The 57,671-nt window shown below is 37.9% G+C and carries 50 protein-coding genes (2 of these 50 cut by a window edge); 16 read left to right on the top strand and 34 right to left on the bottom strand.

What is annotated here, in order from left to right:
• Nucleotides 1-2,744, bottom strand: partial view of a UvrD-helicase domain-containing protein gene (locus RMO03_RS11285; protein WP_309642207.1) — the 5' portion only. 418 nt of this gene lie to the left of the window's left edge; 2,744 of the gene's 3,162 nt are visible here — the first part of the coding sequence; its start codon is at nucleotides 2,742-2,744; its stop codon lies beyond the left edge, outside the window.
• A 272-nt stretch (nucleotides 2,745-3,016) separates the two neighbouring features.
• Between RMO03_RS11285 and RMO03_RS11290 the strand changes: the two genes are divergently transcribed.
• On the top strand, nucleotides 3,017-3,625 hold the full coding sequence (locus tag RMO03_RS11290) for a superoxide dismutase (RefSeq protein ID WP_309642208.1): 609 nt from the start codon (nucleotides 3,017-3,019) through the stop codon (nucleotides 3,623-3,625).
• 429 nt (nucleotides 3,626-4,054) lie between these two features.
• Here RMO03_RS11290 and RMO03_RS11295 read toward each other — a convergent pair whose 3' ends face one another.
• The 4 genes from RMO03_RS11295 to RMO03_RS11310 all read right to left on the bottom strand — a co-directional run bounded on the left by RMO03_RS11295 (nucleotide 4,055) and on the right by RMO03_RS11310 (nucleotide 8,099).
• Nucleotides 4,055-5,953 (bottom strand): amidophosphoribosyltransferase, encoded by a 1,899-nt coding sequence (locus RMO03_RS11295; RefSeq protein WP_309642209.1) that lies wholly within the window; start codon nucleotides 5,951-5,953, stop codon nucleotides 4,055-4,057.
• 66 nt (nucleotides 5,954-6,019) lie between these two features.
• A complete protein-coding gene (locus tag RMO03_RS11300) occupies nucleotides 6,020-6,943 on the bottom strand; it encodes a PfkB family carbohydrate kinase (RefSeq protein ID WP_309642210.1) in 924 nt (307 codons plus the stop codon).
• Nucleotides 6,944-7,015: 72 nt separating this feature from the next.
• Nucleotides 7,016-7,495 (bottom strand): ribonuclease HI, encoded by a 480-nt coding sequence (rnhA, locus tag RMO03_RS11305; protein WP_309642211.1) that lies wholly within the window; start codon nucleotides 7,493-7,495, stop codon nucleotides 7,016-7,018.
• 40 nt (nucleotides 7,496-7,535) lie between these two features.
• A complete protein-coding gene (locus RMO03_RS11310; protein ID WP_309642212.1) occupies nucleotides 7,536-8,099 on the bottom strand; it encodes a phosphoribosylglycinamide formyltransferase in 564 nt (187 codons plus the stop codon).
• Nucleotides 8,100-8,272: 173 nt separating this feature from the next.
• Between RMO03_RS11310 and RMO03_RS11315 the strand changes: the two genes are divergently transcribed.
• The 5 genes from RMO03_RS11315 to pyk all read left to right on the top strand — a co-directional run bounded on the left by RMO03_RS11315 (nucleotide 8,273) and on the right by pyk (nucleotide 12,726).
• A complete protein-coding gene (locus RMO03_RS11315; protein WP_007137004.1) occupies nucleotides 8,273-8,509 on the top strand; it encodes an acyl carrier protein in 237 nt (78 codons plus the stop codon).
• A gap of 174 nt (nucleotides 8,510-8,683) precedes the next feature.
• Nucleotides 8,684-9,937 carry a beta-ketoacyl-ACP synthase II gene (fabF, locus tag RMO03_RS11320; RefSeq protein ID WP_309642213.1) on the top strand — a complete coding sequence of 418 codons (1,254 nt, stop codon included), beginning with the start codon at nucleotides 8,684-8,686 and terminating at the stop codon, nucleotides 9,935-9,937.
• Between the two features lie 2 nt (nucleotides 9,938-9,939).
• Nucleotides 9,940-10,683, top strand: coding sequence for a ribonuclease III (gene rnc / locus RMO03_RS11325; RefSeq protein WP_309642214.1), 744 nt, complete (start codon nucleotides 9,940-9,942; stop codon nucleotides 10,681-10,683).
• A 115-nt stretch (nucleotides 10,684-10,798) separates the two neighbouring features.
• Entirely contained in the window at nucleotides 10,799-11,287 is a 489-nt protein-coding gene (locus tag RMO03_RS11330) for an IPExxxVDY family protein (RefSeq protein WP_309642215.1), read from the top strand.
• A gap of 5 nt (nucleotides 11,288-11,292) precedes the next feature.
• Nucleotides 11,293-12,726 carry a pyruvate kinase gene (pyk, locus tag RMO03_RS11335; protein ID WP_309642216.1) on the top strand — a complete coding sequence of 478 codons (1,434 nt, stop codon included), beginning with the start codon at nucleotides 11,293-11,295 and terminating at the stop codon, nucleotides 12,724-12,726.
• 54 nt (nucleotides 12,727-12,780) lie between these two features.
• On the opposite strand, the gene dinB is transcribed toward pyk, so the two are convergent.
• Entirely contained in the window at nucleotides 12,781-13,863 is a 1,083-nt protein-coding gene (gene dinB, locus RMO03_RS11340; protein WP_309642217.1) for a DNA polymerase IV, read from the bottom strand.
• Nucleotides 13,864-13,957: 94 nt separating this feature from the next.
• Here dinB and RMO03_RS11345 point away from each other — a divergent pair, with 94 nt between their 5' ends.
• Nucleotides 13,958-14,428 (top strand): CYTH domain-containing protein, encoded by a 471-nt coding sequence (locus tag RMO03_RS11345; RefSeq protein ID WP_309642218.1) that lies wholly within the window; start codon nucleotides 13,958-13,960, stop codon nucleotides 14,426-14,428.
• Nucleotide 14,429: 1 nt separating this feature from the next.
• On the opposite strand, the gene RMO03_RS11350 is transcribed toward RMO03_RS11345, so the two are convergent.
• From RMO03_RS11350 to uvrC, 11 genes are all read right to left on the bottom strand, one after another.
• Entirely contained in the window at nucleotides 14,430-14,942 is a 513-nt protein-coding gene (locus RMO03_RS11350; RefSeq protein WP_309642219.1) for a septal ring lytic transglycosylase RlpA family protein, read from the bottom strand.
• Nucleotides 14,943-15,017: 75 nt separating this feature from the next.
• Entirely contained in the window at nucleotides 15,018-15,440 is a 423-nt protein-coding gene (locus RMO03_RS11355) for a hypothetical protein (protein WP_309642220.1), read from the bottom strand.
• Between the two features lie 80 nt (nucleotides 15,441-15,520).
• A complete protein-coding gene (gene pgi / locus RMO03_RS11360) occupies nucleotides 15,521-17,164 on the bottom strand; it encodes a glucose-6-phosphate isomerase (protein WP_309642221.1) in 1,644 nt (547 codons plus the stop codon).
• A 270-nt stretch (nucleotides 17,165-17,434) separates the two neighbouring features.
• Complete coding sequence (locus tag RMO03_RS11365) at nucleotides 17,435-18,664, bottom strand: peptidoglycan DD-metalloendopeptidase family protein (protein ID WP_309642222.1); 1,230 nt, start codon at nucleotides 18,662-18,664, stop codon at nucleotides 17,435-17,437.
• 23 nt (nucleotides 18,665-18,687) lie between these two features.
• A complete protein-coding gene (locus tag RMO03_RS11370) occupies nucleotides 18,688-19,617 on the bottom strand; it encodes a tryptophan 2,3-dioxygenase family protein (RefSeq protein ID WP_309642223.1) in 930 nt (309 codons plus the stop codon).
• Entirely contained in the window at nucleotides 19,617-20,393 is a 777-nt protein-coding gene (locus RMO03_RS11375; RefSeq protein WP_309642224.1) for a DUF3108 domain-containing protein, read from the bottom strand. Before RMO03_RS11375 ends, RMO03_RS11370 begins: the two co-directional genes overlap by 1 nt.
• Nucleotides 20,394-20,688: 295 nt before the next feature.
• Nucleotides 20,689-21,849 (bottom strand): 4-hydroxyphenylpyruvate dioxygenase, encoded by a 1,161-nt coding sequence (gene hppD, locus RMO03_RS11380; RefSeq protein ID WP_309642225.1) that lies wholly within the window; start codon nucleotides 21,847-21,849, stop codon nucleotides 20,689-20,691.
• Nucleotides 21,850-22,066: 217 nt separating this feature from the next.
• Complete coding sequence (locus RMO03_RS11385; RefSeq protein WP_309642226.1) at nucleotides 22,067-23,224, bottom strand: homogentisate 1,2-dioxygenase; 1,158 nt, start codon at nucleotides 23,222-23,224, stop codon at nucleotides 22,067-22,069.
• 258 nt (nucleotides 23,225-23,482) lie between these two features.
• The gene (locus RMO03_RS11390) at nucleotides 23,483-24,961 is read right to left on the bottom strand and encodes an amino acid permease (protein ID WP_309642227.1); all 1,479 of its coding nucleotides are present in this window, start codon (nucleotides 24,959-24,961) and stop codon (nucleotides 23,483-23,485) included.
• An 83-nt stretch (nucleotides 24,962-25,044) separates the two neighbouring features.
• Nucleotides 25,045-27,249, bottom strand: coding sequence for a patatin-like phospholipase family protein (locus RMO03_RS11395; protein WP_309642228.1), 2,205 nt, complete (start codon nucleotides 27,247-27,249; stop codon nucleotides 25,045-25,047).
• 7 nt (nucleotides 27,250-27,256) lie between these two features.
• Nucleotides 27,257-29,056 carry an excinuclease ABC subunit UvrC gene (gene uvrC, locus RMO03_RS11400; RefSeq protein WP_309642274.1) on the bottom strand — a complete coding sequence of 600 codons (1,800 nt, stop codon included), beginning with the start codon at nucleotides 29,054-29,056 and terminating at the stop codon, nucleotides 27,257-27,259.
• Between the two features lie 146 nt (nucleotides 29,057-29,202).
• On the opposite strand from uvrC, the gene RMO03_RS11405 reads away from it, so the two are divergent.
• The gene (locus RMO03_RS11405) at nucleotides 29,203-29,766 is read left to right on the top strand and encodes a 5-formyltetrahydrofolate cyclo-ligase (RefSeq protein WP_309642229.1); all 564 of its coding nucleotides are present in this window, start codon (nucleotides 29,203-29,205) and stop codon (nucleotides 29,764-29,766) included.
• A gap of 190 nt (nucleotides 29,767-29,956) precedes the next feature.
• On the opposite strand, the gene RMO03_RS11410 is transcribed toward RMO03_RS11405, so the two are convergent.
• From RMO03_RS11410 to gdhA, 7 genes are all read right to left on the bottom strand, one after another.
• Nucleotides 29,957-30,553 (bottom strand): lipoprotein signal peptidase, encoded by a 597-nt coding sequence (locus tag RMO03_RS11410; protein ID WP_309642230.1) that lies wholly within the window; start codon nucleotides 30,551-30,553, stop codon nucleotides 29,957-29,959.
• An 86-nt stretch (nucleotides 30,554-30,639) separates the two neighbouring features.
• A complete protein-coding gene (locus tag RMO03_RS11415; RefSeq protein WP_309642231.1) occupies nucleotides 30,640-31,020 on the bottom strand; it encodes a TraR/DksA C4-type zinc finger protein in 381 nt (126 codons plus the stop codon).
• Nucleotides 31,021-31,027: 7 nt separating this feature from the next.
• The gene (gene ileS / locus RMO03_RS11420) at nucleotides 31,028-34,429 is read right to left on the bottom strand and encodes an isoleucine--tRNA ligase (protein WP_309642232.1); all 3,402 of its coding nucleotides are present in this window, start codon (nucleotides 34,427-34,429) and stop codon (nucleotides 31,028-31,030) included.
• A 464-nt stretch (nucleotides 34,430-34,893) separates the two neighbouring features.
• On the bottom strand, nucleotides 34,894-37,563 hold the full coding sequence (locus tag RMO03_RS11425; protein WP_309642233.1) for a T9SS type A sorting domain-containing protein: 2,670 nt from the start codon (nucleotides 37,561-37,563) through the stop codon (nucleotides 34,894-34,896).
• 99 nt (nucleotides 37,564-37,662) lie between these two features.
• Nucleotides 37,663-38,376 (bottom strand): DNA repair protein RecO, encoded by a 714-nt coding sequence (gene recO, locus RMO03_RS11430; protein ID WP_309642234.1) that lies wholly within the window; start codon nucleotides 38,374-38,376, stop codon nucleotides 37,663-37,665.
• Nucleotides 38,377-38,436: 60 nt separating this feature from the next.
• On the bottom strand, nucleotides 38,437-40,740 hold the full coding sequence (locus RMO03_RS11435) for a T9SS type A sorting domain-containing protein (RefSeq protein ID WP_309642235.1): 2,304 nt from the start codon (nucleotides 40,738-40,740) through the stop codon (nucleotides 38,437-38,439).
• A gap of 128 nt (nucleotides 40,741-40,868) precedes the next feature.
• Complete coding sequence (gene gdhA / locus RMO03_RS11440; RefSeq protein WP_309642236.1) at nucleotides 40,869-42,212, bottom strand: NADP-specific glutamate dehydrogenase; 1,344 nt, start codon at nucleotides 42,210-42,212, stop codon at nucleotides 40,869-40,871.
• Nucleotides 42,213-42,478: 266 nt separating this feature from the next.
• Here gdhA and RMO03_RS11445 point away from each other — a divergent pair, with 266 nt between their 5' ends.
• Nucleotides 42,479-43,261, top strand: a complete 783-nt coding sequence (locus RMO03_RS11445; protein WP_309642237.1) for a THC0290_0291 family protein — start codon at nucleotides 42,479-42,481, stop codon at nucleotides 43,259-43,261.
• Nucleotides 43,262-43,323: 62 nt separating this feature from the next.
• Here the strand turns inward: RMO03_RS11445 and RMO03_RS11450 are convergent, their stop codons facing one another.
• A complete protein-coding gene (locus RMO03_RS11450; protein ID WP_309642238.1) occupies nucleotides 43,324-44,469 on the bottom strand; it encodes a cystathionine gamma-synthase in 1,146 nt (381 codons plus the stop codon).
• Nucleotides 44,470-44,656: 187 nt separating this feature from the next.
• Nucleotides 44,657-45,112 carry a DinB family protein gene (locus tag RMO03_RS11455; protein ID WP_309642239.1) on the bottom strand — a complete coding sequence of 152 codons (456 nt, stop codon included), beginning with the start codon at nucleotides 45,110-45,112 and terminating at the stop codon, nucleotides 44,657-44,659.
• A 67-nt stretch (nucleotides 45,113-45,179) separates the two neighbouring features.
• Here RMO03_RS11455 and RMO03_RS11460 point away from each other — a divergent pair, with 67 nt between their 5' ends.
• The 6 genes from RMO03_RS11460 (at nucleotide 45,180) to RMO03_RS11485 (ending at nucleotide 49,967) form a co-directional block, all read left to right on the top strand.
• Nucleotides 45,180-45,530: an ArsC/Spx/MgsR family protein gene (locus tag RMO03_RS11460; RefSeq protein ID WP_309642240.1), complete on the top strand. Its 351-nt coding sequence runs from the start codon at nucleotides 45,180-45,182 to the stop codon at nucleotides 45,528-45,530.
• Complete coding sequence (locus tag RMO03_RS11465) at nucleotides 45,530-46,417, top strand: DMT family transporter (RefSeq protein WP_309642241.1); 888 nt, start codon at nucleotides 45,530-45,532, stop codon at nucleotides 46,415-46,417. Before RMO03_RS11460 ends, RMO03_RS11465 begins: the two co-directional genes overlap by 1 nt.
• A 130-nt stretch (nucleotides 46,418-46,547) precedes the next feature.
• The gene (locus RMO03_RS11470) at nucleotides 46,548-47,408 is read left to right on the top strand and encodes a YicC/YloC family endoribonuclease (RefSeq protein ID WP_309642242.1); all 861 of its coding nucleotides are present in this window, start codon (nucleotides 46,548-46,550) and stop codon (nucleotides 47,406-47,408) included.
• Nucleotides 47,409-47,425: 17 nt separating this feature from the next.
• Entirely contained in the window at nucleotides 47,426-47,998 is a 573-nt protein-coding gene (gene gmk, locus RMO03_RS11475) for a guanylate kinase (protein ID WP_309642243.1), read from the top strand.
• A gap of 3 nt (nucleotides 47,999-48,001) precedes the next feature.
• Nucleotides 48,002-48,583, top strand: coding sequence for a nicotinate (nicotinamide) nucleotide adenylyltransferase (gene nadD, locus RMO03_RS11480; protein WP_309642244.1), 582 nt, complete (start codon nucleotides 48,002-48,004; stop codon nucleotides 48,581-48,583).
• 388 nt (nucleotides 48,584-48,971) lie between these two features.
• The gene (locus tag RMO03_RS11485; RefSeq protein ID WP_309642245.1) at nucleotides 48,972-49,967 is read left to right on the top strand and encodes an NAD(P)H-dependent glycerol-3-phosphate dehydrogenase; all 996 of its coding nucleotides are present in this window, start codon (nucleotides 48,972-48,974) and stop codon (nucleotides 49,965-49,967) included.
• 23 nt (nucleotides 49,968-49,990) lie between these two features.
• Here the strand turns inward: RMO03_RS11485 and RMO03_RS11490 are convergent, their stop codons facing one another.
• The 3 genes from RMO03_RS11490 to RMO03_RS11500 form a co-directional block, all read right to left on the bottom strand.
• Nucleotides 49,991-50,398, bottom strand: a complete 408-nt coding sequence (locus RMO03_RS11490) for a hypothetical protein (protein ID WP_309642246.1) — start codon at nucleotides 50,396-50,398, stop codon at nucleotides 49,991-49,993.
• Between the two features lie 165 nt (nucleotides 50,399-50,563).
• Nucleotides 50,564-51,583, bottom strand: coding sequence for a phenylalanine--tRNA ligase subunit alpha (pheS, locus tag RMO03_RS11495; protein ID WP_309642247.1), 1,020 nt, complete (start codon nucleotides 51,581-51,583; stop codon nucleotides 50,564-50,566).
• A gap of 149 nt (nucleotides 51,584-51,732) precedes the next feature.
• Nucleotides 51,733-52,089 (bottom strand): hypothetical protein, encoded by a 357-nt coding sequence (locus RMO03_RS11500; protein ID WP_309642248.1) that lies wholly within the window; start codon nucleotides 52,087-52,089, stop codon nucleotides 51,733-51,735.
• 132 nt (nucleotides 52,090-52,221) lie between these two features.
• Here RMO03_RS11500 and RMO03_RS11505 point away from each other — a divergent pair, with 132 nt between their 5' ends.
• On the top strand, nucleotides 52,222-52,758 hold the full coding sequence (locus RMO03_RS11505) for a CvpA family protein (RefSeq protein ID WP_309642249.1): 537 nt from the start codon (nucleotides 52,222-52,224) through the stop codon (nucleotides 52,756-52,758).
• Here the strand turns inward: RMO03_RS11505 and RMO03_RS11510 are convergent, their stop codons facing one another.
• The 5 genes in view from RMO03_RS11510 to RMO03_RS11530 are tightly spaced (at most 53 nt apart) and all read right to left on the bottom strand, a layout consistent with a single transcriptional unit that may run on beyond the window.
• A complete protein-coding gene (locus RMO03_RS11510) occupies nucleotides 52,759-53,505 on the bottom strand; it encodes a tetratricopeptide repeat protein (protein WP_309642250.1) in 747 nt (248 codons plus the stop codon).
• A gap of 53 nt (nucleotides 53,506-53,558) precedes the next feature.
• Nucleotides 53,559-55,319 (bottom strand): BatD family protein, encoded by a 1,761-nt coding sequence (locus RMO03_RS11515; RefSeq protein ID WP_309642251.1) that lies wholly within the window; start codon nucleotides 55,317-55,319, stop codon nucleotides 53,559-53,561.
• Nucleotides 55,320-55,352: 33 nt separating this feature from the next.
• Complete coding sequence (locus RMO03_RS11520) at nucleotides 55,353-56,105, bottom strand: tetratricopeptide repeat protein (protein ID WP_309642252.1); 753 nt, start codon at nucleotides 56,103-56,105, stop codon at nucleotides 55,353-55,355.
• A complete protein-coding gene (locus RMO03_RS11525) occupies nucleotides 56,105-57,142 on the bottom strand; it encodes a VWA domain-containing protein (protein WP_309642253.1) in 1,038 nt (345 codons plus the stop codon). Before RMO03_RS11525 ends, RMO03_RS11520 begins: the two co-directional genes overlap by 1 nt.
• Nucleotides 57,142-57,671, bottom strand: the 3' portion of a protein-coding gene (locus RMO03_RS11530) for a VWA domain-containing protein (RefSeq protein WP_309642254.1). Its footprint extends 472 nt past the window's final position; only the last 530 of its 1,002 coding nucleotides appear in the window; the start codon falls outside the window, past its right edge; its stop codon occupies nucleotides 57,142-57,144. Before RMO03_RS11530 ends, RMO03_RS11525 begins: the two co-directional genes overlap by 1 nt.

A 57,671-nucleotide genomic window follows, 5' to 3' on the forward strand; every position in this document is an offset into this window, starting at 1 on the left:
TCAATGGCTTCCTGTTGGTGCGTTCCCCATAACAAAGCTTCTTTTTGAGCTATTTTAATATGAATTGGGTTAAATCTTTCAGAAACATACGCAATCGATTTTGTTTGTTCCCTAGGAATTGATTCCTTAGATAATTTTTGTGAATTGCCAAATTCATAAGTTAGTTTATTTTCTTCAAAAACATTTTTTGCTATCAAATATTTAGTAAAAAAAGCCGCCATGTTATTTGGATAATCTCCCTCTTTTTTAGCTTTTACACTTTGAGAAATAAGATACAATTGCTCTTCTGCTCTTGTCAAAGCAACGTAAAGTATATTGATATTATCCAACAATTCTTCTTGCTTTTGTTGGTTGTATTTAATCGATGCTTTTTCTCCAAAACCGGTTACGGCTTTCGTATTATCGATTAAAACTTTAGGCAAACCAAAATCAGCTTCGTCGGCTTCGAGCCAAAGTTTGTCTTTGGGTTTTTTATCATAATCTTCATCAGCAAATGGAATAATAACAACCGGAAATTCTAATCCTTTCGATTTGTGAATCGTCATGATTTTGACTGCATTATTTCCTTCCGGTGATGGAATACTATGTTTGCTTGAATTCTTGTCCCAATAATTTAAAAAATCTGAAATCCCAGCTTGTTTATGGTAATCTCTTTCTAAAATAATGTCTAAAAAATATTGTAAATACGCATGGTTTTGTTTCGAGAAAATAAAAGCATTAATAATCACCTCAACGCTTTCGTATAAAGACTTCTTTCTAATGTTTTTAAATTTAATTGATATGTCAATTTTTTCAAGAAATGCTTCAAATTCAGGCTCGGTTTTGATTTCAATTCCTTGTGCGATAAAATCATGAATTGGCAATTCATTTTGACAGTTTTTAGCAATATAAAATAAGAAGCTTGCTTTGGATTCTATGTCAGCATCGTTTTTCAAATACCGTAAAACATGAATGATAAATTGTACTTCTGTAGCATTTTCAATCAACAATGTTTCAGAAGAAACTAATGGAATATTTTGCTCCGTGAGATAATTCGCAATCGCTATTCCTTGATCTCTTTTGCGGGTTAAAACAACGATGTCGCTATACACAAAACCTTCCGCTATCACTTTTTGAATCGTTTGAAAAGTAGCTCTACAATAGTATTCGTTTTTGTCTAATTCTTCATCAGATTCAAAATCGGTTTCGGAATTTTCGGTTAGTCGTAAAAAAGTAAGATTCACATAACCACCAATATTTTGGTTGGTTTTCTGATGGCTGTGATTTTCGTATAAATCTTTGTAATCTTCATTAATAAATTCCTGAGACAAAAACTTAAAAAAAGAATTGTTGAAAGAAATGATTTCAGAATAGCTTCTATAATTGGTGTCTAAATGGGTGATTTTTTTATCCGGATTGTTGAAGGGATTTTCATTTTTACTCAATGCGATAAATTGTTCTGCTTTTCCTCCGCGCCAACGATAAATAGATTGCTTTGGATCGCCGACAATCATCAAAGTCCCTTTTTCTCCGGCTTCATTCTGGCTCGACAAAGCATTTTCTATAAGCGGAATCAAGTTTTGCCATTGCAATTCAGAAGTATCTTGAAATTCATCAATAAAAAAATGGCGGTAGCGTTCGCCCAATCGCTCGTATATAAATGGCGCAGGTTGGTTTTGAATTTCGCGTTGAATCAAGGCGTTGAACTCTGCAATGGAAAGTACATTTTGTTCCTTCTGAATAGCTGTCAGTTTACTATTAATCGTTTGAAGCAATGACAGTGGCGTAATGTTTTTTAGAAATGCTTTATAGAAATCGCGTTGTTCAAAGTTTTTATAAATATCTTTTAGAATCAACAGCAATTCAGGTATAATGGCTTCAATAATTGCCCGATCATTAGCTGTTTTATTGATTTTGATATCGTCAAATTCAAAATATCTTTTGTTTTGTGGATTGTATTTTCCATCGAAGATGCTTTGCAAATGCTTTGGGAAATAGCCGCCCGAAAAGGATTTTAAATCGATGTTGTGCTTTTCAATTAAAGTAATAGCGTTTAAGGCAAGCTTCCCATTTTCCTTCTCAATATCTTGAATTGTGGCTTTAAGTTTTTCCTTTATTTCGATGAATGACGCAATATCTTTTTCGCTAAGATGTGTAATTTCTTCTCGGTTGTTTTCATTGAAAATGAGTTTTCCGGTTTCCAGAATTTCACGAGAAATATCCCAAGACTTGTCGTCATCGGTTTTCTCCATCGTGAAATCGATGAGTAATTTGGTGAGGATTTCATTTTCTCCGGCTTCGGCAATAATGGCATCGACAGCTTCCGTTAATAAGGCATCGGTGTCGAGTGTGACTTCGAAAGTTATTGGCAAGTCTAAATCGTGGGCAAATGCTCGGATGACTTTATGCGTGAATTTATCGATAGTCAGAATATCAAACGCGGCATAATTGTGAATGATATGTTTGATGATTTCCTGTGCTTTGATTTTAATTTGAGGTAATGAAAGCTTGGTTTCTGACGACAAAACCTGCATGAGTTGCTGCGCTTTTTCGTCGGGTTCTACTTTTGTAAATTCTGATAGATTGTGAACAATGCGGCTTTTCATTTCATGCACCGCTTTATTCGTAAAAGTGATGGCGAGAATATTTCGATAGGCATCATTTTTTTTAGCCGTCAGAATAATTTTGAGGTATTCTTTTACAAGCGTAAAAGTTTTTCCTGAACCGGCTGATGCATCGTAAAGCGAAAATGATGGTCTTTGCATTTTTGTAATAATCTCGATTGTTGTTTTTTAACCTAGAACCCTAGCCCCGATTACCTCACCAAGCATATATTTTTCATATGTGTTCGGTGAATGCTACACATTTGAAGGGAAAATCCTTTTGTGCCGTTGTTCGGCACAAAAGATTGGAATGATAGCGGGATGAAGCTCCTGAAAATAAAAATTAAGGAAATTATAACCTCTCGCTGTTTCTTTTCCAAAGTTAAATCTTTAAATTTGAATAAAATATTTATAAATCATTAAACACTCATATTATGGCTTTTGAATTACCGAAATTACCTTATGCCTATGACGCCTTAGAACCTCATATTGATGCCAGAACGATGGAAATTCATCATTCGAAACACCACAATGCTTATACGACCAACTTGAATGCTGCAGTTGCCGGAACCGATTTAGAAGGCAAAACCATTGAAAATATTTTGATTAATTTGGATATGAAAAACGCAGCTGTTCGCAATAATGGTGGTGGGTTTTACAATCACAATTTGTTTTGGACTGTGATGGCTCCGAATGCCGGCGGATTGCCAACAGGTGATTTGCTAGATGCTATTGAAAATGATTTTGGAACTTTTGAGGAATTTAAAGCGCGTTTTTCAAAAGCAGGCGCTACACAATTTGGTTCAGGTTGGGCATGGCTGTGTGTGCATAAAGGTGGGAAACTAGAGGTTTGTGGCACGCCTAATCAAGACAATCCTTTGATGCCAAATGTGGGTTGCGGTGGTACTCCGGTTTTAGGAATGGATGTTTGGGAACATGCCTATTATTTGCATTATCAGAATCGCCGACCGGATTATATTGAAGCGTTCTTTAGTGTGATTAATTGGACAGAAGTTTCTAGAAGATATGCTTTAGAGAAATAGATTTTAATGTTTCTCAAACGAAAGCCTGATTTCATTGATTTGAAATCGGGCTTTCGTTTTTCATGAATTCTATAAAATAAAAAAGGTGAAGAAGATCTTCACCCTTTTTGCCCCAAATCTACCATAAGCTTAAACCTACTAAATTATGGTAGAGTAAAATTAACCCTAAATGTTAAAAAACAATTTTCGAAATGTTGAATTAATTGGGATGGTGGGCAAATAAGAGTCGATGTACCTTTTATGTGGGTTATTTCGGAAGTTTTATAAAATAAAAAAGGTGAAATTTCTTTCACCCTTTTTGCCCCAAATCTACCATAAACTTAACCTACTAATGCTATGGTTCTCCAAAAGTATAGTGGTAACACGTTATTAACAAATAAATTAGACGAAATACACCAAAACTCGATGAAGTGTTAAAATTAGCCGATTTTAGTAGGCTCTGGCGTCTTTTCCTTCGTAAAAATTCATAAACGCCTTGTTAACAACTCTATTCCCACCAGGTGTCGGATAATCTCCTGTAAAGTACCAATCTCCTAAATTCTTTGGGCATGCCATATGCAAATCTTCAATAGATTGAAATATGATTTTTACTTCAGCTTTGATTTCTGGAGAACTCAACATCGTTGCAATCTTATCTGAAATTTCTTGTGGTCGAAATGGCTTGTATATTTCCGTTACGGAATTCGTCACTTCATTATCTTTTAAATGCTCTTGTGCTTTGCATTTTTTATAGACTTCTTCTACGATGTGGTATAAGTTTCTTTCTTTTAATAATTCTAATGTTGCTTTAAAAGCAATCAACCCTTCGAGTTTCGCCATATCGATTCCGTAACAATCCGGATAACGAATTTGTGGTGCTGAAGAAACAATGACGATTCTTTTAGGTTTCAATCGATCCATCATTTTGAGGATACTCATTTTGAGTGTTGTTCCGCGCACAATACTGTCGTCAATGATGACCAAGTTGTCGGTTGGTTTTATAACGCCGTAAGTCACATCGTAAACGTGTGCTACCAAATCATCTCGACTGCTATCTTCTGTGATGAATGTTCTGAGTTTGGCGTCCTTAATCGCGATTTTTTCAGTTCTTATTTTAACCGAAAGAATTTCTTCGAGTTTTTCTTTGGTTAAGGTCTTTCTATTATCGAGGATGTATTTATTTTTTCTTTGGTTTAAGAAATCCTGAGCAGCTTCAATCATGCCGTAGAAAGATGTTTCTGCGGTGTTGGGTATGTATGAAAAAACGGTATTGTCTGTATCATTATCGATGGCGTTTAAAACTGAAGGAAGAATTAATTTTCCAAGTTCTTTGCGTTCTTGATAGATTTCCGCATCACTTCCTCGAGAAAAATAAATTCTTTCAAAAGAACATGCTTTTTTAATTAATGGCGGAATAATTTCTGTTTCCGTTACAACCCCGTTTTTTTTAATGATTAAAGCATTGCCTGGTTGAAGTTCTTGTACTTTATCAAAATCGACATTGAAAACGGTTTGAATTACCGGTCTTTCAGAAGCTACAACAACAATTTCGTCATCTTCATAAAAATAAGCCGGACGAATACCTGCGGGATCACGAAAAACAAAAGCATCACCATGCCCGAAAAGACCAGCCATCGCATAGCCACCATCCCAACCACGAGAAGCGCGTTTTAAAATCTTGGCAATATCCAATCTGGAAGCAATTATTGGGGAAGCCTCTCTTTTCGAAAGTCCATTGTTTTTACATTCCTGATACAATTCGGTGACTTCATCATCTAAAAAATGGCCTATTTTTTCCATTACAGTAACGGTGTCGGTCATTTCTTTTGGATGCTGCCCTAACTCGACCAAACTATTAAAAAGTTCCGTAACATTGGTCATATTAAAATTCCCTGCAACAATCAAATTACGATGCATCCAGTTGTTTTGACGCAAAAACGGATGCACGCTTTCAATGCTGTTTTTACCAAATGTGCCATAACGGACGTGCCCTAAAAACAATTCACCTATATAAGGAATATTGGCTTTTTGAGCTGCAACATCATCGGTATATTCCGGATGTGATGTCATTTCCTCATTAATCCTTTCATTGATTTGCCTAAACACATCCTGAATTGGCTGCGCATCATTCGACCGTACACGGCTGATATATCTTTGCCCAGGTTCAACATCGAGTTTTATCGACGCAAAACCAGCACCGTCTTGTCCGCGGTTGTGCTGCTTTTCCATGAGCAAATACATTTTTTGTATGCCGTAGAAAGCTGAGCCGTATTTTTCTTTGTAAAATTCGAGTGGTTTTTTTAATCGTAAAAAGGCAATCCCGCATTCGTGTGTTAATTTATCACTCATTGTAGTTGTGTTGTTGTAATCGTTATTCTAAAAAAAAATGCCCCGACAATTCGAGGCATAAATTTATTACAATTCTATATCAAAATGTGTTAAGGATTTGAATTGTTTCAAACGCTCTTGCACTTCTTCTTTTTTGAGTTGCTGCATTCTTTCGGTTCCGAATTTCTCAACACAGAAAGAAGCCAGATTTGAACCTTGAATAATCGCTTGTTTCATATTATTGAACGAAATGTTTTCGCTTTGTGTAATAAATCCCGCGAATCCGCCAGCGAAAGTATCGCCTGCTCCGGTCGGATCAAAAACTTCTTCCAATGGCAATGCCGGCGCGAAGAAAATTTCTTTATTGTGGAATAACAATGCACCGTGTTCTCCTTTTTTGATGACCACATATTTCGGTCCCATAGTATGGATTTTAGCCGCCGCTTTTACTAATGAATACTCTCCTGACAACTGACGGGCTTCTTCATCATTGATGGTAATCACATCAACACGTTTGATAACGTTTAATAATTCCGGCAACGCACAATCCATCCAAAAATTCATAGTATCTAAAACTATTAATTTGGGTTGTTTTGTCATTTGATCTAAAACGCTGCTTTGCACTAATGGATGCAAGTTTCCTAACATCACCACATCAGCATCTTGAAAGTTTTGAGGCACTTTAGGCTGGAAGTCTGCTAGTGTATTGAGCTCTGTTACAAGTGTATCACGTGAGTTCAAGTCATTATGGTATTTTCCACTCCAGAAAAAGGTCTTGCCGCCTTTCACGATTTCAAGTCCTGAAATATCGATGTTTCTAGCGGTTAATAAATCTAAATATTCCTGTGGAAAATCGTCTCCTACTACAGAAACAATCGCAGATTGCAAGTTGAAATGAGAAGCTGACAATCCGATGAATGTACCGGCGCCACCTAAAATTTTATCTGTTTTTCCAAATGGAGTTTCAATAGCGTCGAAAGCAACGGTTCCAACAATCAATAATTTATTCATCTGATGCGTTTGAAATTAAGGCGCAAAGGTAGTTGATAAGTTGAAAGTTACAAAATGAATAAGTGTCAATTTTTATAAAAGTTTGGCTTCTTCTCTTTCGTAAAATTCGTCAATTGAAAGCTGGCTTTGTAGCGATGCCATCACGGCCAATTCGTCACATCGTTCGTTTTGACGATGGTTATTGTGGCCTTTAATCCATTTGAAATCAACTTGATGTTTACGATAAATTAACAAGAACCGTTTCCATAAATCCGGATTCTTCTTTCCCGCATATCCTTTTTTCTCCCAACCGAATACCCATTTTTTCTCGACTGAATCCACCACATATTTAGAATCAGAAACAATCAAGACTTTGGTGTTTGGATTTTTCAATTTTTCCAATCCAACAATAACTGCCAATAGTTCCATACGATTATTGGTAGTCAACCGAAATCCTTCAAAGAACTCCTTTTGATAAGGCTTACCCACCCATTCCATCACTACGCCATAACCGCCGTTTCCAGGATTTCCTTTGGCAGCACCATCAGTGTAAATATGTACTTCGTGAGACATTGGGATTGTTGGGTTTTTAGATTATTTGGATTATAAGACTTTAGGATTTTAGGATGCTTTCGATAATGATTGGAAAATGCTGGTGTTCGAGTTTGTGGATTCTTTCAGCGATTTCTTCGGGCGTCGTGCAATCATCAATCCTAATAGGCTGTTGAAAAATAATATTCCCTTCATCGTAATGTTCATTGACATGATGAATAGTAATGCCGGTTTCAAGTTCTTTATTGTCCAAAACAGCAGTATGAACTTTCATACCATACATTCCTTTTCCGCCATATTTTGGCAACAATGCTGGATGAATGTTGATGATTTGACTAGGATACTTTTCAATAATCGAAATTGGAAATTGCCATAAGAATCCGGCTAATACAATCATATCCGGTTGTAATTCATTCAACTGATTCAATACAAAACCATTGTTCAATTCCTCCTTTGAAAAAATAAGAGTCGGCACATTAAGCTTTTTTGCACGAACTAATACTTTCGCATTCGGATTGTTCGAAAAAACTGCGACCACTTTTGCCAACTCTTTCTGATTGAAATACAAAATGATATTTTCAGCATTTGTTCCCGAACCCGAGGCGAACAGTACAATCTTTTTCATGGATGTTGTTTTATACACCACAAAAAAAAGCATAATAAATGATAATTAGCCGATTTAGAATGCCTTTGTGAAATTATTTTTTTAAATTCGTAAGCACATTTATTAACTAAATCGTGGATTTAAAATAAAGTTTTTTATTTTTGCCAACAAATTAAATTCTAAAATTAAAGATTATGTCAGACATTGCATCAAGAGTAAAAGCGATTATCGTAGACAAATTAGGTGTTGACGAAAACGAAGTTGTAACAGAAGCTAGCTTCACAAATGATTTAGGAGCAGATTCATTAGACACTGTTGAGCTTATCATGGAGTTCGAAAAAGAATTTGATATCCAAATTCCAGACGACCAAGCAGAAAACATCGCTACTGTTGGTCAAGCTATTTCTTACATCGAAGAAGCTAAAAAATAATAATATTGCACCCGTAAATTTGTTTTTACGGGTGTTATTGTTTTTTAAAAGTAATTACCGGATTGAATTTCAATCGAAAAAATATTCTTAATACCCGTGTCTCTTTTATGAATCATACATGAAGAAATATATGGGTATTATTTGTTTAAAATCAAATCATCAAAAACTATATTTATGGTGTTAAAACGAGTTGTAGTAACAGGTTTAGGCGCACTTACTCCTATTGGAAACAATATCCAGGAATACTGGAATGCTCTAATTAATGGTAAAAGTGGTGCTGCTCCAATTACCTATTATGATACCGAAAAACATAAAACTAAGTTTGCTTGTGAAGTCAAAAACTTCAATATTGAAGATTTTATGGATCGCAAAGAAGCCCGCAGAATGGACAAGTTTGCCCAATATGCTGTGGCTGCAAGCGAAGAAGCTATCAAAGATGCAGGAATTACCAACGACAATGTCAATAAACAAAGAGTTGGTGTGATTTGGGGTGCCGGAATTGGAGGGTTGGAAACTTTCCAAGAAGAAGTCATCAGTTATGCTAATGGCGATGGAACTCCACGTTTCAATCCTTTCTTTATCCCAAAAATGATTGCCGATATTGCCCCAGCTCACATTTCTATGAGAAATGGTTTTATGGGCCCAAATTACACTACAGTTTCTGCTTGTGCTTCATCTGCAAATGCTTTGATTGATGCATTTAATTATATCCGTTTGGGTATGTGCGATGTTATCATTTCTGGTGGTTCGGAAGCTGCTGTAACCATTGCAGGAATGGGCGGTTTCAATTCGATGCAAGCATTATCTACAAGAAATGAAAGTCCAGAAACAGCTTCAAGACCATTCGATGCCACACGTGACGGATTTGTTCTTGGTGAAGGTGCAGGCGCATTAGTTCTTGAAGAATACGAACACGCAAAAGCCCGTGGTGCTAAAATATATTGTGAAGTTGGTGGTGGTGGAATGTCGTCAGACGCCTATCACTTGACCGCTCCTCATCCAGAAGGAATTGGTGTTATTGCAGTAATGGAAAACACTTTACGCGATGCTGGAATGAAACCCGAACAAGTGGATCACATCAACACTCACGGAACTTCAACACCGCTTGGAGACGTTGCGGAATTGAAAGCCATCAGTGCCGTTTTTGGTGATCATGCAAAAAACATCAACATCAATTCAACCAAATCAATGACTGGTCATTTATTGGGGGCTGCTGGCGCTATTGAGGCGATTGCTTCAATTTTAGCGATGAAGCACGGTATCGTTCCGCCAACAATCAATCATGAAGTGGTAGACGGAAATATCGATCCAAGCTTAAATTTGACTTTGAACGTAGCCCAAAAAAGAGATGTCAAAGTTGCGATGAGTAATACATTTGGATTTGGCGGACACAATGCTTGCGTGTTGTTTAAAAAATTAGAAGATTAATTTTGAGAAAGCTGATTCATAAAATATTTAAAAATTCCCGTTCTAATGAAGACGGGATTTTTTTTACTGCGCTTGAAAAAATACTGGGTTTCAAGCCAATAAATATCGCTTTTTACAAAAAAGCATTTACACATCGTTCATCTAATAAACTAGACGAAAAAGGAAATGCTGTCAATTACGAACGCTTAGAATTCTTAGGCGATGCGATGTTAAGCTCTGTCATTGCAGCACATTTGTTCAATGAAGTGCCTACCGGTGATGAAGGTTATCTAACCAAAATGCGTTCTAAAATAGTAAGTCGTGAGCATTTGAATGAATTGGGGCGCGATTTAAATTTAATTGAATTTATCGAAAGTAAAGTGCCCGCTTCTCATTTTGGAGAGAATATTCACGGTAATGTTTTCGAAGCTTTAGTAGGAGCAATTTATCTGGATCAAGGTTACGAATATTGCGGAAAATTCATTCAAAAAAGAGTTGTTATTCCTTATGTTGATATTGCCAAACTTGAAGGCAAAGTCATCAGCTATAAAAGTTTGTTGATTGAATGGTGTCAAAAAGAAAAAAAATCATTTTTCTACGATGTGTTTGAAGACAACGGCATTACTGGCGAGCGCCTTTTCGGTGTAAAATTAAGTATAGATCAAAAAGTAATTGCCAAAGCCAGAGCTTCATCTAAAAAGAAAGCCGAAGAAAAAGCATCACAGCGTGCGTATTTTGCACTTCAAAATAAAATAGATTCTAAATAATTGAAACTTTCTTAAAACTATAACGTTTTCGTTGCTAAATTATCGTTAACAACTGCTTTTTAAATCTTTTTTCTCAATAAGATATCTTATATTTACGGCTTATTTAATTTGAAAAATGGCAGTCTTAAAATTGCATCTTGACGAGTTTGATGAAGTTGATTACGACCTTATTGCAATTCATTCTTCGCTAGAAGATTTTCGTTTAGCCTATTTTATCAATCAAAATTTACCGATTATTCTAAATAAAAGCAAAGAAGAAGTGGGTGTTATAGTTAAAGAAGGTGAAGCTTTTTTTAGCAAATTCACTTTTGATGATGCAAAAAACGATTTGTTGTGGAGTTTAATTCAAAACAAAAACGACATCTTAACCAATCAAAAAAGCACGAAACAGAACCTGTTTTTAGATACTAATATGGAAATTTTAAGGAAAGTACATTTAATTTCCGAACTCAAAAAAGTAGATTATTTCCTTAAAATAGAAAACAATAATGGCACTTTTCTTATTGAAGAAATCGTGAGTCAATTAAATAAAATCGAAAGAATTTCTGCAGCATATGCCGTGATTCCTGAAAAAATAAAATCAAAAAACAATTTAATTTTTTAATCCCAATGCCAACAAACAAAAAAACTAAAATTGTAGCCACACTAGGGCCGGCATGTAGCACGAGAGTAGTCTTAAAAGAAATGATAGACGCCGGCGTAAACGTATTCAGAGTCAATTTTTCGCATGCTGATTACGCTGATGTAAAAGAGAAAATCGATTTGATTCGTGGTCTTAACGAAGAGTTCGGTTATACCACAGCCATCTTGGGCGACTTACAAGGTCCAAAACTTCGCGTAGGTGTTATGAAAGAAGACGTTGTCGTTAATGATGGTGATCTGATCACATTTCAAACAGCTGAAGACATTCCCGGAACTGCGCAACGCGTTTACATGAATTACAAAGAATTTCCAAAAGACGTAAATCCCGGTGAAAGAATTCTCCTCGACGACGGAAAACTTATTTTCGAAGCCGTTGAAACCAATAAAAAAACAGAAGTAATTTGTAAAGTGATACAAGGTGGCCCATTAAAATCTAAGAAAGGCGTCAATCTTCCGAATACCAAAGTGTCATTGCCTGCTTTGACTAAAAAAGACATCAAAGATGCCATTTTTGCGATTGAACAAAAAGTAGATTGGATTGCACTTTCGTTTGTAAGAACCGCAGAAGATTTAATGGAATTGCAAGAATTAATTGCCAAACATTCCGATCATAAAATTCCAATTATAGCGAAAATCGAAAAACCCGAAGGTGTTGCCAACATCGACAAAATTGTGGCTTTCTGCGACGGTTTGATGGTAGCTCGTGGTGATTTGGGTGTAGAAGTTCCTGCACATGAAGTTCCTTTAATTCAAAAGAAATTGGTTAATCGAGCAAAAACTGCCAGGATTCCAGTAATCATTGCTACTCAAATGATGGAAACCATGATTACTAGTTTAACGCCAACAAGAGCGGAAGTAAACGACGTAGCCAATTCCGTAATGGACGGTGCTGATGCTGTAATGCTTTCAGGTGAAACTTCTGTTGGAAATTACCCTGTACAAGTTATTGAAAAAATGACGCAAATTATTGAAGCTGTTGAAGATTCTCCGCTGATTCAAGTGCCACAAAACACACCTCAAGTGAGAACAAAACGTTTCATCACAAAATCAATTTGTCACCATGCTGCTATGATGGCGAATGTCATTAAAGCTAAAGCAATTTGTACGTTGACCAATAGTGGTTATACTGCATTCCAAATCTCGGCTTGGCGACCGTCAGCACATATTTTAGTGTTTACTTCCAACAAAAGAATTCTTACGCAATTGAATTTACTTTGGGGCGTAAAATCATTTTATTACGACAAATACGTGAGCACTGACGACACCGTAACCGATATCAATCAAATGGCACGCGACCGTGGTTTTGTAGACAAAGGTGATTTCTTAATCAATTTGGCGGCAATGCCTGTTGCTGATAAAGGAATGGTAAATACTTTAAGAGTTTCTGAAATAGAAAACTAGATTTCTACATCATTTATATTCAAAACCTTCATTTTAATGGAGGTTTTTTTATGATTAAAAGTCAAATTTCAATTGAACAACAACCGTTTTTTTGACTTCCGTATTTAAATTGTTGAGTGAAATTCCAAGCAATCGAACCGAATTTTTCATGCGTTCTTGAAACAACAATTCCTTTGTGGTTTCGAATAACAATGCTTTGTCTGATATAAAATAAGGCAAAGTTTTGCTTCGGGTTTGCAATGTAAAATCGCTGTATTTGATTTTTAAAGTGACCGTTTTTCCTGCAATTTGATATTTTTTAAGTCGTTTTTCCAATTGGCTTGCGATGATTTCTAATTTTTCTAACATGAAAATTTCGGATGATAAATTTTCATTAAAGGTATGCTCCGCAGCAACCGATTTGGCAACATGTTCTGATTTTACTTCACTATTATGAATGCCACGCACGACATTGTAATAGAATTTTCCGGATTTCCCAAAATGCTTTTCTAAAAAATCAATCGGTTTGCTTTTTAAATCCAAACCAGTGAAAATTCCTAATTGATACATTTTTTCTGTGGTAACTTTGCCAACACCATAAAATTTCCGAATGGGTAAAACTTCTAAAAACGGAATAACTTCATCGGGATTAACCGTTTTTTGCCCGTTAGGTTTGTTGTAATCCGAAGCTATTTTTGCCACAAATTTATTGACAGAAATGCCTGCGGAAGCCGTCAATCCGACTTCATCAAAAATGCGTTTTCTAATTTCTTGTGCAATTAATGTCGCACTTGGATTTCCTTTTTTATTTTGAGTCACATCCAAATAAGCTTCATCGAGCGAAAGCGGTTCTACCAAATCGGTGTAATCATAAAAAATCTTTCGGATTTTATTGGAGATTTCTTTGTAACGCTCAAAACGCGGTCTGACAAAAATCAGTTCGGGGCAATTTTTCTTAGCTAAATATCCACTCATCGCTGATCGAACGCCAAACTTTCTCGCTTCATAACTTGCCGCCGAAACTACACCGCGCGTTTCTCCGCCGCCGACAGCTAATGGTTTACCGCGCAAATTCGGATTGTCCATTTGCTCTACAGAAGCGTAGAATGCATCCATATCGACATGAATAATTTTTCTATTTGGGCGTGATTCTTCCATGCAATCCATTTAAAAAAGCAGCTTCAATTGCTGATTTTCATCAAATAAAGATAATTGTAATATCTTTGAAAATAAAGACATCCAAAATTAAAAAATGATTGAAATAGAACGAAAATTTTTAGTGACTTCCGAAGCATTTAAATCGCAGGCACATTCCAAACATAGCATTGCACAAGGTTATTTGAATTCGAATCCCGATCGAACCGTACGCATTCGAATTCGAGGCGAAAGCGGCTTTTTAACCATTAAAGGAAAGGGAAACAAAACCGGTATGACGCGCTTTGAATGGGAAACGGAAATTTCATTATTGGAAGCAAAACCTTTATTGGCACTCTGTGAAAAAGGCGTTATTCATAAAACACGTTACGAAGTGGAAGTTGGAAAACACACCTATGAAGTTGATGTTTTTTCTGATGAAAATGAAGGTTTAATCATTGCAGAAATCGAATTGAATTCTGAAAACGAATCGTTCGAAAAACCCGATTGGCTGGGAAAAGAAGTGACTAATGACCCTCGATATTACAATGCTTATTTAAGTCAAAATCCTTATAAAGATTGGAAATAATTTAATTCGCTTGTTCAATCTTAACGATAATACTTCCGCTGTTTTTATTGTCGGCGATTTCCATAAAAGCTCTTTTAGAAAGATCGATTTCCCGACCTCTTGAAAACGGGCCGCGATCGGTAACCTCAACCAAAACGCATTGCCCATTGGCTTCGTTGGTTACTCTAAGAATGGTGCCGAAAGGCAATTTACGATGTGCTGCAGTATACTTGCTATTGCTGAATTTTTTTCCGCTGGCAGTTCTCCTTCCGTTGAATTTATTGGCGTAATACGAAGCATGCGCGGATTTCTTGTAAAGACTAAACTTTCCTGTAACGGCGATAACGGTATCGTTGAAAATAATTTCCGGTTGTACTACTGCTACTTTGTCTGTTGGCACTTTCTGAGCACCTGCTTTTTCAATCGAAATGGTATCTTTTAAAACCGGTTTTTTTACTTTAGTTTTAGAAACGACTTGCGCATTGGCCAACGTTCCAAAAATCAATAGCAATAGTATGGAGATTAATTTTTTCATTTAAAATGTATTTGAAACTACCTTTTCAGGTTTACATCAATGGATAAAAAAAGCCCTTTTCAGGACTTCTATTGATTAGAACCACAGCGACCAAGGAATCCTCGATAAAATGAGTACCAAACCCAATCCGTAAAATAAGGCGATTGATTTGAACTTGGCTTGGCTATCCGCTGCTCTTTTATGCTTCGACCATCCAATCGTAATTAGCGTAATAGCAATGATATTGATTAATGGATGTTCAAGTGATGTTAATCGTAAGGCTTTGTCGCTCATTTGCCCGAAAGAAGCCATTCCTAGCGGCGACACAAAATAAATAATAAAACCGAACACCAATTGTAAATGCGTTGCGATTAAACCAAACAAAGCTATTTTCCGGTCTTGAGGTGAAAACTCTTTTTGGGAATTTCTTCCGATTAATGAATTGACTACTGCAATAATTAAAGTAATTAATACCAAATAGGCCCAGCCCGAATGTGCTTTCTGAATAATTTCGTACATGTTTTTATGATTTTGAATTTCAAATATACACAAAAAAGTATAAAAAAACCTCACTTTTCAGTAAGGCTTTTTGGATAAAATTATTTGTTTTTTAAAAAATGCTTCAATAAAAACTCCGTAGAACTGTCATGGCTTTTGACCGTTTTGGTATTGATTTCACCCAATATCGAATTGGCCAATTGCTTCCCTAATTCAACGCCCCATTGGTCATAACTGAAGATATTCCAAATGACGCCTTGTACGAATATTTTGTGTTCGTACAGTGCAACCAAAGCTCCTAAACTTTCGGGTGTTAGCTTTTGAATTAATAAAGTATTGGTTGGTTTGTTTCCTGTGAATACTTTAAATGGCTTTAAAAAATCTGCGGTTTCGTGAGCCACATTTTGTTTGTCGAATTCTGATTGGACTTGCTCTTGGGTTTTTCCGTTTAATAACGCTTCGGTTTGCGCAAAGAAATTCGACATCAATTTGTCGTGATGGTCTTGATTGCCATATAACGGCTCAACATAACCTATAAAATCTGTCGGAATTAATTTCGTTCCTTGGTGAATCAATTGGAAAAAAGCATGTTGCGAATTCGTTCCGGGTTCGCCCCAAATAATGGTTCCGGTTTGATAATTTACAGTTTTGCCATCACGGTCGACACTTTTCCCGTTGCTTTCCATAATGCCTTGTTGAAGGTAGGGTGCAAGCTTTTGCAAGTATTGTGTGTATGGAATTAAGGCTTCGCTTTCGGCTCCAAAAAAGTTGTTGTACCAAATGCTTAATAGCGCCAAAACCACTGGAATATTTTTGTCGAAATCAGCCGATTTGAAATGGTTGTCCATTTGATTGGCTCCTTTTAATAACTTGTCGAAATTGTCGAATCCGACTGCCAAACTGATTGATAATCCCACAGCGCTCCACAATGAAAATCTTCCGCCAACCCAATCCCACATTGGAAAAACATTATTAGCATCGATGCCGAATGCGGTTACGTTTTTTAGGTTTGTGGAAACCGCCACAAAATGTTTCGCCACATCTTCTTGTTTTGCAGATTGCAAAAACCAGCTTCGAATGGTTTCGGAATTGGTTAAGGTTTCCTGTGTGGTGAATGTTTTGGAAACAATCACAAAAAGTGTGGTTTCCGGGTTTAGTTTTTTAATAATTTCATTGACATGATCGCCATCTACATTAGAAACGAAATGAACGTTGAGATGGTTTTTATAGAATTGTAATGCTTCGACAACCATGGCCGGCCCTAGATCTGATCCGCCAATTCCGATGTTGACGATATCGGTGAATGCTTTGCCTGTATATCCTTTTCTTACACCGTTTACGATTTCGCTCGTGAAGTTTTTGATTTTATTTTTGGCTTCGAAAACTTCGGGCATCACGTTGACACCGTCTACTTTTATATTAGCAGATTCCGGTGAACGTAAAGCAGTATGTAACACGGCTCTGTTTTCTGTTTGGTTGATGTTGTCGCCGTTGAAATATTTTGAAATCGCGTCTTTTAGTTGTGCATCATTCGCCAATTCGATAAGCAAACGCATGGTTTCTGAAGTGATATTGTTTTTAGAGAAATCGACAAGAAAGTCGTTCCATTGGATGTGAAATTGTGCGGCTCTATTGCTATCTTTTTGAAACATTTCTTTGATGGAATTGTGTTGCATCGATTTGAAATGTGTGGCTAAGTTTTGCCAAGATTTTGTTTGGGTTGGATTGGTGTTTTGTAAGGCCATTCTTTTCTGATTTTGGTTTGTCCCGAAGCTATGGGATTGAATTGCAAAGATAATAAAGTTATGGAACGCGGATGGTGCTGATTGTAATGATTTACGCAGATTTTTAAATGGATTGTAAGATTGTAAGACTATAAGATGGCGTGTCTTAAAATCATACAGTCTTACAATCTTAGAGTCAATGCCTAGCCCCGATAGTAGTGGAAATCTTTTTGCGCCGGCGTTCGGCGCAAAAAATTGAGAGTGGATAGCGGGAAATAGCTCCTAAAAATTTTACTTTTTATATTTCAAACTTGCCACGCTGTCCAATTCGCGTTTCAATGGTTGCATTTGCTTTAAGAATCTAGGAAGATTGCGTTTGTCCATCGGTTCGGAATTGGGAAGTTTTAGTTTGAGCGCATCGACTTGCACGCCGTTTTTCCAAAACCTGTAGCACACATGTGGGCCCGTAGCAAGTCCTGTGCTTCCTACTTTTCCGATGATATCACCTTGATTAACACGTTGTCCTCGACGCGCCAAAATTTTGGACATGTGCAGGTATTGCGTAGAATAGGTTCGGTCGTGTTTGACTTTAACGAAATTTCCGTTTCCTGCTGTAAATCCGGTTTGCTCGACAATGCCTGAAGCTGTCGTCATGATAGGTGTTCCGGTTGGTGCCGCATAATCGGTTCCTTTGTGGGCTTTCCAAATCAGCTGTACGGGATGGAATCTGTTTTTGGTGAAATGCGACGTAATATTGACGTATTTGAGTGGCGCTTTGAGGAAGAAATTCTTGAGTGCCTTGCCTTCGTCATCGAAGTAATCTAACTTTCCGGAGCCTTCATTTTGCTCGAATGGAAAGGCGTAGATGGTTTTGCCTTTGTATTCGAAAAACGCGGCTTTAAGGCTGTCGACGCCATCGTAAATCGTATCGTCTATGAAACGTTCTGTGAACGTGATTCCGAATTTATCGCCTTTTTTGAGTTTGAAAAAGTCGATTGACCAAGCGTAGATTTTGGTGATTTTACTGGCTAATGAAACATCTACGCCTTGCTTTTGTATGGCTTCAGACAGCGAACCGTCGAGGCTTCCTGCGATTGTTCTTTGTTTGATTTTTATAGGGCGGATTTTTTTGAATACCTGTACGGAATCTCTGAAATCGATTACATAATACGTTCCTCTGTCGGGTTGATAGACGAATGCTTGCAATTTCTTTTTGCGGTCTTTGGATCTGAAAAGCGTGAATGGTTTTCCGATGCGCATCATTCTGACATCGAAGCTGTCTTTGACTTTTTCGATGATGTCGTATACTTTTTGATCTCCTAGATTTTGTTTGTCGAGTAGACTTCCGAAAGTATCACCTTTTTGAACAGTGTCGTTTAATACATTAAAATCGTTGTATTTAAATCCGAATTGCTCAACGATGGGAATGGGTTGGGTTTCGGTATAGATGACATTATCTTCCTGATTTTTACAGGAAAACAATACCAACAAAACGATTGTTAATGCGATTACTTTTTTCAAAGTTTTTTGATTTTGTGCGATGATTATTCTGCTCCCCAGTTTTTTAATTCTTCTGCTGTCCATAGTTCTGGAAAGAAAATTCTTCTTTGGTATTTTGGGTGCATGTATTTTTTCCAATCGCTTCCGCCGGTGGCTTCTCCGCTGCCTTGTCCGCTATCGATATATTTTCTGGCGGCATTTAGATGGCCCATGACCCACGTAATATTGACCGTGTGATCGTAATGGCGCATGGCTTTGATGAGTTCGGGATTTTTCTGATCGGATTCCGGAAGTTGCTTGAATTTTTGCCAAAGATTGATGGTGTTGTATTGTTCCATTTCTCTTAAAAATAAAGCTTTGTATTTGCGTTCGAACTCTAAAATCAGAAATGATTTTTCGCCTGTGTGGTGGTCTTTTCCTGCGGCCTGCCAATACAAATGTTCGAAAGCATGTTCGTAAGGTGTATTTCTGTCGATGGTGGCACGGAATCGATAATCAATTAGGTTGATTAAATCAGTTGACGCAAATTCTATGAGTCGGTATTGTGCGCTTTGAAAACCACTGGCTGGTGTTAGCGTGTTTCTGAATTTCATATATTGCGCCACTTCCATGCCGTCGCCCATGATATCGAATGATTGTGTGAGCATGTCGAAATAACGGCTGATGCGCATTAATCTTTCCGTAAAAAAATCGGTTTGTGGTTTTTGATGGTTGGTAATTTGGTTGATTTCCCAAAGAATCATTTTGAAAAGCAATTCATTCACTTGATGGTACATGATAAATACCATTTCGTCGGGTAATGTGGTTCTTTGCGTTTGTAAATTAAGCAGCGCATCGGTTTGGATATAATCCCAATAAGTAATGGGTTTTGCCCAAATTAAACCTTCTAAATGGGTTTCAGTTTTTTGATTGATGTCTTGAAATTTCTGTTCTAAATTTTCTAAAATTTCTTTTGTATTGTTGGTGATTTCCATTAAGATTTTACTTTTACTTTAAAAGAATATTTTAAACCTTTAAACGCGTCTAAATCGGCTTTTATAGAACCAACTGCCAAGCTGGCTTTGATACGAATCGGTAGTTTATTGTCGTCATTTGAAATCCAAACCGTTAAGCTTTCTTCTTCTTTAAAAACCCTGCCTGATTGTACTAATGGTCTAAAAATCATGGTTGGTACAATTCCGAATTTGGTATCTATATCTTCATATCCGAGAAATTTCAATTTGAATTTTGTGGTTTCATCATCAAAAAACATATCGACAACAATAGATTCGCCTACTTTTAATTTATCAATGGTTGGATGATTTCTTAAATAATAAAACGTAGATACCATATCTTGGATGTTATCGCTAACGACCATGGTTTTTTCTGTATCGTTTTTATAATCTTTGACCAAGACTTTATTACTGGTTTGATTGAAAAACCCTTCTTGATTTTTTTTGTAACCACCTTCGTCTATTTTTCTGACGAATTGGTATGGGTTTCCGGTTTCTTTATCGAAATAACTTTCGTAGATATCATCTACTTTGAAAAAAAATCTTGACATTCCAGTGGTGTAACCTTTACCTATCGCATGGTAAACTTTTTTATTATTCCGCACGGCTTCATTCACCTCAAGTGTGGCATAACCAGCGTTGATTAGACCATAGTGAATTCTGAATTTAAACCATTCTCCTACATCAAAGGCTCTTTCTTTTTGAGAACTAAATCCGAAAGTTGATATAATTAATACAAATGCTATGACTCTTTTCATCTTTTTTTTGAATTGATTTCCGTCTGGAACTCAATATCTGTTCCAAATGTATTAAAACAAAAAAACCCAGTCAAATAATGACTGAGTTTTTATGCTATTAACCAACCAAAAACTATAAATTATAAAAAATTTATAGAAAAACTTCCGGAAACCACTCCTTTCGTTTTTGTTGGCACAAAGATACTGCCGTTTTTGACATATTCTTGATTTAAAATCAACTTTAACACGATATGTTCAAAAAACATATACCTACAACGTTGCATAATAGAGATTTCTTAATAATTTTATGTTTTTATTAAAGAGTTCCTCGTTTTTCTTGTTCTCTTTCGATAGATTCGAAAAGTGCTTTAAAGTTTCCTGCTCCAAATCCTTTAGCGCCCATTCTTTGTATGATTTCGAAGAACAATGTTGGTCTGTCTTCAACAGGTTTGGTGAAAATCTGCAATAAATAACCGTCTTCATCGGCATCGACCATAATGGCTAATTTTTCTATAGCGTTTAAATCTTCGTGCATCATTTTCATGTGTTCGCCCAATCGGTTTGGAATATCTTCATAATATGTTTTTGGCGGAGCTGACAGAAATTCTATGCCACGTTGTCGCAATTGCGTTACTGTTGTTATAATATCGTCAGTAGCAATCGCGATGTGTTGCACGCCGGAACCTTCATAAAAATCTAAATATTCTTCTATTTGTGAGCGTTTGTTTCCTTTGGCTGGTTCGTTGATTGGAAATTTGATTCTTCCGTTTCCGTTGCTCATTACTTTGCTCATCAGCGCAGAATATTCTGTATGGATTTGTTTGTCATCGAACGAAAGAAAATTGACGAATCCCATAACGTCTTCGTACCATTTTACCCAAGTATTCATTTGATTCCAACCGACATTGCCGACCATATGATCGATGTATTTTAAACCAACCGGTTCCGGGTTGTAGTCTGATTTCCATTCTACGTAACCCGGTAAGAAAGTACCATTGTAGTTTTTGCGCTCGACGAACATGTGAACGGTTTCGCCATAAGTATAGATTCCGGCACGAACAACTTCTCCGAATTCATCTTTTTCTACGACGGGTTCCATAAACACTTTTGCGCCGCGTTTTGTAGTTTCTTCAAATGATTTTCTAGCATCTTCTACCCAAAGCGCAACTACTTTTACACCGTCACCGTGCTTTTTGACATGCTCTCCGATTGCTGAATCGCTGTTTAATGCGGTGGTTAGGACCAATCGGATTTTGTCTTGTTTCAACACATAAGAGGCTCTGTCTCGCACGCCGGTTTCTAAACCGGAATACGCTAACGATTGGAATCCGAATGCGGTTTTATAGAAATGGGCGGCTTGTTTGGCATTTCCTACGTAGAATTCTACGTAATCTGTTCCCATTAATGGCAGGAAATCTTGTGCGCCTTCGAATATTTTTTCGAGTCCGTAGTCTACGGAGGTGACTTGTTTTGACATGATTTTTATTTTTTAATGTAAACTGCTTTGGAGCGCGGATGATGCGAATTGGTCAGATTTACGCGGATTTTTATTTGTTGTAAAGTGTTGTTATTATTCTAAAGCCCTAGCCGTGATAGTAGCGGTTATCCTTTTGTGCTGGCGTTCAGCACAAAAGATTATAGCGTATAGCAGGATTAGCTCCTGACCCGAGCGACAGCGAACTGACGCAGTAAAATTATTCCAACCAAGATTTATAGTATTTTCCATCATCTAATCCCATGGCTTCTTCGGTGACCATTAGTGGTCTAAACGTATCGACCATGACCGCTAATTCTTGGGTTTCTTTATGGCCTATACTTCGCTCCATAGCACCTGGTGCCGGTCCGTGTGGGATGCCTTTCGGGTGCAAGGTGATATGACCTTGTTCGATATTATTTCGGCTCATGAAATCGCCATCGACGTAATATAAAACCTCATCGCTGTCGATATTGCTGTGGTTGTATGGTGCCGGAATTGCTTTCGGGTGGTAATCGTATAAACGCGGGCAGAACGAGCACACTACGAACGTGGCGGTTTCGAATGTTTGATGCACTGGCGGCGGTTGGTGTACGCGTCCTGTAATCGGTTCGAAATTATGAATACTGAATGCATAAGGAAAATTGTAGCCGTCCCAACCCACAACATCGAATGGATGTGTGGCGTATATCATTTCGTGGATCATGCCTTCCTTTTTAACTTTAATCAGGAAATCGCCTTTTTCGTCGTGTGTTTCTAATTCGGTTGGCAATTTGAAATCGCGCTCACAAAATGGTGAATGTTCTAAGTGTTGACCTGATTCGTTTTTGTAGCGTTTTGGGGTGTAGAATGGTGAGAAAGATTCTACATAGAACAGTCGATTTTCTGAAGTTTCGAATTCGATTTGGTAAATCATACCGCGCGGAATGATTAGATAATCACCGTATTCGAATGGGATATTACCGAGCATCGTTCGCAGTTTTCCTTTGCCTTTGTGGATGAAAATGAGTTCATCGGCATCAGCGTTTTTGTAGAAATATGACGTTAATGATTGTTGTGGTGCTGCCAATCCAATCGTACAATCTTTATTGACAAGCATAGGTTTTCTGCTATCTAGAAAATCGGCTTGTGGCTGCAATTCAAATCCTTTTAACAATAGCGATTTGATGTTTTTCCCGATAGCGATTTTGGGCTCGACTGAATACGATTTTATAATTTCTTTGACTTGTGTCGGGCGATGCACGTGGTATAAAAGTGAAGAATGTCCGTGAAATCCTTCGGTTCCGAAAAGCTGTTCGTAGTATAAACCGCCGTTGGGTTTCTCGAACTGCGTGTGACGCTTTTGAGGGAAGTTTCCTAGTTTATGATATATTGGCATAAGTTTTTTAATTAATAATTAATAATTCACACTCGAGGCTTAAGCAGAACTGAGCGTAGCTAATTAATAATTAAAGGTCATTCAGGATTCCTTTTGATTAGGAATTTGAGGTGCGTTAATAAACCTATCCACGTTGTTTTCATAGTAACAAATATCGGAAAAAAATCATTTGGAAAGGTTTCTTTTGAAATATTTATAAACGCAAAAAAGGCATTGAAAAACTTGCTTCAATGCCTATTTATATTTAATGAATCCTAATTATTTATCCGGATTATTGAGCTTGCTATTTTTCCTACTGTAGGTAAAATAAATAACCAATCCTATGGCCAACCAAACGATGAGTCGCAACCAGTTGGTCCAGCCTAGTCCGTAAATCATGGCTAAGCAAACTACGATTCCTAAAATTGGAACCAAAGGAACGAATGGTGTTTTGAATTCGCGCTTCATATCCGGTTCTGTTTTTCTCAATACGATTACTGAGAAACATACTAAGATGAAGGCGAAAAGTGTTCCGATACTGGTCATATCGCCAACGATATCTCCAGGGATAAACGCTGCAAACAAACCTACAATTACTAAAATAGCAAGGTTTGCTTTGTATGGCGTTTTGTATTTAGGATGTAAATCTCCAAATGCTTTTGGCAACAATCCGTCTTTACCCATCGAGTAAAAAACACGCGATTGACCTAACAACATCACCAGAATTACTGAAGTAAATCCGAATAAAATAGCAACCGTTACAAACTGAGCCAACCATTGGAATGATGGCCCCATTGATGATGTAATGGCATTGGCTACTGAAGCTTCTTTTCCTCCAGTTCTGAAAAACTCAACCGATTCTAGTCCGGTTAAAACGTGTGCAAACAAAATATACAAAACTGTACAGATTGCCAATGAACCTAATATACCAATCGGCATATCACGCTTTGGATTTTTAGTTTCTTGAGCCGCCGTACTCACGGCATCAAATCCTATGAAGGCAAAAAATACAGTTCCTGCAGCGCCAAGAATTCCCATAATGCCTCCGAAATGATGTCCGACACCATGCTCGTCAGTAAAAACAGAATCTTGAGGAATATAAGGTGTGTGGTTTGCAGGGTTTATAAAATGCCAGCCTAGAACAATGATCAATACTACGATGGCTACTTTCACAACAACGATTAATCCGTTTACAAAAGCGGATTCTTGTGTTCCTTTAATTAATAACAAACTAATCACGGCTACAATAAATAAAGCCGGTAGATTCATGATTCCGTGTTCTCCTAAATCAGAGGTTTGAAATGGCGAGTGACACAACGAATAAGGAATGGGGCTCACATGGAGCACATTGACCAGCAGATTGTTCAGATATTCACTCCAAGCAATTCCAACCGTAGCGGCACCAACGGCATATTCTAAAATCAAATCCCAACCGATAATCCAAGCGAGTAATTCGCCCATCGTGGCGTAAGTATAGGTATAAGCACTACCTGAAATTGGAATGGAGGATGATAATTCAGCATAACATAATCCTGCCAAAGCGCAACCAATGGCTGCTACTATAAAACCAATCGTCACTGATGGTCCGGCATTTTGAGCTGCTGCCGTAGCGGTTCTAACGAAAAGACCAGCTCCGATAATGGCTCCAATTCCTAAGGCGATCAATGACCAAGCGGTTAAGGTTCGTTTCAATCCTTTTTCGGACTCTGACGCTTCACTTAATAATTGTGTTAAAGATTTTTTCTTCCAAATAGACATGGTGGTTCTTTTAAATGGTTATGTGGTTTCAAATATATTATTTTTTCGATAACATCAAACATAAAATTTAGCGTGTCCTTTTCTTAGAACCAAAATCCGACGCTAAACCAAGCGAATCCTTTGCCTAATTCTGGCGACCACGAATACTTAAACTCAGCCGGTCCGAGGATAGATTCGATCCCATAACCCACAGCATAACCAGTATACTTTACTTGAGAAATCCATCTCGAGGTATCAAAAAGATGGTCTTCAATATTGGCATAATTCGCCGAAAGATTGATGTGGTTTTTTTTGAATATCTCGTAATCAACCGTAATACTACTCTTGATATAACTGTCGCCATTAAGGCTTAAAAAATCATAGCCATAAAACGGTTTAAAATTATTGAGCGGCACAAAACCGTAGCCGCCAAGTACAAAATCAAAAAAATGCACACTCTCTTCACCTAAAGCAAAACCCATTTCGGATTGTACTTTTATGGTGGTTTTTTTAAATAACGTTTGTGCGAATCCAATATCGCCTTTCACAATAGAAAAGGGTTTGAACTCATGCGTATAATCGGTCGAATACAAATAGTTTTGATAATCGCCAAAAAAGTACCAACCTCTTTTTGGAAAATACTTATTGTCTAAATCATCATACTTGACATATCCGAATACGCTTCCGTAATTGCTTTTTTCAAAATCGGGAGCACTACTCTCAACGGTTTTTGATTTGATACTTAAAAACTGATGTTCGATACCGCCGCCAATTAAAAACTTTTGGATGAAAATGGTTTGAAAATACGCCTGATTGGTCAAGTCTGCAAAATCGATGTTGATCGATCGTATTCCAAGTTCGTCGAATAACTCGCCATTGCTAAAATCAGTTAATACATTTCGATTGAATTTATTGAATTTAGACCGGAATCCGAAGCTCCAATAAAAACCATTATCAACATAATAATCTAAATTATACCGCAAATTATCGCCTAAAATAACATCCAATGAAGTCACATCATTTCTGAAAAAAGTTTTCTTATGTGTTGCATTGAGCAAAATGCCGCTTTTGTATAATCCATCGTAATGCAAAGAAAACTTCACAAATGTTTTGGTTGAATTTTCAGTGAGATTAATGACCAAATCATCTTTATCGTTATTCTTTTCCAACGAATAATTGATGGCGCTAAAATTTTGCGTTGCCATAATATTATCCATTCCAATTTTAATGTCATTATAGGTAATATCGGTATTTTGCTTGAATCTCAATTTTCCAATAACATAAGCTCGTGTATAATTTTTTAAAGTATTGATGTTGATGTTTTTAATCTTCAAACTATCGGCTTTCTCAGAATATATATGATTTTTTCTGACTTGAGTTGAATCACCCAACACTTTGATTTTTTCATACATTGCAAACGCCGCTTCTTCGCCTTTTTTGATGATTTCTTGTCCATCATCAAAAGAAATAACGCTATAATCCGAAATGTCTGGTTTGATATAAATGTCGGTCTGTTTCCGTTTTTCTTTCATTTTTTCAATCATTTGAAGATTCGAAATCTGAACCAAAATTTTCGTCGCATCTTTCAATGATTTGCGGTCTTTCAAATCGTCTTGCACATCAACTCCAATAATGATATCGGCGCCCATTTTCTTGATTTCATCTACGGGAAAATTATTGGTAACTCCGCCATCAACAAGCAATCGTCCATTGATTTCAACAGGAGAAAACAGCGTAGGAAAAGCACCGCTGGCCAACATCGCTTCGGCCAAATAACCTTTATTCAACAATACTTCTTCGCCGGTTTCGATATCGGTGGCCATACACAAAAACGGAATAGGAAGTTGGTTAAAATCACGCACATGACGCACATTATATGTCAATCGGTTCAATAAATTATAATTGTACATTCCTTTAGACAAAGCCGTTGGAATGCCAACTTTCATTTTTTTGAATGGCAAAGTAAACGCATACATTTCGTCATTTCTTTTTTCATAAAACGTTTTGGAAGATCGCGGTGTATAATCACTCAGCAACGCATCGAAATCAGTGGCTCTAAAAATAGAATCGATTTGATGTGCACTATATCCCGAAGCATACAAACCGCCAACAACCGCACCCATACTGGTTCCACCGATATAATCAATCTTAACACCGGCTTGCTCTAGTACTTTTAATACCCCGATATGCGCAAACCCTTTAGCGCCACCACCACTAAGAACCAATCCTATTTTGGGTTTTTTTTGTTCTTGTGAATAAACGTTAAGTATCGTAAAAAATGCCAAAAGCAGCAAAGCCATTTTTTTCATGAAGCCTTTACGGATTAGATGTTTTGTAAAAGTCGGTAATTTTTTTGGCTTTTGAAACACCAACGACAGCAGAAATTTCGTTTTCAGTGGCCAATTTTAATCTTTTAACGCTTTTGAAATGCTGAATCAACGCAAGCATGGTTTTTTCTCCGATACCCGGAATGGTTTCTATCGATGAATTTAATGCGGATTTACTGCGTTTGTCACGGTGGAAAGTAATGCCGAAACGGTGTGCTTCGTTGCGCAAATATTGGATGACTTTTAAAGTTTCTGATTTTTTATCGAGGTATAACGGAGCTGAATCGCCAGGATAATATAATTCTTCCAAACGTTTGGCAATGCCTACAATAGCGATTTTTCCGCGCAATCCTAAAGCATCGATACTTTTCAAAGCGGATGACAATTGTCCTTTTCCACCATCAATAATAATGAGTTGCGGCAACGATTGGTTTTCGTCGAGCATGCGTTTGTAACGTCTGAAAACCACTTCTTCCATCGAAGCAAAATCATCGGGACCAACCACCGTTTTGATGTTGAAATGGCGGTAATCTTTTTTACTTGGTTTTCCGTCTTTAAATACAACACAAGCCGCAACAGGATTCGTTCCTTGAATGTTCGAGTTGTCGAAACATTCGATATGACGTGGCTCTGTTGACAACCTTAAATCTTTCTGCATTTGTGCCATAATCCGTTTGGTATGGCGATCCGGATCTACGATTTGCAATTGTTTGAGTTGTTCGATTCTTTGAAATTTGGCGTTGCGAATCGATAAGTCTAATATCTGCTTTTTGTCGCCAAGTTGCGGTACGGTGACTTTGATGTTTTCACCAACAACAACAGGAAACGGAACAATAATTTCTTTGGATAATAAATGGAATCTTTCGCGCAATTCGACAATGGCGAGTTCCAGAAGTTCTTCATCGGTTTCGTCAAGTTTCTTTTTGATTTCCATCGTGTAGGAACGAATGATGGAACCATGAGCAATTTGCAAAAAATTGACATAAGCAGCGCCTTCATCCGAAACAATGGAGAACACATCAATGTTGGTGATTTTCGGATTGATGATGGTAGATCGCGATTGATAATTCTCAAGCACTTCTATTTTTTCTTTGATGATTTGCGCTTCTTCGAATTGCATATTGGCTGCGAGTTCACTCATTTTCTTTTTGAACTCTTTGAGGCTTTCTTTAAAATTTCCTTTGAGAATTTCACGAATCGCATCCACTTGCTTATTGTAATTTTCTGCTGTTTCAAATCCTTCACACGGGCCTTTGCAATTGCCTATGTGATATTCTAAACAAACTTTAAACTTGTGGTTTTTGATGTTGTTTTCATTGAGATCATAATTGCAAGTTCGCCGTGGATACAATTCTTTGATTAAATCTAGAATCGTCCAAACCGTTTTGAAACTCGTATATGGGCCAAAATATTCCGAGCCGTCTTTAATCATTCTTCGTGTTGAAAATACACGCGGGAAAGGTTCTTTTTTAATACACAGCCACGGATAAGTTTTATCATCGCGCAACAGCACATTATAACGCGGTTGCAGTTTTTTTATTAAATTGTTTTCTAGTAACAACGCATCGGATTCGGTTGGAACCACGATGTGTTTGATGGTTACAATTTTCTTGACCAGTACGTTGGTTTTGGCGGTATCGTGAATTTTATTGAAATAAGACGACACTCTTTTTTTGAGGTTTTTGGCTTTACCAACATACAGGATTTTGTCTTCCTTATCGTAATACTGATACACGCCCGGATTGTCTGGAAGTGATTGTATTTGAAGTTCAAGTGTTGGGTTGGCCATTTCTAAAGTTGCATTAGCAGTACAAAAATAAGATATTAGTTGATACAAAAAACCTGGAAGTTTGGCTCGCAAAGACGCGAAGGCGCAAAGAAAAGGATGGCGATAAACTTTGCGTCTTTGCGAGATTTTTATTTTACTTTTACAACATGACTAAAGCCGAACTTCGTATTAAATACAAGCAATGGAGAAACGCCCTTTCCGAAAAAAGCATCGAGGAAATGAGTTTGGAAATCGCCAATCAATTGGTGAAAATGCCGATTTGGGAGCAAAAGTATTTTCATGTTTTTTTGCCAATTGTGGAGAAAAAGGAAGTTGATACAGAATTCATACTGCATGTATTGGCGGGCAAAGACAAAGAAATTGTCGTTTCGAAAAGTGATTTTGATGGTATGGTTATGACGCATTTCTTGTTGACCGATTCGACGAAATTCCAGAAGAATCAATATGGGATTTCAGAACCAGTTGACGGACTTGATGTTCCTGTTGCTAAAATTGATGTCGTGTTTGTGCCACTTTTGGCGTTTGACAAACTTGGAAACCGTGTCGGTTACGGCAAAGGTTTCTACGATAAATTCTTGATGGAATGTGCTCCGAAAACGATTAAAATTGGGTTGTCGTTCTTTGAGTCCGAAGAGGTGATTGATGGTGTTTGGGAAGGCGATATCAAATTGGATTTTTGTATTACACCGAAAACAATCTATAAGTTTTGATGCCCTAGCCCTGATGGGAACGAGCATCCTTTTGGGCCGGGTTTCGGCGCAAAAGATAAAGTGGACAGCAGGAAATAGCTCCTAAAAATAAATAAAATGCAACATGGATTTGCTTCGCCAGTTCGGCTAAAGCCTCGAGTCACGGATTAGCACAGATTAATCCGTGTAAATCTTTGAAATCCGTGTTATATTAATTCTTGTGAAAAGCTTTCTTATTGAAGACAATTAAAATTCCGACGCCTGTTGAAATAGCCATATCGGCGATATTGAAAATCGCGTTGAAAAACTTGAAATCGTTGCCGCCCCATATTGGAAACCATTGTGGGAACTTGCCGTCTATGATTGGGAAATAGAGCATATCGACCACTTTTCCGTGAAAGACTTTTCCGTATGGTTTGTCTGAAAATAGCGTGGCCAAATGGTTGTGACTGTTGTCGAAAATGACACCGTAGAATACCGAATCGATGATGTTCCCGAAAGCGCCTGCGAGGATTAATGCAATGGCAACAATAAGATAAGTTGAACTGTTTTTCTGCACGGAATCCCACAACCAATAACCGATGGCGGACACAGCAACCAATCTAAAAAGCGTTAAAAACAATTTGCCATACGCACCGGGAATTTCGGTTCCCCAAGCCATTCCTTCGTTTTCGATGAATAGGATTTTAAACCAACTGAAAACGTTGACTTCTTCTCCGAGTACAAAATTGGTCTTGATATAAATTTTGGTAACCTGATCTACCAATAAGATGATGAAAATTAGGAAGTATGCGTTTCGTAATGACATTTTTTTGTTTTTAATGCGCCAAAAATAATACTATTTTCTAAAAAAAACGCTCCGGTTGGAGCGTTTTTTTATAAGGCAATTGCTATTTATCGTTGCATGTTTTTGGCTTCGATGCTCATCGTGGCGTGTGGCACAATCATCAGGCGTTCTTTGCTGATGAGTTTTCCGGTTACTTTGCAAACGCCGTAGGTTTTGTTTTCTACACGGAAGAGTGCGTTTTTTAAATCGCGGATGAATTTTTCTTGTCGGATGGCGAGCTGTGAATTCGCTTCTTTCGACATCGTTTCACTGCCTTCTTCAAAAGCTTTGAAGGTTGGTGACGTATCGTCGGTTCCGTTGTTTAAGTCATTCATATAGGCACTTTTGATTAAATCTAAATCCGATTGTGCTTTGTTAATTTTTTTTAGGATAAGCTCTTTGAACTCCGCTAAATCGCTATCGGAGTATCTTGCAATTTCATCTACCATAATCTTGTTATTTTGTAATTAGTATTCTTGTTTTAATGTCGTCGAATTCGATGTCGATTCCGTTGGGTATTTGTGCTTCAAAAACCAACGTTTCGGTTAGTGTTTCGGATTTGATATACGTTACATTTGCATTGACCGCTTTTTCGAGTTCGTCATTTTTTTGCAAATGTACTTTAATCTTGTCAGTTACTTCAAAACCGGAATCTTTTCTGATGTTTTGAATGCGATTGACCAATTCTCTGGCCATGCCTTCTTGTTTTAATTCCTCAGAGATTGTGATGTCGAGTGCTACGGTAATTCCGTTGGCGTTCGCAACCAACCAACCTTCAATATCTTGCGAGGAAATCTCTACATCATCTTGTGATAAAGTTATAGTATTTCCTGATATGACAATATTTAACATTCCGAGTGTGTCCAATTGGTTGATTTGTTCCGGCGAAAACACTTGTATTTGCTTGGAAATCAATCCCATATCTTTACCAAAACGCGGCCCTAAAGTCTTGAAATTAGGCTTGATTTGCTTCACTAAAATCCCTGAAGCATCGTCTAAAAGTTCAATTTCTTTGACGTTTACTTCGGCTTTTATGAGGTCCGAAATGGCTTCAATTTCAGCACGTTGATTCTTGTCAAGCACTGGTATCATTACCTTTTGTAGTGGTTGACGCACCTTAATCATCTCTTTCTTTCTAAGCGATAAAACGAGTGATGAAATGGTCTGTGCTTTCTGCATTTTACTCTCGAGTGATTTATCAACAAAGTTTTCAACGTATACGGGGAATTCCGCAAGGTGAACACTGTCAAAATTTTCTGACTTTGTTGATTGTGTCAAATCTCTGTAAAGCTTGTCCATGTAGAACGGTGCAATCGGCGCACCCAATTTGCTGATGGTTATCAAACAAGTATACAATGTTTGATATGCTGCAATTTTATCTTGCGCATACTCTCCTTTCCAGAAACGGCGGCGACACAAACGCACATACCAGTTGCTCAGATTTTCTTGAACAAAATCAGATATCGCACGGGCAGCTTTTGTAGGTTCATAGTCGGCGTAATAACTGTCTACATTTTTTATTAATGTATTGAGTTCTGAAATAATCCACTGATCGATTTCTGGCCTTTCATTCAAAGGCACTTCCGCTTCGGTGTATTTGAAATTATCGATGTTCGCATACAACGCAAAAAATGAATACGTATTATACAACGTTCCGAAGAACTTACGACGCACTTCAGCAATGCCTTCAAGGTCGAATTTTAGATTGTCCCAAGGATTCGCATTCGAGATCATATACCAACGTGTCGCATCCGGACCGTATTCTTTTATCGTTTCAAACGGATCGGTCGCATTGCCCAAACGTTTCGACATTTTTTGTCCGTTTTTGTCGAGTACCAAACCGTTGGAAACTACATTTTTATAAGCCACTTTATCAAAAACCAAAGTTCCTATCGCGTGCAACGTATAGAACCAACCGCGAGTTTGATCGACACCTTCAGCAATGAAATCGGCCGGAAAATCTTTATTCTCGTCAATTTTGTCTTGGTTTTCGAATGGGTAATGCCATTGTGCATAAGGCATCGCTCCAGAATCGAACCAAACATCGATTAAGTCGGCTTCGCGTTTCATTGGTTTTCCTGAAGCGGAAACCAGCGTAATTTGATCGACTACGTTTTTATGAAGGTCGACCAAATCATAATTCGATTCCGACATGTTTCCGATTTGGAATGCTTTGAATGGATTTTCTTTTTGAAAACCTGCCGCGATTGATTTTTCAATTTCGTTGTATAATTCTTCGACTGAACCAATTAGAATTTCTTCTTTTTGATCTTCGGTTCTCCAGATTGGCAATGGAATTCCCCAATATCTTGAGCGCGATAAATTCCAGTCGTTGGCATTTTTAAGCCAGTTTCCGAAACGTCCTTCGCCTGTAGCTTTGGGTTTCCAGTTGATGGTTTCGTTTAAATCGAACATGCGGTCACGCACTTTTGTGATTTCAATAAACCATGAATCTAGCGGATAATACAATAACGGCTCGTCGGTTCTCCAACTGTGTGGATAACTGTGTACGTATTTCTCGACTTTGAATGCTTTGTTTTCTTCTTTTAAACGGATGGCGATTTCAACATCAACCGATTTTTCGGGTGCTTGGCCTTCGTCGTAATATTCATTTTTCACATATTTTCCGGCGTATTCGCCCATGTGTGAGGTGAATTTTCCTTGCAAATCAACCAAAGGAACAGGGTTTCCGTTTTCGTCTAACACCAACATTGGTGGCACTTCAGGAATAGCTTCTTTCGCGACTTTAGCATCATCGGCTCCGAAAGTCGGCGCAGTATGCACGATCCCGGTTCCGTCTTCTGTGGTGACGAAATCGCCTGATATTACACGGAATGCATTTTCGGGATTTTGGTATGGCAATACGAAAGGTAGCAATTGCTCATATCGAATGCCAACTAAATCATGTCCTTTACATTCAGCTAAAATTCTGTATGGGATTTTTTTATCGCCATCGGCAAAATTTTCGAAATCGGCTGTGTCGTGACTTTCGAAGAATAGTTTTCCGAATTGTTTTGCAACAAGATTTTTTGCCAGAATTACTTTGGCGTGATGGAATGTATATTGGTTGAAAGTCTCAACAAGAACATAATCGATTTTTGGCCCAACGGTTAAAGCAGTGTTTGACGGCAATGTCCAAGGTGTGGTTGTCCAGGCGAGGATGTGGATTTCTCCGAAAGCTTTTAAAAATTCAGGCAGTGTTTCCGATTTGGCTTTGAATTGCGCCACGACAGTCGTATCAGTCACATCGCGGTAACTTCCGGGTTGGTTAACTTCGTGCGAGCTCAAACCTGTTCCTGCTTTTGGCGAATAAGGTTGAATTGTGTAGCCTTTGTACATCAAATCCTTATTGTAGATTTGTTTCAAAAGCCACCAAACGCTTTCCATGTATTTGGATTTGTAGGTTACGTATGGGTTTTCCATATCGACCCAGTAGCCCATTTTTTCGGTCAAGTCATTCCACACATCGGTGTAACGCATGACGGTTTTCTTGCAAGCTTCGTTGTACTCTTCAATCGAAATTTTCTTTCCTATGTCTTCTTTGGTGATGCCCAATTCTTTTTCTGTTCCGAGCTCGACCGGCAAACCGTGTGTGTCCCAACCGGCTTTGCGTTTGACTTGAAATCCTTTTTGGGTTTTGTAACGACAGAAAATATCTTTGATGGCGCGTGCCATTACGTGGTGAATTCCCGGCAAACCATTGGCTGATGGCGGGCCTTCAAAAAACACAAATGGGGTATTGCCTTCGCGTGTGGTGACGCTTTTTTCGAATATGGTTTCTTTTTTCCAAAAATCAAGAACTTCGGAGGCGACAGTAGGCAAGTCAAGTCCTTTGTATTCTGTAAATTTAGTGCTCATGGTATCCTTTTCTAAAATCGAGATGCGAAAGTAATAAATTGTTGTGAGTTATAGGTTGTAGGTTGTAAGTTTTTGTGGTTAATGGTTTCGTTTTCAGTGGAAACTTGTTGGCTTGATGGAAATCGTTAGCTCTTCGACTCGTTCGGGTTAACAAAATCGATAACGCGCTATTGAACTGTGCACATTTGCGTGAGATTTGCTGCGCCAGTTCGCTAACGCTCGGGTGAAATTAAAAGGAGGACAGCCAGTGGCTGTCAGGTATTTTTTTTGAAAGCATCAAATTTTATGAGTTTTCGATTGAATGTACCGTGTTTTGCGTGAGGGATTGCAGTGGAAATCCTTTTGTGCCAGTGTTTGGCGCAAAAGATTGGGAATGAAAAGCCCGGCCCTTTTCGGGACACGTCCCAATAAAAAAAGAGGATGCTTGCGAAAAACATCCTCTTGATTTGAATTTTAGAATTTGATTATTCTTTGGTGATTTTTACAACACTGGTTTTGTTACTTGAGTACATTTTTACGAAATAAACGCCCGATGTGAGTTGGCTTAGATTGACCTGATTGCCTGTCAACTGTGTGCTTTGTAATAGTCGCCCGTTTAGGTCGAAGATTTCGACTTTTTGAATCGCTTCATCGTTTTGGATATTGAGGATGTTTTTAACCGGATTTGGATATACTTTAAGATTTGTCATATCGAATTGTTGACTCGACAAAGCATTGCCCACAACGGTTTGCTCTTCGTTGGTGATGATTGGGAAATTATAGTCGAAATAAATGCTCGCTTGGTTTCTTAGTACATCATTGAGTACGACAGTTGGTTTGGTTTTGATTTTAAACACGACATAACCGTCATTGTTGGCGTCATCGAAAGGCAGATTGATGTTTTCGAAGATGAATTCGACTTTGTTCGTATCCGATATTTTGGTTACACAAGAATGAGAAGCGTTGGTTATTTGTAGGGAACTTACGTCGAACATATTCGTGTCGATAATGTCTTTTATGACGATGTTTTGTGCAGCGTAATTTCCAGTGTTTTCGAAACGAATTTTATAGTGGATGTATTTGCCAACCATTGCCGGTGTAATGCTTTTTCCTTCAAGACAGGTTTTGTCGTTTGGATCGAAGGAATTCATTACATATTGTGGCAATACAAATTGGTTGTCTGCTAGCGTTTCGTCGTTGGCTGTTGGCGTTATGGAAGCAGTGAAAGTGATTGTGTCGCCTCCGTTTAATGGTGGTGTTTCCGTGGGTGTATTGAGATTCACTGTAAAATCGATGTTGCGCGATTCGAATGGTTGCAAATTACTGTAATCCCAAATCAATGAATTTAATGCTTGGCTTGTCGTTGCAGGGTTTGCAGAAACTAAATCCATGACATCGTCTTGAAAGGCTAACGTAATTTGCCCATTGGCGATTTGATTTCCTTTATTTTTGTAGACGAGTCTATATTTCACATTGAATCCCGGCACTGGTGTTGCGTTGGTAAAAGCGATGACTTCTACATCGGGATGAATACCATTAGCGGTAACGCAAAAATCTTGCGTAAACGGACTTGCCATAGTCGGAAAATCGGCTTGAATACTTGTTGGTGATATGGTGAAATAGTTTGGATTTTCAAGTGCTGGTGTTACGGTATGTAAACCGGCGACTACAGGCAAACTATAATTTCCTGAAGCGTCTGCTACGATGCTACCTGAATTGGTTCCGCTGCTAATGTTGTACTTTAAATTGGCATAACCCAAATCGCCCGCATCACAACCGTTGGCGTTGGCGTCTAACTTCGTAGTTCCTTGTATGGCATAAAAAACACCGCCCGGTGAAAAAGAACAATAGGAATTTACTTGGCAATTGGTATAACCGTATTCATCAATTTTTTGTTGCACGGCTTCCATTTCTCCTTCATCGACGCAGATATATAAAAGTATCGGATTGTTATAGATATTAAAACTACTGAAACCAAAAAGATTGGTTCCTTCTAGTTTTCCGTTTTTCATAAAAATAGAAAGTAATTGATTGTTGCTGCAATCTAAAGATCCGATGTTTACACATTCAGAAACATCTAGAGATAACAACTGATTCGTACTACAATCTAAAGAATTTAAATTAGACAAGCCTGACAAATTGAGTGACAATAGTTGATTCATTGAACACGAAAGACTCGTCAGGTTTGTTAGTCCAGAAACATCTAACGTGCTTAATTGATTGTTTGAGCAATAGATTCCATTTAAATTTGTAAGTCCAGATACATTTAAAGAAGTTAATTGATTTGATTGGCAATATAAAGCTGCTAGATTGCCTAATCCTGATACATTCAACGTGCTTAAATTAGTGTTGGTTACAGAAAGAAATTGCAAATTAGCACATCCTGTTGTATTTAAAGTTTGCAAAGCTGTATCATTCGTTATATATAAATTCAACAAACCTGTACACCCCGAAAAATTTAACACTGTTGCAGGACATTGAGATATTCGAACCGATTGCAAACTAACACAATTAGAAAAATTGGCATTGGTTAAATTAAATCCATAAATTTCGTAAGGAATCGTAACCAAACTCGAACATCCTGATAAATTTAATGTTAGTAAGGAATCTGCTCGAAAATTTAGCGTTTCTAAATTAGTGAGATTTGAAGTGTTTAAATTTGTAATACCTGTTAGTTGACAATCTACATATTCTAGGGTATTCAATCCCGAAAAGTTTATTGCTGTCAATGTTGTATTATTAAAACAGTCTAGTCTTTTTAAAGCAGTTCCTACAATGACTAGTGAAGTCAAACTATTGTCATAGCAATACAATTCTTGCAATTGAGATAAAGCGGAAACATCAAGACCTGTGATATCATTGTTAAAACAACTCAACACTTTCAAGTTCGTAAAACTGGCTATTCCGGTCATGCTTACAATGCTCGAAAAATTGACATACAAAGCACTCACTTGCTGGGCTTCGGCAGTTTGAATTTGTCCGTCGCTGTTGGCATCGATTTTAAACCATTGGCCTACCAAGTTTTTGGCGATTTGAATTCCGGTGTCGGCTTGCAATAGTTTTGCTTTAAAATTGGCATCTGGAATCGTAACGATTTGTGCCGTCATCTGCAATGTGCCAAAAACAGCAAGGATAAAAAGTAGTTTCGTTTTCATAATTTTTAAATATTGAGTTACAGTAAATATATATAAATATAATGCTCCGTGTATTCGTCAATTAGAATTCGATGATTCTCAACAAGAATTCGATGATGATTATGAAAAAACGGCTGCCAACACTTCAAGTGATTTTGGTTTTTTAAATCCATCGAGGTGCATGCTGTAATAATCGATGAGGATTTTGAGTACCATTTGACGTTCGGTAACATGAAACGTTTTTTGATTGTTTTCGAATTTTAAATCAATGAGCTTTTTAAACAATTGTGTTTCGTGTTCATTCAGAGAAGTGATAGCATGAAATGGTGTAAAAACGCCTTCTTTCATTTCAAAAAAAGGAAAATCCAAGTCGGAAATATCCGGGTAAAATCCTAGATGTTTAGTGATTTCGAGCAATAAAATTAAATGAAAATTAGCGATATCATCATGCTGATCGAGCCAATGCAAAGCGGTTTCGAGAAACGTAAAAAGCGCTTCGTTTTTCTCTTCTTCATGAATGGAATGATGCAGCATTTCAGACAAAAACATCACCATTGTACTTTTGATAATATCGGAATGAATCGACTGAAAAGGCATATCGATTTTGATTTCTTTTAGCTGCTCTAAAGTGCCTTTGTTTTTGTGAATGGCTTCAATTTCGAGAATCGATAACGGTTGGAAATACGCCATTTTCTGATTTGATTTTCGTGCAGAAAATGCATCGCGCACAAAGTACGATTTCAAACCGTCGGACAACGTGAAGCATTTCACAACCAAGCTTTTTTCTTGAAATTTTAGTGATGATATGACGATGGCTTTGGTTTTGACTTGCATGGAGAGTTGTCGGTTGTAAGTTGTCTGTTAAAATACTGCTGCGACAAATGGCACCCTTTTTTAACGGATAATCATCACCTTTTTAACTTTGGTTTCCGCGCCGTCTTCTGAGGAAATAAAAATCATATACACGCCTGAAGCTACTTTGTATTTTCCAAAAGCGGTGGTGTCCCATTCAATCGTTCCGCCTTCTGATATGGCTTCGTAGACTAAATTGCCTTCGATATCGGCGATTTTTACATGCACTTTGTCCATCAAGCCACTGACTTTTACGGTTCCTGTAAATTCCGGACGAACCGGGTTGGGATAAACGTAAGCGTTATTGAGGTTGTCATTGGCGGTTGTTGATACACCTTTGAAAGAAACCATTCCTTTGATGGTGGCAAAAAAAACTTCGCCAGTAGTTCCATTAATATCAATATCATTGATGGTGTTGCTTGGCAGTGGCGAATTATCTGTGGTGAAATGATAAATGGTTTGTTGTCCGTCGGAAGAAACATAAAATACGCCGGCATCTACGGTTCCGATCCACTTGTTGTTGGCGCCGTCTACAAAAATATCGCTAATCGATTGTTCATAAAGTAATTCTTGAGCCAAATTATCTTCGATAATAATAACCGCATTGGTTCTTAGTGTTTCATCTGAAAAAAAACTATCAACACTTGGTAATACTCGAAGTCCGGCCAAAGTACCTATCCACATTTGATTTCTGTTGTCGATGGCTATTGCTCTGACATCAAACGACGGGAGATTTCCTCCATCGGGTGAGTCGCTGATCACTTTAAACCGATTGTTATAATTTTCGTTAAATCCGATTACACCATCGCGCCAAGTTGCCATCCATTTGGTGCCTCGGTTATCTATGATCATTCTTCCAAATCGGAGTTTGTTTAAATTGTCATATACATTTTGCATGTCATAAGATTGCCACTGTCCGTTAGCTTTCAACACTTTCAATCCTTTTCTGATAATACTGCTGGTTACCCATAAATTTCCTGAATTATCGAACACCGTACCATTCACTCTAATATCGTCAGGCACTTGCCCAGCAATAGTTTGTAGTCCGTCGTTACCTGTATTCGAAGCGTTGAAGAGTGTCGTAACCGCATCGTTTTCGAGTTTCAATAATCCGGAATAATAGGAACTTACAAAAACTTGTTTTTCATTGTTGGGATTCACCGTAATTCTTGATAATGCTTTTGCATCGGAAAGTGATTCATAAGGAATGTTAAGCCAACCATTTTTATTGAATTTGCTTATTCCAAATTTAGGAAGGCCTCCGGGGACAAATGTATATGGATTGTAATCGATATCATACCCGCCAAAAACGGCCCATAGATTTGAAGAAGTTGTATTGATGGCAAAGACGTTGTTTCGAAGTGGTCCTTCAGGCGTTTTGTTTTCAATAATGGAATCGTTTAATCCTTTACTGAAAATTCCGTGCTCTTTTGTTCCGAAGAAAACAACGGCATTAATGATGGTAGCGCAAGTAAATTCAATGGTTAAATTGGGAATTTGATTGCTGTTAATATCGGCTATTTGACTCAAAGCGGTATTGTAAATATACACATGGTTTTTGGTCGTAACCAGCAAATAGGAGCCACTGGTTCTAATATCGTTTGCAGGTTCCTGAAGTTGTGTTACCCCAGCAAAAGCAGTTCCGTTCCATCTTTGTAAACTGCCTGTTGTCGTTACTGCCATTAAATTATCACCGAATTTTTCTATTCCGGACCAACCGAAACTGGCTACCGATTCCCATTGGTTGAAATCATTAAGGTTGGGATTGTTAAGATCGGCAACTAAAATTCCGTTGGTTCTCGAAGCCGCGCAAATTTTCCCGTTGGATATGGCTGTTTGTGCAATATTAATTTGAGTTCCATTCGGGCCAATGAAATAAGTGTCGCCGAATTGTAAGGTATTTAAATTGTATTGCACGATGCCGAAATCGCAGGAAACATATATCATTCCGTTGTTGTCCATAAAATGATTGACTCTTTTTACGTTTTGAGGAATTGCTTTGTTGATGATATCAACCACATTCAACATCGATCCGTCGACTTCATTATACACTATAATCAACCCATTTTCATACCCAATAATGGTTTTTTTCAACGATGGACTATGATAAATTGCCGTAATCGTCAATCCTGATAAACCATCAACGGTATTGAGTATTTTGATTCCTCCCGAAAAGACATCTTCGGAAAAGATTGCGTTTTCAGTAGCTACGAAAATTTTCGAATCGTTCTGAGAAAGATCATTAATTTGAGTATACGAAAAATAGCCTTTCCAAGACTTGTTGTTTTGAGACTGGCAACAAAGCATTGCGAAAATTGAAAATACGGTAAGGAAAAATACTCTCATTAAAATACATCTAGATTGAAACACAAATATAGTGTAAAACGAAAAAAATCAACTTTTAATATTGAATACAAAAAAAAGCCTTTCACTATTGCTAGTAGAAAGGCTTTTTAAATACTTATAGATTGATGTTAAACGACACCTTGACCTAACATCGCATCGGCTACTTTTACGAAACCTGCAATGTTGGCGCCTTTCACATAATCAACGTATCCTGACGCATCAGAACCGTATTTTACGCAAGATGCGTGGATGTCTAACATAATTCTTTTTAATCTTTCGTCAACTTCTTCTGTAGTCCAGCTTAATCTCAAAGAGTTTTGAGACATTTCTAAACCTGAAGTAGCAACACCACCTGCATTGGATGCTTTTCCTGGTGCGAATAAGATTTTTGCTTTTTGGAAAACCTCAACCGCTTCTGGTGTTGATGGCATGTTGGCGCCTTCTGCAACACAGATACATCCGTTGGCTACTAATGTTTTTGCTTCTGCATCGTTGAGCTCATTTTGAGTAGCGCAAGGCAAAGCGATATCGCATTTCACTTCCCAAGGACGTTTTCCTGCTACATATTTAGCGTTTGGATATTTAGTTAAATAATCGCTGATTCTGCCGTAGTTTACGTTTTTGATTTCCATTACGTACGCTAGTTTTGCAGCATCAATACCATCAGCATCATAAATATAACCTGCAGAATCTGACATCGTCACTACTTTTCCGCCCAATTGTGTTGCTTTTTCAGCAGCATATTGTGCTACGTTTCCTGAACCTGAGATTACTACCGTTTTTCCTGAAAAGCTATCGCCTTTAGTCTGAAGCATACTTTGTGCAAAATATACATCACCATAACCTGTAGCTTCCGGACGGATTAATGAACCTCCGAAAGAAATTCCTTTACCGGTTAAAACACCTGTAAATTCGTTTCTTAATCTTTTATATTGACCAAACATATAACCTACTTCTCTTCCACCAACACCAATATCTCCAGCAGGAACGTCTGTATCAGCTCCAATATGTTTCGACAATTCGGTCATGAATGCTTGGCAAAAACGCATGATTTCGATATCTGATTTTCCTTTTGGATCAAAGTCAGCACCACCTTTACCACCGCCCATTGGCAATGTAGTTAAGCTGTTTTTAAACGTTTGCTCGAAAGCTAAAAATTTCAAAATGCTTAAATTCACTGATGGATGGAAACGAATTCCGCCTTTATAAGGTCCGATGGCAGAGTTCATTTGAATTCTGTAACCTCTATTCACTTGAGTGGTTCCTTTGTCATCAATCCAAGTAACTCGGAACATGATCACGCGTTCTGCTTCGACCATTCTTTCGAGCAGCATTTTGTTTTGGTATTTCTTATTTTCTTCAATAAAAGGAATTACAGTTTCTGCAACTTCCTTTACTGCCTGCATAAATTCAGGTTCATTCGGATTTCTTTTTGAAACTGCGTCAATAAAATTGTTGATGCTTTGTGACATGATTAATAGATTATTAGCGTTTAAGAAAACGTTTTCGTTAATTGTCGGCAAATATACATTTTTATGAAAATATGCGTAAACTTTTTTTATATTATAAATCAATTTATTTGATTTTCCGGTAATCTCCTGAAAACTTGTATGAAACATCTTGTTTTACAACAAATCCCGAGATTTAACGTTTAATCAAAAGTATTTTTTTTATTTTATTTTATAAGTGAATGATGTTTTTATATATTTGTCGAGAATTGATTTAATCCTATATGCAAATGCCCAAGTATTTTATCCTAATCTTCTTGTTTTTATTTGGTTACTCCACTAAGACAATCGCTCAATTTGGCTTTTCTCATGAAGTAGGAATAATTGCTGGCCCGGTTGCTTTTCAATCCGATTATGGTGAGAGACATGATTACAATACCAATGCAGGAAATACCGGCTATGGAATTGGGCTTATACATTATCTGAATTTTGCATACAAAGCTGACTGTAACTGCTATGCTCCTGAAACTTATTTTAACGACCACTTCAAATTAAGAAGTGAATTGTCATTCAATAAAACAAACCTTAGACATTTTGGTGAATACGTAGATGGCGACAAGAAAAAATTATTCAACCGCCAACTGAGAGCCATGAGAGGTAGTACCGCAGTAACCAACATCGGTATGCAATTGGAATATTTCCCTTTAAGCATCCGTGATTTTACAGCAACCATTGGTGCTTTTGCTCCTTTTGTAAGTCTTGGTGGTCAATTTAGTTTTTACGATCCGAGTGCTTATTCTACCTTAGGAAAATTGAATACCCCTGCTACAACTCCTGTAAAATATTACAACGCTACTCAAAACGGAAGCGGGACAGTTTGGTCAATTGTTGGAAGTGTGGGTACGCGTTATAAATTAGCACCTTCTTCCGATTTAATGGTAGACTTTCGTCTGCAATACTATTTCTCGAATTGGGTAGATGGTTTAAATCCGAATCCGGATCTTTATCCTGAAAACAAAGCCAATGATTGGTTGGTTTGGTTCAATGTTGGGTATATTTATTACATTCAATAACAGAAAATAAAATTTATAAAAAAAACCAGTACTTTATTTGTACTGGTTTTTTTATTTATAGTTTATTGTAATGCTTGTTTCAAATCTTCGATTAAATCTTCGCTGTCTTCAATCCCAACACTCAATCGAACCAAATCATCAGTGATTCCGATTTCTTTTCGCTTGTCCTCAGGAATCGATGCGTGTGTCATTAATGCCGGATGATTTGCGAGTGATTCTACGCCGCCTAAAGATTCCGCCAACGTAAACACTTTTAGTTTTTCGAGGAATGCTATTGCATCTTGTTTGGCGCCTGATACGAAGGTAAACGAAACCATGCCACCAAAACCACTCATTTGTTTTTTGGCAATCTCATGGTGTGGATGACTCGGCAATCCAGGGTAATATACTGTTTTGATTTTTGGATGACTGTTCAAAAACGCCACCACTTTTTCGCCGTTTTCACAATGTCTTTGTACTCTTAAATGCAAGGTTTTGATGCCTCTCAACACCAAGAAACTATCCATCGGACCTAAAGTTGCACCTGTTGCGAATTGTTGAAAATGCAGTTGTTCTCCGAGTGCTTCGTCTTTTACGATTAATGCTCCGGCAATTACATCCGAATGTCCGCCAAGATATTTGGTTGCGGAATGCATTACGATATCGGCTCCTAAATCTAATGGGCGTTGTAAATATGGCGTTGCGAAAGTATTGTCAACTGCGAAAAGGATTTTTTTGGCTTTGGTGATTTTAGCGATTTCGGCAATGTCTGCCAATTTCATCAACGGGTTGGTGGGTGTTTCTACCCAAACCAATTTGGTGTTTTCATTGATTAAGGATTGAAATTTTGTAATATCATTCATATCCACAAAGTGGAATTTGATTCCCGAATCTTTATAAATACGCGTAAACATTCTGTAGGTTCCGCCATACAAATCGTCCATGGCGATGACTTCATCGCCGGCTTTGAATGATCGCAACAAACAATCGGTTGCTGCCAAACCTGATGAAAATGCCAAACCTCGCGTTCCGTTTTCGATGCTTGCCAAAGCGTGCTCTAAAGCCGTTCTTGTCGGATTGGCTGCGCGGCTGTATTCGTAATCTGGATTGACGGGTTGCCCAGGGCTAGTTTGCACAAAAGTAGATGTTTGATATACCGGCGGCATAACAGCTCCAGTGCTTGGGTCGTGGTGTTGTCCACCGTGAATGGTTTTGGTGTTGAATTTCATTTTTATTGAATAATTTTCGCCAAAGATAAGAAGTTTGTTTTTTGCCACGAAGGCTCGAAGTCACAAAGTTGTGTTATAGCCCCGATAGCAACGGCATCCTTTTGTGACGGCGTTTACTTTGTCAGTTCGCTTCGCTCGGGTGGCACAAAAGATAGAGTGGATAGCGGGATTAGCTCCTAATAAAAAACTAAATAAATTTCCGAATGCTCATCATCATCCCAATATGCATAGCTTCGTGATAATAATTGAACGCCATGGCATCTTCAGCATTGCGCATTGTAAATCCCGACATCGACGTAAATTCTTCATAATTTTTGAAAATTCCAGCATTGAAATCGGTTTTGGTTTGGTTGATGGTTTCGAACAACAATGATTGAATCTTATCGACCTCGTCTTGCGAAACATCGCTTTCGGGTTTGGTGCCTCGTCGGTATTTGGCAATCATTTCGTCGGATACCATCATCGGCAAACCCGACAAATTATAAACTAATAATTGTTGCACAACCACAATGTGACCAATGTTCCAAATGAGGTTGTTGTTGAATCCGGTTGGAATCGTATTGAGCTGTTCGAGCGTGTAATTTTTTAGAAATTCTGACAATACTTTTCGGCTTGTGCGCGTGATTTCGAAAACTTGATGCATGGTGTATTTTTTTATTAAAAATAGACATTTTCAACATCAAATGGATTTTCTTTGTAAAAAGATTTTTATGAACACCATCTATTATCTCGCCTCTTGCGATACTTGTCGGAAGATTATCAAATCGCTGCCGAAAAATGATACTTTAGTTTTTCATGACATCAAGCAAAACCCGATTACGGCTGCTGAATTAGACGTGATGCGCGAACTTGCAGGAAGTTACGAAGCATTGTTTAGCCGGAAAGCGCAATTGTATAAATCGCTCGATTTGAAAAACAAAACGCTAACGGAAACTGATTTCAGAAACTACATTTTAGAACATTATACGTTTTTGAGTCGACCCGTTTTTATCATTGATGGTAAAATTTATATCGGCAACAATCAGAAAGTCATTATCGAAGTCATCAAAGCCTTGAGCTAATGTCGAAAAGAAACTTAGCCTTAATCGCAGCCACTTTGGTTTCTGTTATTTATGGTTTGACTTTTACCATTGCCAAAGATGTGATGCCAATATTCGTCAAGCCTTTTGGGTTTATATTATTGCGTGTTGGTGGCTCGGTGATGCTGTTTTGGGCTATTGCTTTTCTCGGACCGAAAGAGAAAATTGCATTGAACGATTTTCCAAGAATCATTGCAGCGGCTTTGTTTGGCGTGGCCATTAATATGTTGACTTTTTTTAAAGGTTTGAGTTTGACTTCGCCCATTTCCGCTTCGGTGATTATGGTAACAACGCCCATTATCGTTTTGGTTTTGTCATCGATATTGATGAAGGAAAAAATGAAAACCCGCAAAGTTTTCGGTATCATACTCGGTTTGGTCGGAACGGTTTTTCTGATTCTTTTCGGGAAATCGATTGGCAATGCGCCGAATGCTGGTTTGGGCAATTTGCTGGTTTTTATCAATGCGGTTTCTTATGGATTTTACTTGATTGTCGTTAAGAAACTGATGGACAAATACAATGCTTTTACTTTCGTCAAATGGATTTATACTTTCGGATTTTTGATGGTGTTGCCTTTTGGTTGGAAAGAATTTCAGGCGATCGATTGGCATCAAATTCCAACAACTATTTATTGGGAAATTGGCTTCGTGATTTTCTTTTCTACGTTCTGTACGTATTTATTGAATCTGTTATCGATGCGTGAATTAAAACCAACAACAGTTGCCGTATTCATTTATATGCAACCCTTGTTTGCTGCCATTATAGCGATCAGTTTAGGAAAAGACGAGCTCAATATCGTCAAGATTATTGCGGCGGTTTTAATCTTCACTGGCGTCTATCTTGTGACACAGAAGAAAAGTGTTCCGTAGTCAGTGGTTTAGTGATCAGTCGTTTGAGGTTCAACATAAAATCAAAATGTTATAGGTGATTTTAGTGCTGAACACTTCTTACTGAACACTGCAAACTTTTAATTATCTTTGAATTCTTTATTACAAAAATATGATACAATCCATGACGGGTTTCGGCAAAGCCACTTTACAATTGCCATCCAAAAAAATTACGGTAGAAGTCAAATCTTTAAACAGCAAAGGTTTGGATTTGAATGTGCGCATGCCATCGGTTTACCGCGAACTAGAATTGGGATTACGCAACGAAATTGCCTTACTACTGGAACGCGGGAAAATCGATTTTTCGATTTATATTGAACTCAATGGCGAACAAACTTCGACCAAAATTAATGTCCCGATTGTGAAAGCTTACATCAATCAAATGCGCGAAGTAATTGCCGATGCTGATGAAACGGAATTGATGAAAATGGCAGTCAGAATGCCCGATGCACTCAAAACCGAACGTGACGAAATTGATGAAAACGATTGGACAGAAATTCAAAAAGTCATCAAAGAAGCGTTGCAAAATATTTTAAATTTCCGTCAAGACGAAGGGAAATCTTTAGAACAGGAATTTCAATTGAGAATTGGCAATATTCGTCAATATATGAATGATGCATTGGCGTTAGATTCCGAAAGAGTGCAAGCCATAAAAGACCGTTTGCAAACGGCTATTTCGGAACTTCAAGTCAATGTGGATGAAAACCGTTTCGAGCAAGAACTCATATACTACCTCGAAAAACTCGACATTACAGAAGAAAAAGTACGTCTTACCACGCATCTCGATTACTTCATTGAAACCATCAAAGGCAAAGAAGCCAACGGTCGAAAATTGGGTTTCATCACCCAAGAAATGGGACGAGAAATCAATACCATGGGCTCGAAAGCGAACCATGCACAAATGCAGAAGTTGGTGGTGATGATGAAGGATGAACTCGAAAAAATTAAAGAACAAGTACTAAATGTTTTGTAAGGCTTTAAGCTACAAGTATGAATAAAGGCAAATTATTAGTGTTCTCAGCACCTTCAGGTTCCGGAAAAACAACCATTGTTCGACATTTGCTCGCGCAACCGGATTTGAATTTAGAGTTTTCTATTTCAGCAACATCGCGTGAACCTCGAGGCGAAGAAGTGCATGGCAAAGATTATTATTTTATTTCTTTAGAAGATTTTAAAAAACACATCAAAGCACATGATTTTCTGGAATGGGAAGAAGTCTATCGCGACAATTTCTACGGTACTTTGAAAAGCGAAATCGAACGCATTTGGGCACAAGGAAAAAACGTCATTTTCGATATCGATGTTGCCGGTGGGTTGCGTATCAAATCAAAATTTCAAGAAGAAACTTTAGCTGTTTTTGTAAAACCGCCAAGCATTGATGAACTCAAAATTCGCCTTAAAAAACGCTCCACCGAAAGCGAAGATAAAATCAATATGCGCATCGCAAAAGCATCTGTAGAGTTGGCCACTGCGCCACAATTTGATAAGATTATTAAAAATTATGACCTCGATATTGCTAAAGAAGAAGCGTATCAATTGGTCAAAGCATTTTTAAAAGAGTAGTTCATGAAAATCGGATTGTATTTCGGAACGTTTAATCCCATTCACATCGGGCACCTCATCATTGCCAATCACATGGCAGAATACTCAGGTGTCGATCAGGTTTGGATGGTAGTCACGCCGCACAATCCATTAAAAAAGAAAGAGACTTTACTAGACGATTACCAACGATTGCATTTGGTATTTTTAGCCTTTGAAGATTATCCGAAAATCAAACCTTCTGATTTTGAATTCAAGCTCGCGCAACCCAATTATACCGTCAATACGTTGGCGCATTTGCAGGATAAATTCCCGACGCACGAATTTTCACTAATCATGGGCGAAGACAATCTGAAAACTTTCCACAAATGGAAAAACTATGATGTGATTTTGAAGCATCATGATGTTTTTGTTTATCCAAGGATTTCATCGGAAGCAGACAACAACCAATTCAAAAACCACCCGAAAATTCATCTTATTGATGCACCGGTTGTTGAAATCTCAGCCACTTTTATTCGCGATAACATTAAAGCCAAAAAAAATGTACAACCACTTTTGCCTTCAAAAGTTTGGGAGTACATTGATCATAATAATTTTTACAAGAAGTAATTTCGTTGACTTTATAAAATTCAAAAGGCGTTCAAAGTTGAACTTTTGAACGCCTTTCTCAACATTAAAACAAAACGTAACTAACCCGTAAATCGAGTACTACAAAACTACATTGTACTCTAATACAGATAACGAAACAAAATTAACAGTATTGTATTGAATATCAAAATAATACAACGGTTTTGTTTATTAAATTTTCATATGCTTTAATCAAATTCGGGCTCTTGCTAGTCATACCGCATGATTTTATATTTTTTTGGTTACTTTTGAAACCTATAGTTTGCTTGATTTTTTTTCAGGAGCTATTTCCCGCTATACGCTAAATCTTTTGCGCCGAACGCCGGCACAAAAGGATACCGCTGCTATCGGGGCTAAACCCTAGACACCAATGACAGAATATCCAAAATTTGCCGTAATCGGTGGCGGAAGCTGGGCCACAGCCATTGCCAAAATGTTGTGCGTTAATCTTCCCGAAATCGCTTGGTATATGCGCAACGAAGAAGCCATCGACCACATCAAAAAGCACCACCACAATCCGAATTATCTGAGTTCGGTAGAATTTCACATCGAAAAACTCAAACTCACCAGCAACATCAACGAAGCGGTGGCTTATGCGGATTATATCATCTTTGCGATTCCATCGGCTTTCCTCAGCAGCGAATTGTTGAAACTGACTGAAAGTCTACAAGACAAAGTGATTTTTTCAGCCATCAAAGGAATTGTTCCCGAAACCAGTTTGATTGTCGGCGAACATTTCAATAAAGTCTACGACATTCCTTTCGAAAACATTGGCGTCATCACCGGCCCATGTCACGCAGAAGAAGTCGCACTCGAACGTTTATCGTACTTAACCATTGCGTGCGGCGACGCGAATAAAGCCAAAATCGTAGCCAAATGTTTGTCGGGAAATTACATCAAAGCCAAAATCAGCGATGACATTATCGGAACGGAATACGCTGCAATGCTCAAAAACATTTATGCCATTGCGGCCGGAATGGCCCATGGCCTTGGCTATGGCGACAACTTCCAATCGGTGCTCATGAGTAATGGTATTCGCGAGATGAAAAAGTTTATCCGCAAAGTGCACAAAATGAAACGCAACATCAACAATTCAGCTTATTTGGGCGATTTACTCGTAACGGGTTATTCTGTATTTTCAAGAAACCGAATGTTCGGCAATATGATTGGAAAAGGCTACACCGTAAAAAGCGCCATGATGGAAATGAGTATGGTTGCCGAAGGCTATTATGCCACAAAAAGTGCTTGGGAACTCAACCAAACTTATGGTGCGAAAACGCCGATTATTGATGCCGTATATAGTATTTTATATGAAGGTAAGGAAGCGAAAAAAGTGTTTAAGAAACTGACAGATAAGTTGGATTAGTTTTTAACTTATTCCCAATTTCCCTACCTCACAATCACACCATCCACAAACAAAATCGGTACTTCTTCTACCGCATTTTCGTTGATCGTGTTCGCTTTGAAGATATATTTCTTATCGTATAAAGTATTACCGATAAAAAACGTCACCATGAATTCGTTGTTTAATGCGAGTACACTTTGCTCTACCATTTCAACTTTAACAACGGAAACTGCTGGAATTTCCACAAACGCATGACGTAACAGCGACGTTTTTTTCATCTCGCCATCAATCGTTCCGAAGGCTTTGGAAACGACCATGACGCCATCGAGCTGGAAGTCGCTGTCGTTGACTAAATAGACATACCAGACTTTTTCCATGAAGTCGTCGCTCCATTCTTGGATGGCGGCTAGGAAGACGTTTTCTACGGTGGGGATGATGATGTCTTTTTTCATGGATTGTAAGATTGTAGGATTGTAAGACTTTAAGATTCGTCTTGGTAAACTGATGCCTTAGCCCCGATAGTAACGATATCCTTTTGTGCCAGGGTTTGGCGCAAAAGATTTAGTGGATAGCGGGAAATAGCTCCTGATTACTAACGCCATTAAAACGAAACTATTTTAGATGCTTGATTTAAATTGCTCTAAGAAACGCACATCGTTTTCATAAAACATACGAATATCACCAATTTGATACAGCAACATTGCGATTCTTTCGATACCCATTCCGAACGCAAATCCGTTGTATTCGTCGGGATTGATGCCACAATTTTTAAGCACATTGGGATCGACCATACCGCAACCCATAATTTCTAACCAACCGGTACCTTTGGTGATTCGGTAATCGGTTTCTGTTTTGAGTCCCCAATAGATATCGACCTCAGCGCTTGGCTCAGTAAATGGGAAATACGATGGCCTCAAACGGATTTTTGATTTGCCGAACATTTCTTTGGTGAAATATAACAGTGTCTGCTTTAAGTCGGCAAACGAAACGTCTTTGTCGATATACAAACCTTCAACTTGGTGGAAAATACAATGCGAACGCGACGAAACAGCTTCATTTCTGAAAACGCGTCCCGGTGAAATTGTTCGAATTGGCGGTTTGTTGTTTTCCATGTAACGCACTTGCACGGACGATGTATGCGTACGCAACAAAATATCAGGATTCGTTTGGATGAAAAAGGTGTCTTGCATATCGCGCGCCGGATGGTATTCCGGAAGATTCAATGCGGTGAAATTGTGCCAATCGTCTTCAATTTCCGGGCCTTCGGATACGTTGAAACCGATGTTCGAAAAAATATCGATGATTTGGTTTTTGACCAATGATATCGGGTGACGCGAACCAATCGTAATCGGTTCGCTCGGACGTGTTAAATCGCCATAAAAGCCTTTGTTTTCTTCTTTACTTTCGAGTGCTTCTTGAATGGTTTTTACCTTTTCTTCAGCAGTGGTTTTGAGTAAATTGATGACTTGCCCAAATTCCTTTTTTTGTTCGTTGGGAACATTTTTGAATTCGGCGAAAAAGTCTTTCAGCAATCCTTTGCTTCCGAGGTACTGGATGCGGAATGCTTCTAGTTCATCGGTGTTTTGCGTTGTGAATGCTTGTGCTTCGGCGATATGTGCTTTGATCTTGTCTATCATGGTCGTGCTGTAATTAAGACGGCAAATTTAGGAATTTAACCGCAAAGTTCGCAAGGTTTTTCAGTTTGCTTATCTATTAATTTCTTGGCGCTTCGTCTTGGCGAGATTAAAAAAATATGGCTCGCAAAGGCGCAGAGACGCAAAGACTGTTATTCGATGACTTCTCTTTCTACGAAGTAATTGACGATGGCTTCTTTCATCAATACAGATTGTTCGCCGGCCTTTAGTGGCGGGAGTTCTTCTTTGACAATATAATGTGGCCAACCTTCTTCGTCGAAATAGTCGAATTCGTAAAATCCGTAGGGTTCGAGTAATCGGCAAATGGCGATGTGCATCAAGTTGAGCTTTTCGTCTTTTTTGAATTTATTGTGAACTTTCCCGAGTTCCTGCACGCCAATCAAATAGATAATGGCGTCGAGGTCGAGATCTTCACCTTGTGAGAATTGGTTTGAAAGTATATTCACGAGCTGTTCCCAGCGTTCTTTGAGTTGTTGGTCTCTTGACATTTTTTGAATTATGAATTTTGAATTATGAATTTTGAATTCATAAAAACTTCAGGCAAAGATAAGAAGTTGAAATTTGACATTCGATGCCGGGCAATTCTTTTATATTTGTGGCTTGAAATTAAAATTGAGCAGATGAATATTTTGGATTTTTTTATCGGAATTTTTCTAATTATCGGCTTGGTAAAAGGATTTCGCAATGGTTTTTTTGTTGAGTTGGCTTCATTGGTTTCGATTCTTTTGGGGATTTTTATCGCAATTAGATTTTCATATTTAACGAAATCTTATCTTGAACATCATGGCACTTGGAACCCACAAACGATTCAAGTAGTCGCTTTTGCAGTGACTTTTATTCTAGTCGTTATTGGCGTTTCAATGTTGGCAAAAGTTTTTACTTCAATAGCAAATTTTGCTTTTTTGGGTTTTGCGAACTCGGTTTTGGGTGGCATTGTCGGATTGCTTCGGTCGGTTTTGGTGATGAGTATTTTGCTCAATTTGTTTCAAAAACTCAATGCGGATCATGGGTTACTTTCAAAAGAAACCAAAGAAAAATCGACTTTATATTGGCCGATTCAAGAAATTTCAAAAACGATTTATCCTTCAATTTCAGGATGGTTTGAAACTTTTAAATCGAATGAATTTGAGTTTGAAAACGAGAAAAAAGCTTCGTAATTACTTCACTTCTTTGATTGAACTGCTTTCAATCCAACCTTCTGAACCATCCGTGAGTTCCACTTTTCTCCAATTGTCTAACGATTCTTTTACGTAAACTTTCGTGCCTTCATGCAATAAAAACACATCGGAACTTGAAGCTTTTGGTTCGCCTTTGACTTCAGCAACTTCAGCAAAAATAATCGCCGGTCTTTCGTTTTGATAATGGTCTTTCTCGAAAATCGCGGACAATACACTGATCAAAATCAAGAAAACCAGTACAAACATTCCGATGAAAAAGATGCGTTTCGATAACGTGATTTGCGAAAAATAATATCCCATAAAAAACAACAAAAACAACGTCGACAATGAAACGGCAATCCAAGCCCAACAGTCATAATGGAACGTTGCGGTAAAATCGCGAAGCAGTTTGGCAAAACCCACTTTGGGCACTTCTTTGATTTCGTCAATCGTCATTTTTTGGGCGAACTTCAAGTTGTTTTTAATTTCGGTATCGTTCGGATTGAGCACCAAAGCTTTTTCATAATTGTAAATCGCCGGTGCCACTTTATTGAGTTTATAATAGCAATTCCCTAAATTAAAATAAACTTCCGCAGATTGCTGCTTGCCGCTCAACACATTTTCATAAGCAGCAATCGCAGCTTCGTATTGCCCTTTTTGGTATAAAGCATTTCCTTTTTCAAAGCCGTTTTGGGCAAAGAAAACTTCACTGATTAGAAGAAATATAAAAACTAATTTTTTACTCATGCTTAAATAAGTTTTTTTGTATTCGTGAATCTTCGATTTCACCTTGCTTTCCATTATGAAATCTGTTTTTCTAAATCCGAAATAATCGCCACCGCTTTATCGAAATCCTGTTGAATGGCTACGCTTGATGCCGGTGCATATCTTGCCAATTCGCAGTTTTCTGTCAAATTGATAAACGCTTGTACGGTTTCCGATTGCGCTTTTCTCGACAACAAAATTTCCTGTATTTTGTCCTTACTCATTTCCGAAGTTTCGATGTTGAGTTTGGCTTTCAAGAAATTGTGCATGGCTTTTTCTAGTGCAATGTAAAACGGTTCTTTATTGTTGATTTGATTTTTGGCTTCCGACAAATATTTCTTCGCCAATTTGTTCGATAATTTGATTTTATTGCCAACGACATCGCCGTCAATGGCTTCTTTTTTCTTCTTCAATAAAACGATGATTGGAATAATTCCCAATGGTAAAAACAGTAAAACATAAAACAACGTCGATCCAAGGAAATCCTTTTGATGCATTTTCTCCAAACTCGTTTTTAGTTTGATGTAGCGGAATTGCTCGCCCGCCATGACTTTCATTTTTGTTGTGCCTGTGTTATTTTCAGCAACAACATCATTACTTGCTGTCGGCCCATCCATCACGGTAATCATGATTTCCGGCGACGTAATGGTTTTATATTTCGCTGTACTCAAATCGAAGTACGTAAACGACATCGGTTTGATTGGGTATTTACCTTTGAACTGCGGGATGATTGTATACGAATCCGATGTGTGTCCGTTCATTCCCGAAAGCGGTGTTTGCACTTGTTCGTTATGCACAGGATCATACATTTCTAATGAATTTGGCACGACTGGTTTTGGAAGCGTGAACAGTTTTAAATTTCCTGTTCCCGAAGCCAAGACTTTCAAATCGAGAGATTCGCCATTTTTTAAATTCGTTTTGGAAGGCGTTACCGAGAAATTAAATTTCCCTACAGCACCCGAAAAATCAATTGGTTTTCCGGCTTCCGGCAATGGTTTTACTGTGATGGTTTTGCTTCCTGCAGAAACACGTTTGTTGTCATCAACTACTTGCACGCGTCCGAAAAAATCTCGGCGGTTGGTTGGCACTTGCACATCGATGTCTAATGACAAAGGTTCGATTTCTAGTTTTCCTGATTTCTGCGGGTATAAAACGGTTTTTCTGAGCACTACGCAACGGTATTTTTCACCGTTGTATTTTCCTTCTTCAGCAACCAATTGCTTAATGTCGATGTTTTGACTCCAGAAGTCATTGTACTTAGGTTTGTTGAGTTCACGCCAATTCGTGATGCCAATATTATAACTGAAATACAATTTATAAACGACCGTAATCGGCTCATTTACATAAGGATTGCCTTTAGAAATTTCTGCTACCAAATGAATCGCATCATCGGCAGAAACTTGTGGTTCATCATTCGGATCACGCGGTTGTTGAACGGCTGCAGTAACATTGATTTTTATGGGATTGGTTTTGTAAACTTGTCCATTAATTTCAACGGCTGCTTGCTTGATGGTCAAGGCTCCTTTTTGTGTTGGTAATAAAAAATACGAATACGATTTGTTGAACGAACTTCTACCATTAACCCAAGATTGACTCACTTGTTGACTCGGTCCGGCCACGATTCTGAAACCTTCAAATGATGGTGGTGAAAAGTTATCGCCATCGGCATTCATCGTAAAGTCGATGCGCAGTCTTTCGTTGAGTCCAAGCGTGTTTTTGCTGACTTTGGCTTCAAATTGCACTTGAGCCCAAAGTCCGTGAAAACTAATCAAAAACAGTATTAAAAATTTCTTCATTTGTTCTAAAAATCTAACGATCGAATAATCTAATTACCAATCTTTCTCCGTCTGCACTGGTTTGCGTTTTATTTTCTTTGCATTGACTTTATCCTGCACTTTTTTCTCCTCATTATTTACGGCATCGAGTAAGTTTTGCAAACGTTCTTTTGAAATTCCACCTGGTTTAGGTTTGGGTTGGTTTTGCTTATCGTTGTTACCTTTATCGTCTTTCTTGTCTTTATCGCCTTCTTTGTTGTTTTCCTTGTCTTTCTCTTTCTCCTTATTCTGATCTTTCTTATCGTCTTTTTTATCTTTGTCCTTGTCTTTTTTGTCGTCCTTCTTGTCCTTTTTCTTGTCTTTCTTATCGTCTTTCGGTGGATTTTCTTTGAGCATTTTTTTGGCTAAGGCAAAATTATATCGCGATTCGTCGTCATTCGGGTTATTTCTTAAAGCATTTTTGTAGGCTTCGACGGCTTTGGTATAATTTTTTTCTTTCATAAAAACATTACCCAAATTATGAAAAGCTTGGTGTTTTTGTGATTTTTCACTCGCATTTTCAATGGCTTTCAAATACGAATACTTGGCTTCACCAGCTTGGTTTTGTCTGTAAATTGAATTTCCTAAATTGTAAGACGCAATCGCATTTTTACGCGTTTTTGATAATGAAATCCTATAATCTGCTTCGGCATCATCATACTTTTTAGCTTCAAATTCGTCGTTCGCTTTAGGCAAATGCTTCTCTGTTTCCTGAGCGAATGTTGCCAAAGAAAGAAAAAATAAACTATATAAAAGGAGTTGTTTCATTATTCTTTTTCGTTAAATAAATTCAACTTCTTAATCCAATTGGTTCTGCGGTCGAGCAAGAAAATATCTGCAAACAACAACAAGAAAGCAATCCCTAAAAACCATTGAAACTGCGATTGAAAATCGGCCATTTCAGTAGCTTCAAATTCTGTTTTCTGAATGTTATCTAGCGCTTTTTTGATATAGGCCAAAACTTCTTTGGTATTGCTTCCATTGACGTAACCACCTTTGGTTTCTTTGGCGATTTCCTTCAAACTTTCGGGATTCAATTTCGTAATTACCACTTCATTATTGTTGTCGCGTTTGAAACTTTGCACGACGCCATTTTCCTTAATCGGAATCGGTCCGCCTTTTAAAGTCCCAACACCAATCGTGATGATTTTCATGCCGTTTTTATTGGCTTCTGCAGCAGCTTCCGATGCGCCTTCTGAATGATCTTCACCATCGGAAATCATAATCAGTAGCTTACTCGTTTTGTTGCCTTTATCAAAATAAGTTGATGACAATTTAATGGCTTCATCAAGCGAAGTTCCTTGTGAGGAAACCATCGAAGTATTCATACTTTGCAAAAACATTTTCGAAACCGCGTAATCGGTCGTTATTGGCAATACGGGAAAAGCACTTCCTGCATAGGCCACAATTCCGATTCTATCATTACCCAATTGATTGATGATTTGCGAAACAAGTTGCTTGCTTTTCTCCAATCGATTGGGCGCGACATCTTCGGCTAGCATACTTTTAGAAACATCCATCGCAAAAACGATATCGATGCCTTCACGTTTGACGGTTTCCATTTTGGTTCCGATTTTTGGATTGATTAAACCGAAAACTAATCCAACCAAAGCGATTAGCAATAAGGCAAATTTCAATGTTGGTTTAAAAACCGAACGCTCCGGGCTTAGCTTTTTCACCAAATCGATATCGCCAAATTCGCGTTGTTTTTTTCTTTTCCAGAACTGCACGTACAAGAAAAGCAACACCAATACTGGAATGATGGCCAACAGATACAAATAACCTTTTTCTTCTAATTCGTACATTATATAAAACTTCTAAAAATCGTGTTGCGTAAACCTATTTCAAGCAAAAGCAAAATGCCGGCAATCCAAACGAATGGGCGGTATTTTTCATCGTAATCATAGAATCTTAATTCTTGGATTTCGGTGGTTTCTAATTTATTAATCTCATGATAAATCTGAGCCAATTTCGAATTGCTTGTCGCTCTAAAATATTTTCCGCCGGTTTTTCTGGCAATGTTCTGCATCAATTTCTCATCGATTTCAACCTGCATCATGCGAAACAAAAATTGTCCGTTGGGTGCAATCGCATATGGGAATTCCGCCATTCCGTTAGTTCCGATGCCAATTGTGTATACTTTAATCCCGTATTGTTCGGCAATATCCGATGCCGTTTCAGGTTCTATAAATCCTGCATTATTGACACCATCGGTCAACAGAATAATGACTTTACTTTTGGCTTTACTGTCTTTCAAACGATTCACGGCTGTGGTCAAACCCATTCCTATTCCGGTTCCGTCTTGCAGCGTATTGTCGTATTTAATGCTGTTGA

Source organism: Flavobacterium sp. (genome assembly GCF_031411595.1).
Classification (GTDB): domain Bacteria; phylum Bacteroidota; class Bacteroidia; order Flavobacteriales; family Flavobacteriaceae; genus Flavobacterium.

What these genes read in the sequence shown, in the direction of transcription:
- RMO03_RS11290 (WP_309642208.1), top strand. Translation starts at nt 3,017, where the DNA reads ATGGCTTTTGAATTACCGAAATTACCTTATGCCTATGACGCCTTAGAA.
- RMO03_RS11295 (WP_309642209.1), bottom strand. Translation starts at nt 5,953, where the DNA reads ATGAGTGATAAATTAACACACGAATGCGGGATTGCCTTTTTACGATTA.
- RMO03_RS11300 (WP_309642210.1), bottom strand. Translation starts at nt 6,943, where the DNA reads ATGAATAAATTATTGATTGTTGGAACCGTTGCTTTCGACGCTATTGAA.
- rnhA (WP_309642211.1), bottom strand. Translation starts at nt 7,495, where the DNA reads ATGTCTCACGAAGTACATATTTACACTGATGGTGCTGCCAAAGGAAAT.
- RMO03_RS11310 (WP_309642212.1), bottom strand. Translation starts at nt 8,099, where the DNA reads ATGAAAAAGATTGTACTGTTCGCCTCGGGTTCGGGAACAAATGCTGAA.
- RMO03_RS11315 (WP_007137004.1), top strand. Translation starts at nt 8,273, where the DNA reads ATGTCAGACATTGCATCAAGAGTAAAAGCGATTATCGTAGACAAATTA.
- fabF (WP_309642213.1), top strand. Translation starts at nt 8,684, where the DNA reads ATGGTGTTAAAACGAGTTGTAGTAACAGGTTTAGGCGCACTTACTCCT.
- RMO03_RS11330 (WP_309642215.1), top strand. Translation starts at nt 10,799, where the DNA reads ATGGCAGTCTTAAAATTGCATCTTGACGAGTTTGATGAAGTTGATTAC.
- pyk (WP_309642216.1), top strand. Translation starts at nt 11,293, where the DNA reads ATGCCAACAAACAAAAAAACTAAAATTGTAGCCACACTAGGGCCGGCA.
- dinB (WP_309642217.1), bottom strand. Translation starts at nt 13,863, where the DNA reads ATGGAAGAATCACGCCCAAATAGAAAAATTATTCATGTCGATATGGAT.
- RMO03_RS11345 (WP_309642218.1), top strand. Translation starts at nt 13,958, where the DNA reads ATGATTGAAATAGAACGAAAATTTTTAGTGACTTCCGAAGCATTTAAA.
- RMO03_RS11350 (WP_309642219.1), bottom strand. Translation starts at nt 14,942, where the DNA reads ATGAAAAAATTAATCTCCATACTATTGCTATTGATTTTTGGAACGTTG.
- RMO03_RS11355 (WP_309642220.1), bottom strand. Translation starts at nt 15,440, where the DNA reads ATGTACGAAATTATTCAGAAAGCACATTCGGGCTGGGCCTATTTGGTA.
- pgi (WP_309642221.1), bottom strand. Translation starts at nt 17,164, where the DNA reads ATGGCCTTACAAAACACCAATCCAACCCAAACAAAATCTTGGCAAAAC.
- RMO03_RS11370 (WP_309642223.1), bottom strand. Translation starts at nt 19,617, where the DNA reads ATGGAAATCACCAACAATACAAAAGAAATTTTAGAAAATTTAGAACAG.
- RMO03_RS11375 (WP_309642224.1), bottom strand. Translation starts at nt 20,393, where the DNA reads ATGAAAAGAGTCATAGCATTTGTATTAATTATATCAACTTTCGGATTT.
- hppD (WP_309642225.1), bottom strand. Translation starts at nt 21,849, where the DNA reads ATGTCAAAACAAGTCACCTCCGTAGACTACGGACTCGAAAAAATATTC.
- RMO03_RS11385 (WP_309642226.1), bottom strand. Translation starts at nt 23,224, where the DNA reads ATGCCAATATATCATAAACTAGGAAACTTCCCTCAAAAGCGTCACACG.
- RMO03_RS11390 (WP_309642227.1), bottom strand. Translation starts at nt 24,961, where the DNA reads ATGTCTATTTGGAAGAAAAAATCTTTAACACAATTATTAAGTGAAGCG.
- RMO03_RS11395 (WP_309642228.1), bottom strand. Translation starts at nt 27,249, where the DNA reads ATGAAAAAAATGGCTTTGCTGCTTTTGGCATTTTTTACGATACTTAAC.
- uvrC (WP_309642274.1), bottom strand. Translation starts at nt 29,056, where the DNA reads ATGGCCAACCCAACACTTGAACTTCAAATACAATCACTTCCAGACAAT.
- RMO03_RS11405 (WP_309642229.1), top strand. Translation starts at nt 29,203, where the DNA reads ATGACTAAAGCCGAACTTCGTATTAAATACAAGCAATGGAGAAACGCC.
- RMO03_RS11410 (WP_309642230.1), bottom strand. Translation starts at nt 30,553, where the DNA reads ATGTCATTACGAAACGCATACTTCCTAATTTTCATCATCTTATTGGTA.
- RMO03_RS11415 (WP_309642231.1), bottom strand. Translation starts at nt 31,020, where the DNA reads ATGGTAGATGAAATTGCAAGATACTCCGATAGCGATTTAGCGGAGTTC.
- ileS (WP_309642232.1), bottom strand. Translation starts at nt 34,429, where the DNA reads ATGAGCACTAAATTTACAGAATACAAAGGACTTGACTTGCCTACTGTC.
- RMO03_RS11425 (WP_309642233.1), bottom strand. Translation starts at nt 37,563, where the DNA reads ATGAAAACGAAACTACTTTTTATCCTTGCTGTTTTTGGCACATTGCAG.
- recO (WP_309642234.1), bottom strand. Translation starts at nt 38,376, where the DNA reads ATGCAAGTCAAAACCAAAGCCATCGTCATATCATCACTAAAATTTCAA.
- RMO03_RS11435 (WP_309642235.1), bottom strand. Translation starts at nt 40,740, where the DNA reads ATGAGAGTATTTTTCCTTACCGTATTTTCAATTTTCGCAATGCTTTGT.
- gdhA (WP_309642236.1), bottom strand. Translation starts at nt 42,212, where the DNA reads ATGTCACAAAGCATCAACAATTTTATTGACGCAGTTTCAAAAAGAAAT.
- RMO03_RS11445 (WP_309642237.1), top strand. Translation starts at nt 42,479, where the DNA reads ATGCCCAAGTATTTTATCCTAATCTTCTTGTTTTTATTTGGTTACTCC.
- RMO03_RS11450 (WP_309642238.1), bottom strand. Translation starts at nt 44,469, where the DNA reads ATGAAATTCAACACCAAAACCATTCACGGTGGACAACACCACGACCCA.
- RMO03_RS11455 (WP_309642239.1), bottom strand. Translation starts at nt 45,112, where the DNA reads ATGCATCAAGTTTTCGAAATCACGCGCACAAGCCGAAAAGTATTGTCA.
- RMO03_RS11460 (WP_309642240.1), top strand. Translation starts at nt 45,180, where the DNA reads ATGAACACCATCTATTATCTCGCCTCTTGCGATACTTGTCGGAAGATT.
- RMO03_RS11465 (WP_309642241.1), top strand. Translation starts at nt 45,530, where the DNA reads ATGTCGAAAAGAAACTTAGCCTTAATCGCAGCCACTTTGGTTTCTGTT.
- RMO03_RS11470 (WP_309642242.1), top strand. Translation starts at nt 46,548, where the DNA reads ATGATACAATCCATGACGGGTTTCGGCAAAGCCACTTTACAATTGCCA.
- gmk (WP_309642243.1), top strand. Translation starts at nt 47,426, where the DNA reads ATGAATAAAGGCAAATTATTAGTGTTCTCAGCACCTTCAGGTTCCGGA.
- nadD (WP_309642244.1), top strand. Translation starts at nt 48,002, where the DNA reads ATGAAAATCGGATTGTATTTCGGAACGTTTAATCCCATTCACATCGGG.
- RMO03_RS11485 (WP_309642245.1), top strand. Translation starts at nt 48,972, where the DNA reads ATGACAGAATATCCAAAATTTGCCGTAATCGGTGGCGGAAGCTGGGCC.
- RMO03_RS11490 (WP_309642246.1), bottom strand. Translation starts at nt 50,398, where the DNA reads ATGAAAAAAGACATCATCATCCCCACCGTAGAAAACGTCTTCCTAGCC.
- pheS (WP_309642247.1), bottom strand. Translation starts at nt 51,583, where the DNA reads ATGATAGACAAGATCAAAGCACATATCGCCGAAGCACAAGCATTCACA.
- RMO03_RS11500 (WP_309642248.1), bottom strand. Translation starts at nt 52,089, where the DNA reads ATGTCAAGAGACCAACAACTCAAAGAACGCTGGGAACAGCTCGTGAAT.
- RMO03_RS11505 (WP_309642249.1), top strand. Translation starts at nt 52,222, where the DNA reads ATGAATATTTTGGATTTTTTTATCGGAATTTTTCTAATTATCGGCTTG.
- RMO03_RS11510 (WP_309642250.1), bottom strand. Translation starts at nt 53,505, where the DNA reads ATGAGTAAAAAATTAGTTTTTATATTTCTTCTAATCAGTGAAGTTTTC.
- RMO03_RS11515 (WP_309642251.1), bottom strand. Translation starts at nt 55,319, where the DNA reads ATGAAGAAATTTTTAATACTGTTTTTGATTAGTTTTCACGGACTTTGG.
- RMO03_RS11520 (WP_309642252.1), bottom strand. Translation starts at nt 56,105, where the DNA reads ATGAAACAACTCCTTTTATATAGTTTATTTTTTCTTTCTTTGGCAACA.
- RMO03_RS11525 (WP_309642253.1), bottom strand. Translation starts at nt 57,142, where the DNA reads ATGTACGAATTAGAAGAAAAAGGTTATTTGTATCTGTTGGCCATCATT.